Raw genomic sequence first — 56,489 nt, 5'->3', positions numbered from 1 at the left:
GAGCTGTACCGGCTGGCGGATGCGCAGGCGAAAGAGGCGCAGTTCCAGGCCGAAGGGGTCGCCGGGTAAAAAACCTGTGGGCGCGCCAGGCGCAATTCCCACAGGTTGGGCCGGGTTTTCTCAGCGGGGTGCGCACACTTCAGCGATGGCGTCGGCCAGTTGCGTCAGGCGTTTCGCGTCAATCCCGGCGACGTTCGCCCGCCCCGAATTGACCAGGTAAACGCTGTGTTTGTCGCGCAGGCGTTTCACCTGGTCTGCACTCAAGCCGGTATAGGAAAACATCCCGCGTTGCGCACCAATATGGGCGAACTGTTCCGACAAGCCATGGGGCGCCAACGCGTCGACCAGCCCCGCGCGTAGCTGCGCGATGCGTGAGCGCATGGCTTCGACTTCCGTGCTCCACACCGCTCTGAGTTCGGCGTCTGCCAGGATGGTGGCGACGATTGCCGCCCCATGGTCCGGCGGCGTCGACCACAGGTTGCGCGCGGTCAACGCCAGTTGGCTGCGGATGTCGGTCAGCTTTTCGGCGTCGGCCGCACACACGATCAGCGCGCCCACGCGGTCGCTGTACAGGCCAAAGTTTTTCGAGCAGGAGCTGGTGATCAGCACCTCGGGCAATTCGCTGGCAAACAGGCGCACCGCCCAGGCGTCCTGCTCCAGGCCATCACCAAACCCCTGGTAGGCAAAGTCGATCAGCGGCAGCAGCTTGCGCTTGCGCACAATTTGCAGCACCTGGCGCCAGTCGTCCTGAGACAGGTCAAACCCGGTGGGGTTATGGCAACAGGCGTGCAGCAGCACCACGTCGCCTTCGGGCACTTTGGCCAGGGTGGCGAGCATGGCGGGCACATCCAGGCGGTTGTCGGCCTCAACGTAAGGGTAATGGCTGACCTGAAGCCCGGCCTTGGCAAAGATCGTTTCGTGGATCGGCCAGGTCGGGTTGCTCAACCACACGCCGCGCCCCGGCAGGTTGTGCGCGATGAAGTCGGCGCAGAGGCGCAGCGCGCCGGTGCCGCCCGGGGTCTGGGTGGCGCCAGCGCGGCGTTCGCTCAGCAGCGGCGAGTCGGCGCCCAATACCAGTTGGCTGATCAAGGTGCCAAACGCGGCATTGCCGTGGCCACCGATGTAGGTCTTGGTGGTCTGTTGCTCCACCAGGCGCTGCTCGGCCAGCTTGACCGCACGCGGGATCGGCGTCAGGCCCTGGTCGTCCTTGTACACGCCCACGCCCAGGTCGAATTTGTTCGGGTTGGCGTCCTGGGCATACAGGTCCATGAGCCCGAGAATCGGGTCCCCGGGCACACGGCCAACGGCGTCAAAATGCATTACTTGCGGCCCTCGGCCACCTTGGCCACGTCGTCGGTGCGCGCGGCCATGATGAAGTCGTTGCGGTGCAGGCCCTTGATGGAGTGGCTCCACCAGGTCACGGTGACTTTGCCCCACTCGGTGAGCAGGCCTGGGTGATGGCCTTCGGCTTCGGAGATGTCGCCCATGGCGTTGGTGAACGCCAGGGCAAATTTGAAGTTCTTGAACAAAAAGACCTTTTCCAACTGCATCACGCCGTCGCGCACTTCAATGTTCCAGTCGGGGATCTGCTTGAGCAGCAGCGGCAATTCGTCGTCGCTGACTTGCGGGGCGTCGGCGCGGCAGGCTTCGCAGTGGGCTTGGTTCAACGTGGTCATGTGGGGTTTCCTGAAAATCGAATGTTTGGAAAAACGGTCGCCAGTGGCGTCACCCTAAAGCAACGCGGGGCCAGGGAACAGGTTCACCTGGCCGCCAAAGGTACGGCTCAGGCCGCCTTGGGCTTGGGCGGGAATTTGGGGGCGTGCAGGCCCAACTGCATGCCGCGTTCGACCATGCCCATGATGTCTTCCTGCGCCACTTCAAATAGGCGCTTGAGGTCGGGCAGCACGAAGTACAGCGGTTGCAGGATGTCGATGCGGTACGGCGTGCGCATGGCCTCCAGCGGGTCGAAGGCCTGGTGCTCCGGGGTATCGGAGAGGCTGTACACCGTCTCCTTGGGCGAGGACAGGATGCCGCCGCCATAGATGCGACGGCCTTGGGGGGTGTCCACCAGGCCGAACTCGATGGTCATCCAGTACAGGCGTGCCAGGTACACACGCTGTTCCTTGGTCGCCGCCAGGCCGAGCTTGCCGTAGGTGTGGGTGAATTCAGCGAACCAGGGGTTGGTCAGCAGTGGGCAGTGGCCGAAGATCTCGTGAAAAATGTCCGGTTCTTGCAGGTAATCCAGCTCTTCGCGGGTACGAATAAACGTCGCGACCGGAAACTGCTTGCTGGCGAGCAATTCGAAAAAGGTCTGGAAGGGAATCAGCGCCGGCACACGGGCCACTTGCCAGCCCGTGGTGGCGGCCAACACCTGGTTGATCTCGCCCAGTTGCGGGATGCGGTCATGGGGCAGGCCGAGCTTATCGATGCCATCCAGGTATTCCTGGCAGGCACGGCCCTCGACGACTTTGAGCTGACGGGTGATCAGGGTGTTCCACACCGCATGCTCTTCTGCGGTGTAGTGGATAAAGCCATCCGCGTCGGGCTCGCGTGCCACGTACTGCGTCTGTTTCATGCTGTTCTCCTGCGGGCCGTCATTCTTGTTGTGTGCTGCGACAGGCCTATTGATACGCCGCCCCGGTCGGGAATCCAGTCACCTGCGCCGTGATGCGTAGGAAAAGTCTCCGTTTTTCGTAAAGAATTCGTTACGTTTACGCCGCCCCACGCTGCGCGGGTTGATTTTTCGGTTTAAGCTGCCGAGTCGCTGTCACATAATCTTGACGATTATTCGCGTCCTACGGCAAAAAGCCGCGGCGCCTACCTCTATTTGAGCTCTTTTCATGCGTATCAAAGTGCATTGCCAGAATCGCATCGGCATCCTGCGGGACATCCTCAACTTGCTGGTGGAGTACGGCGTCAACGTTGCCAAGGGCGAGGTCGGCGGTGAACACGGCAACGCGATTTACCTATATTGCCCCAACCTGGTGAACATGCAGTTCCAGGCCTTGCGTCCGCAATTTGAGGCGATTGCCGGGGTATTTGGCGTGAAGCGCGTAGGGCTGATGCCCAGTGAGCGTCGGCACATGGAGCTGAATGCGCTGCTGGGTGCGCTGGAGTTTCCGGTGCTGTCTATCGACATGGGCGGCTCCATCGTGGCCGCCAACCGTGCGGCGGCGCAGTTGCTCGGGGTGCGGGTGGATGAAGTGCCGGGCATTCCGTTGTCGCGCTACGCCGAGGACTTCGACTTGCCGGAGCTGGTGCGCGGCAGTAAGTCGCGGATCAACGGGTTGCGGGTGAAGGTCAAGGGCGACGTGTTTCTCGCTGACATCGCGCCGTTGCAGTCTTCGGAGCACGACGACAGCGAAGCCATGGCCGGCGCCGTGCTGACCTTGCACCGGGCCGACCGCGTGGGGGAGCGGATCTACAACGTGCGCAAGCAGGAGCTGCGGGGGTTCGACAGTATCTTCCAAAGCTCCAAAGTGATGGCCGCCGTGGTGCGCGAGGCCCGGCGCATGGCGCCGCTGGACGCGCCGCTGTTAATAGAAGGCGAAACCGGCACCGGCAAGGAACTGCTGGCACGCGCCTGCCACCTGGCCAGCCCGCGCGGGCAGTCGCCGTTGATGGCGCTCAATTGCGCGGGGTTGCCGGAGTCCATGGCTGAAACGGAACTGTTTGGCTACGGCCCCGGTGCCTTCGAGGGGGCCAGGGCAGAGGGCAAGCTCGGGCTGTTGGAACTGACGGCGGGCGGTACGTTGTTTCTCGATGGCGTGGGGGAAATGAGCGCACGGTTGCAGGTGAAGTTGCTGCGGTTTTTGCAGGACGGGTGCTTTCGTCGTGTCGGCAGTGATGAAGAGGTGTACCTGGACGTACGGGTGATTTGCGCCACGCAGGTGGACTTGTCCGAGCTGTGCGCCCGTGGCGAGTTTCGCCAGGACCTTTATCACCGCTTGAATGTGCTGTCGTTGCATATCCCGCCGCTGCGCGAATGCCTCGATGGGTTGGCGCCTTTGGTCGAGCACTTTCTGGATCAGGCCAGCCGGTTGATCGGCTGCCCACTGCCTAAACTCGCGCCCGCGGCGATGGAGCGGCTCAGTCATTACCATTGGCCGGGCAATGTGCGCCAGTTGGAAAACGTGTTGTTCCAGGCGGTTTCGCTGTGTGAGGGCGGCACGGTCAAGGCCGCACACATCCGGCTGCCGGACTATGGCGTGCGTCAGCCGCTTGGCGATTTTTCCCTGGAGGGCGGGTTGGAGGAGATTGTCGGGCGTTTCGAGAAAGCCGTGCTGGAGCGCCTGTATGCCGAGCATCCCAGCAGCCGCCAGTTGGGCAAGCGCCTGGGCGTGTCTCACACCACCATCGCCAACAAACTGCGCGATCACGAAGTGCTCAAGCCTCAGGCGCGTTAGCGGCCCGCAGGACAGGGGCGGGCTTGACCCCATTTGCCGCAGGCGGCATAAGTCCGCCGTTTTTCCGTCTCTTGCTGGCAAGCCTGCCGCCGCCTTGTGCGCGAAACCCCCGTCCTGATTGGGGTTTTGCGGATTTGAAAAAGTTGGTTCGCAAATTGCTTAAGCCTTGCCAACGCAGCGGCGGGCGGCAAGCCTCCGTCAGAAAGAGGAATGAGCGTGGACAAGTACTTGTATGTGGCAATGACCGGTGCCAGCCAGAATGCTCTGGCGCAGAAGGCTCATGCCAACAACCTGGCGAACATTTCCACCAACGGTTTTCAGCGTGACCTGGAGCAGGCGCGTTCGATGCCGGTGTTTGGTGACAGCTTTCCGGCGCGGGCCTTTGCGATGACCGAACGGCCCGCCACGGATTTTGCCCCCGGCGCCATGATTGAAACCGGTCGCGACCTTGACGTGTCGGTGAGCGGAAACGGCTGGATTGCCGTGCAAACCCCGGACGGCAAAGAAGCCTACGTGCGCACCGCCAGCATGAACGTCGATGCACTGGGCGTGTTGCGGGCCGGCAATGGCATGCCGGTGATGGGCAACGGCGGCCCGATTGCCGTACCGCCTCAGCAACAAATCGAAGTGGGTGAAGACGGCACTGTCAGCATTCGCGCCATGGGCGAAGGCCCACGGGTGATGGCCGAAGTGGACCGCATCAAGCTGGTCAACCCCGACGTCAAGAACATGACCAAAGGCCTGGACGGCGCCATCCACACCAAGGACGGCCAGCCCGCCCAGGCGGACGCCAACGTCAAACTGACGTCGGGTTTCTTGCAGGCGAGCAATGTGAACGCCGTCGAAGAAATGACGGCTGTGCTGGCGCTCTCCAAACAGTTCGAGCTGCACATCAAAATGATGAACAGCGCCAAGGAAGACGACCAAGCCATGACGCGCGTCCTGCAGATGAGTTGATCGCAGCGTCATTGACTGAACACTAAATTTTGCAGCGCGGCGCCCAGACAGGCGCACGAAGGAGAAACAGCATGCTTCCGGCTCTATGGGTTGCCAAAACCGGTTTGTCCGCCCAGGACACCAACCTGACCACCATTTCCAACAACCTGGCAAACGTGTCGACCACAGGTTTCAAACGCGACCGCGCCGAGTTTCAGGACCTGCTGTACCAGATCAAACGTCAGCCGGGCGCCCAGTCCACCCAGGACAGCGAATTGCCGTCGGGCCTGCAATTGGGCACCGGTGTGCAAATCGTCGGCACCCAGAAGAACTTCACGGCCGGTAACCTGCAACAAACCAACCAGCCACTGGACATGGCGGTGAACGGCCGTGGTTTCTTCCAGATCCTGCAACCGGACGGCACCACCTCCTATACCCGTGACGGTACATTCCACCTGGACGCCAACGGCCAGATCGTTACCGCCAGCGGCTTTGCCCTGGAGCCTGCCGTGGTGGTGCCCGCCGATGCCAAGAACTTCACTGTCGGCACCGATGGCACCGTGTCGATCACCGTGGCGGGCAACCCGGCCTCCCAAGTGATCGGCAACCTGCAAACCGCCGACTTCATCAACCCGGCCGGCCTGCAAGCTATTGGTAACAACCTGTTCCTGGAAACCGCCTCCAGCGGCGCGCCGCAAATCGGTACGCCAGGCCTGAACGGTTTTGGCACCACCCTGCAACAAACCCTGGAAACCTCCAACGTGAGCACCGTGGAAGAGATGGTCAACATGATCACCACTCAGCGCGCCTACGAGATGAACTCCAAGGTGATCTCCACCGCCGACCAGATGCTTTCGTTCGTAACGCAGAATCTGTAACCAAGTCTTTGGCGCGCTTTTGAGCGCGCCTGCAACACCGTGAGGTATGGGTCATGAATCGCTATGTTTCTGTTCTGGCATTGAGTGGGATCGCTGTGCTCGCGGGCTGTGTGGCCCCGACGCCAAAGCCCAATGACCCGTACTATGCGCCGGTGCTGCCGCGCACGCCGTTGCCGGCTGCGGCCAATAATGGCTCGATTTACCAGGCCGGTTTTGAGCAGAACCTGTACAGCGACCGCAAGGCGTTCCGGGTCGGTGACATCATCACCATCACCCTTAACGAAAAGACCCAGGCCAGCAAGAACGCCAACTCGCAGATCGGCAAGACCAGCAAGACCAGCATTGGTCTGACCTCGCTGTTTGGCGGCGCGCCCAACACCAACAACCCGCTGGGCAGTGGCGACCTGAGCCTGGACGCTGGCTACAGCGGTGACCGCGCCACCAACGGCAAGAGCGCGGCAGGGCAGGGCAACAGCCTGACCGGTTCGATCACCGTGACGGTGGCCGATGTGTTGCCCAACGGCATCATCGCCGTGCGCGGCGAGAAGTGGATGACCCTCAACACCGGCGACGAACTGGTGCGCATCGCCGGCATGGTTCGCGCCGATGACATCTCCACTGACAATACCGTGCCGTCCACACGTATTGCCGATGCGCGCATTACCTATTCGGGTACGGGCTCGTTTGCCGACGCCAGCCAGCCGGGCTGGTTCGACCGTTTCTTCCTTAGCCCGCTGTTCCCTTTCTAGGTGATTACTTTGAACCTTAAACAGCTGATGGCCGCCGTGTTGTTGCTGGCCCTGAGCGCAGGCGCCCAGGCCGAGCGGTTGAAAGACATCGCCAGCATTTCCGGGGTGCGTACCAACCAGTTGATCGGCTACGGCCTGGTTGTGGGGCTTAATGGCACGGGCGACCAGACCACCCAGACCCCGTTTACCCTGCAAACTTTCAACAACATGTTGTCGCAGTTCGGCATCAAAGTGCCGCCGGGGTCGGGCAACGTGCAGCTCAAAAACGTGGCAGCGGTGTCGATCAGCGCGGACTTGCCGCCCTTCGCCAAGCCGGGCCAGGTGGTCGACATCACCGTGTCGTCCATGGGCAACTCCAAAAGCCTGCGTGGCGGCACGTTGCTGATGACGCCGCTTAAAGGTATCGACGGCAACGTCTACGCCATCGCCCAGGGCAACCTGGTGGTGGGCGGGTTTGACGCCGAGGGCCGCGACGGTTCCAAGATCACCGTCAACGTGCCGTCTGCCGGGCGGATTCCCGGTGGTGCCACGGTGGAGCGCACCGTGCCGAGCGGCTTCAACCAGGGCAACAGCCTGACCCTGAACCTCAACCGTTCCGACTTCACCACCGCCAAGCGCGTGGTGGACAAGATCAACGACATGCTCGGCCCAGGCGTGGCCCAGGCCATCGACGGTGGTTCGGTTCGTGTGACCGCGCCGCTGGACCCGAGCCAACGGGTGGATTACCTGTCGATCCTGGAAAACCTGGAAGTAGACCCGGGGCAGGCGGTGGCCAAAGTCATCATCAACTCGCGTACCGGCACCATCGTGATCGGCCAGAACGTCAAGGTGTCGCCCGCGGCGGTGACCCACGGCAGCCTGACGGTGACCATCACCGAAGACCCGATCGTGAGCCAGCCGGGCCCGCTCTCCAACGGCCAGACCGCCGTGGTGCCGCGCTCGCGTGTGAATGCCCAACAAGAAGCCAAGCCGATGTTCAAGTTCGGCCCCGGCACCACCCTGGATGAAATTGTGCGGGCGGTGAACCAGGTGGGCGCAGCCCCCGGCGACTTGATGGCGATCCTTGAAGCCCTGAAACAGGCCGGCGCCTTGCAAGCCGACCTGATCGTGATCTGACGCCATGGCCATGGACATGCGCAAAAGCGGCCTGGTGAGCACGGCCGATTCCGGGTCCTACTCGGACCTGAACCGGCTCAACCAGCTCAAGGTCGGCGATAAGAACAGTGACGCCAACCTGCGCAAGGTGGCGCAGGAATTCGAGTCGCTGTTTTTGAGTGAAATGCTCAAGTCGGCGCGCTCGGCCACTGAGGCCCTGGGCAAGGACAACCCGCTGAACACCCCGGCGGCCAAGCAGTATCAGGAAATGTACGACCAGCAACTGTCAGTTTCGATGTCTCGCCAGGGCGGGGGTATCGGCTTGGCCGATGTGCTGATGCGCCAGATGCAAAAGGACAAGCCGGGGGCGGCGCAGGCCTCGACCCTGCAAGGTCCGGACGCGGCGGGCGCGCCGAAAAAAGTCGATGTACCGACCGAAATTGTCGCGGGCACCCCGGCAGACGGGTCGCTGCGCCGCTCCAATGGCCAGCGCCCGCTGTGGGCGTTTCGTGTGCCAGAGCCCGACAGAACCGTCACGCACACCAATGATATGGAGCTGATGAACCAGCGCCGTATTTCGCTGCCGAGCCGCTTGAGCGATCGCCTGCTGGCAGGCCTTGTGCCGAGTGCCGATGCCAAGGGCACCGCAAACGCCGTGCCGCCGCGTAACAGCGCTGCGGCCGACAACGTGGTCAACAGTGGTGCCCGCAACCTGGCGCTGCCGAGCGGCCGGATGCAGGTCTACGGCCGCGCCGTGGCCCAGCCGCCCTTGGCCCCCGCGAAAAAGGCGTTCAGCTCGCAGGATGAATTTGTCGCCACCATGTTGCCGATGGCCAAGCAGGCCGCCGCGCGTATCGGTGTCGACCCGCGCTACCTGGTGGCCCAGGCCGCGCTGGAAACCGGCTGGGGCAAATCGGTGATGCGTGCCCAGGACGGCACCAGCAGCCACAACCTGTTCGGCATCAAGGCCGGCCAAAGCTGGCAGGGCGACCAGGCCCGGGCGATCACCAGCGAGTTTCGCAACGGCGAGATGGTCAAGGAGACGGCGCAGTTCCGTTCCTACAACTCTTACCAGGACAGCTTCCACGACCTGGTAACGCTGCTGCAGAGCAATGACAGGTATCAAGATGTACTGAAGTCTGCCGACAACCCGGAACAGTTTGTACGCGAGTTGCAAAAAGCGGGTTATGCAACCGATCCGGATTACGCCAGCAAGATTTCGCAGATTGCCAAAACGATGACCGGCTACCAGAACTACGCGGCCGCGGGCGCTTCCACTCATTTATAAGGTCTGAATCATGAGTTTGCTCAATATCGGGATGTCGGGGCTCAATGCGTCCCAGGGGTCGTTGTCGGTCCTGAGTAACAACATTGCCAACGTGAATACCCCGGGGTATTCACGCCAGCAGAGCGCTCAGACCGCGAATGCGTCGAACCAGTACGGCGGTGTTTTCATCGGTAGCGGCACCACCCTGGCGGACGTGCGCCGGGTGTATAACCAGTTCCTCACCCAGGCTTACCAGAACAGTACGGCGCTGGACAGCGACGCCAATGCGTATTTGGGGCAGGCCAGTGCTATCGACAAGACCTTGTCGGACTCCAACACTGGCATGTCCTCGGTGCTCAGTGCGTTTTTTTCGGCGGCGCAGACCGCATCGGCGAACCCCAGTGACGTATCCTCGCGCCAGTTGCTGCTCACCAGCGCGCAGACGCTGAGCAACCGCTTCAACGCCATCTCGGGTCAGTTGAACCAGCAGAAACAGTCGATCAACGATCAGTTGGGCACCATGAGCGATCAGGTCAATAAACTGACCGCCTCGATTGCATCGCTCAACAAGCAGATCGCCCAGGCCCAAGGCGGTGCGAACAGTGCACCGGCCAACCTGCTCGACTCGCGTGATGAAGCCGTGCGTTCGCTCAATGAATTGATTGGCGTGACCGCCACCGAAAAGAACGGCCAGTTCAGCGTGACGACCGGTTCTGGGCAGTCGCTGGTCGAGGGCGGCACGTCCAATAACATCACGGCCGTGCCGAGCAAAACCGACAACAGCCAGTACACCATCCAGCTCACCGTGGGCGATACCACGATGGATTTGGGCAATGTGGTGAGTGGCGGCAGCATCGGCGGCCTGCTGCGTTATCGCAGTGACGTGCTGATGCCGGCCATCAACGATTTGGGGCGGATCGCAATCGTTACCGCCGACACGATCAATAACCAGTTGGGCCAGGGCCTGGACCGCAATGGCGAGTTTGGCTCCTCGCTGTTCAGTGACATCAACAGTGCCGCGGCGATTGCCCAGCGCAGCCAGGGCGCGGCGAGCAACAGCGCAGGTTCCGGCAACCTGAACGTGTCGATCAAAGACAGCAGCAAGCTGACGACCTATGACTACAAGGTCACCTTCACCAGTGGCAACCAGTACAACGTGACGCGTTCGGACGGCAAGTCCATGGGCTCGTTCGACACCAATACCACGCCGCCACCGGTCATTGACGGTTTCACCCTGGCCTTGGATGGTCGGGGGCCAATGGCGGCCGGTGACAGTTTCAAGGTGAGCCCGACCGCTAACGGCGCCACCGGTATTGGCGTTGACTTGCAGGACGTCAACAAGCTCGCGTTCGCAGGCCCGCTAGCCGGTGTGGCGAGCAAGACCAACACCGGCACTGGCACCTTCACGCCGCCGCAGTTGACGAACCCGCTGGATATTCACGGCGGCGCGGACACCGCTCAACTGCGGGCGGGCATCGAAAACTCCATGCCGGTCAAAATGGTGTTTGGCAGCCCGGCGGCTGACGGCACCCAGGCATACACGGTCACCGATGCGCAGGGTAATTCGATCGGCACGGGCACGATTATTCCGGGCCAGGGCAACAAGATCAGCATCAACGTACCGATGCGCGATGCCAGCGGCGCGCCGATCCCGGGCAAGAGCTTCAGTTTTGACACCACCGTCGGCGGCTCGCCGGCCAATGGCGACAGCACCACCTTTTCATTCAACGCCTCGGGCACCTCGGACAACCGGAATGCCCAGCAACTGCTGAACTTGCAAACCAAAGCCACCGTGGGCGTCAGCGACGGCAACGCGGGCGTGAGTCTGGTCGGTGCCAACGGCAAGCTGGTGTCGCAAGTGGGCTCCAAGGCCGCGCAGGCGGCGACCGACACCACCGCGACGGGCGCGCTCTTGGCGGCCAATAAGGCGGCCAGCAACTCGGTGTCCCAGGTCAACCTGGATGAAGAGGCTGGCGACATGATCAAGTTCCAGCAGTACTACACCGCGTCTTCGCAGATCATCAAGGCTGCGCAAGAAACCTTCAGCACATTGATTAACGCCCTTTAAAGGAGCCTGGGACGATGCGAATTTCTACTGCGCAGTACTTCGACATCAGCGCCAGCAAGTATTCCGACAACTACGCCGGTGTGGTGAAAGCCCAGGACCAGGCGAGCAGCGGCGTGCGCGTACAGACCGCTTCGGATGACCCGGTGGCGGCAGCGCGCTTGCTGCAATTGCAGCAGCAAAAAGACATGCTTGGCCAGTTCAACGGCAACATCAACAGCCTGCAAAACTCGCTGACCAACGAGGAAAGCGTGTTGACCAGCATCAACACCGCCCTGCAGCGCGGCAGCGAACTGGCACTGCGGGCCGGTAACCTTTCGCTGAGCGATAACGACCGCAAGTCGATCGCCAGTGAAGTCAGTGCCCTTGAAGACCAGGTGTTGGGGTTGCTCAACTCCAAGGATGCCAACGGCAACTACATGTTTTCCGGGTCCAAAACCAATATTCAGCCGTATGTGCGCAACAACGATGGCACCTACACCTATCAAGGTGACGATACGGCGCTGAATTTGCAGATCTCGAACGGCCTGTCGATGTCGGCCGGTGATACCGGCAAGACGCTCATGGAAAGCTCGGCAAATACTGGCCGCACCCAGACCACGTTGTTGCCGCCTTCGGTCAATGACGGCAAGGTGGCAATCTCGGCGGGCACGTTGACGTCCGGCAACGACTACACCAAGAGCTTTTCTGGCGGCGAGCCCTACACGCTGACGTTCAGCAGCAGCACCCAGTACACCGTGACCGACAAGAACGGCAACGACATCACGTCCGAGATCACCGGCAACGGTACGTTTGATGCGACCAAAGAGGGCGGTTCGAGCGTCAACCTGCGGGGCGTGAAGTTTGATATCAGCCTCAACCTGGGCGCGGATGTCGCGCCGGGCGCGGCGTCGGATGCACTGGTGGCTGGCAAGGCCTTCACCCTGCAATCCAAGCCCGACACCTTCAGTGCTTCACGTTCGCCAGGCAACCCGTCCACTGCGCAAGTGACCGGCGGCCAAGTGACCGATCAGGCGGCGTATGCCAGCACGTTCCCCAACACCGGTGCGGTGATCAAGTTCAGCAGCGGCACCACGTATGAGGTGTACGCGCAGCCTTACAGCCCGAACAGCAAGAGCATCGCGACCGGGACCATGGCGCCAGGCGCAACCTCGATCACCACGGCCGGTGTGACCTTTAACATCGGCGGCACGCCGGGGGCGGGCGACCAGTTTGCGATCAGCGCCGTGAGCAACAAAAACGAAAACGCGCTGGACACCCTCAGCCAGTTGCGCAAAGCCCTGGAGACTCCGGCGGACGGTAACCTGGTTGCGCAGAATAACCTCAAGGACGTGATGGCCAAGACCATCGGCAACCTGAGCAATGCCAGCGCGCAGATCGATCAGGTCCGTGGCTCCATTGGCGCGCGCCAGAATGCGCTGGATCTTCAAACGCAGGAGAACACCAGCCTGGGGACGGCCAACGAGTCGACCATGTCTTCACTGGCCAACGTCGACGTGGGGCAGGCCGCGATCAACCTGCAATTGCAGCAGACCATGCTGCAGGCGTCGCAGTTGGCCTTTGTGAAAATCTCCCAGTTGAACCTGTTCAGCCGCTTGTAATCGTTGCGCAATACACCAACGGCCCAACCTGGAAACAGGCTGGGCCGTTGGCGTTTATGACAGGGCAATGTCCCTGTGTTTTGCACAAAGCGCAGAAAAATGAGTGACCTGTGAGTCATAAAGCGCATCTTCACTGTATCGTGTGAAAAGGTCGAATCGTCACAAGGCCTGCCCGCTCCGCAGTCGGGCAGGCAAGCGTGGCGGTTTTCGGCGGGTTTTTGCGGGGTTACCCCCCCTTTATTGTCAGCATCCCCGATGTAGATCGAGGGGTGTTCTCCAGCTATTTCGTATTGGGAAGCCAGAATGATTGGCATAAAAAGCATCGCCAGTTACGTGCCGGCAGACGGGGTTGATAACTACGCCCAGGGCGCCAAGTTTGCCAAGGATGAAGAGTTCATCATTGGCAAGATCGGCTCGGCGTTCCTGCCGCGCAAGGACGCCGCGCAGGAAACCTCCGACCTGTGTGTCGAGGCGGTCAATGCCTTGTTTGCAAGCAACCCGGATTTGAAGCGCGAATCCATCGATGCGCTGATTGTGGTCACCCAGAACGGTGACGAAGAGGGCCTGCCCCATACCGCCGCCATCGTGCAGGACAAGCTGGGCCTGCCGACGCATGTCGCCGCCTTCGATATTTCGCTGGGCTGCTCCGGTTACGTCTACGGCATCTACGCGATGAAAGGCTTCATGGAAGCCGCGGGCCTGAAAAACGGCCTGCTGATCACGGCTGACCCGTACTCCAAGATCGTTGACCCGGAAGACCGCAACACCACCATGCTGTTTGGCGATGCTGCCACGGCCACCTGGATGGGCGAAGACGCGCCCTGGGTACTCGGCAAGTCCAAGTTCGGCACCGACGGTTCCGGGGCGCCGCACTTGAAGGTCACCGACGGTGTGTTTTTCATGAACGGGCGCCAGGTCTTCAACTTCGCCTTGCTCAAGGTGCCGGCGCATTTGCATGAGTTACTCAATGAGTCTGAGTTGAAAGCAGACGACATCGACGCATTTTGCATTCACCAGGGCAGTGCGGCGATTGTCGACGCCGTGGCGCGCCGCTTTGAAGAAGCGCCGGTGGAGAAGTTCGTCAAGGACATGGTCGAGACCGGTAATACCGTGTCGTCGAGCATTCCCTTGCTGCTGGAAAAACACATGCTGGACTCGACCTGGAAGCGCGTGGCAATCAGTGGGTTTGGCGTGGGCCTGTCCTGGGGGTCGGCGATTCTCTATCGGCCCTGACCTTTTAATAGGTCGACTCAAAAACGCCGGCGGTCGCACGACTCCCGGCGTTTTTTATTTGGCGCCAGAAAACCCAGTAAAGACGGGGCAGTGGGCAGTTGTAAGCGCTTGAATTGCAAAGAGTGGCGCGGTGCCAGTAAAAAAATTAAAAAAAACCCTCAAGCAACCTGCTTTCACGACGATAACTATTACGAAGGTTCTCTAGGCCACACCCGGCGGTTGCCAGGGCCGGAAGCCGCTGTACACCACCCACGAGGATTTCGTCATGGCTTTAACAGTAAACACCAACCTTGCGTCGTTGACCGTTCAGAACAACTTGAACAAGGCTTCCAGCGCCCTGCAAACCTCCATGCAGCGTCTGTCCTCCGGCCTGCGTATCAACAGCGCCAAAGACGATGCGGCCGGCCTGCAAATCGCCGGTCGTCTGACCAGCCAAATCAACGGCCTGGGCGTTGCCATCAAGAACGCCGGTGACGGTAACTCCATCGCGCAAACGGCTGAAGGCGCGATGCAGCAATCCACCAACATCCTGCAGACCATGCGTTCCCTGGCTCTGTCGTCCGCTAACGGCTCCCTCAGCGCTGACGACCGTAAGTCGAACCAGGCTCAGTACGCGGCTCTGACTTCTGAATTGACCCGTATCGCGTCCACCACCACTTTCGGTGGTCGTAACCTGCTGGACGGTTCTTTCGGGACTACCGCTTTCCAAGTGGGCGCCAACGCCAACCAGACCATCAACATGAGCCTGGGCAACGTAGCAGCTAACAACATTGGTTCGCAGCAGCTGCTGTCCAGTGCCCAGACCCCAAGCGCTAACGGCGTTGCAGGCGGCACCATCACTGTTACCGGTGGCGGCCAGACTTCTGCTGCACTGACCATTGCCCAAGGCGCTTCGGCCAAGGATATCGCTGCCCAACTGAACGGCGCAGTCGGCGGCCTGCAGGCCTCTGCCAGCAACGAAGCCAAGTTCACTGTTCCAGCTTTCGCTGCCGCTAACCCAAGTGGTAGCTTCACTCTGGCCGTAGGCGGCGCTTCGGTTAACTTCACCGGTATCACCAAAGCTTCTGACCTGGCTGACCAACTGAACTCCAACGCTGCCAAACTGGGCATCAGCGTTAACTTCGACCAGTCGACCGGCTCTCTGTCGATCAAATCCGACTCGGGTGAGAACTTCACCTTCTCCGGTGCTGACGCTGGCGGCCAGACCATCGGTGTTCAAACCAAAGGCGGCAACGGTCAGTTCGGCACCGCCGCAACCCTGACTGCTGCAAACCTGGTTGCTACTGGCCAGGTTTCGTTGAACTCTAGCTCCAGCTACTCGCTGGCTGGCGGCGGCATTACTGGTGTGTTCGGCGCAGCAGGTGCTACCGCTGTCAACTCGGCTAAAGTTGTTGTCAGCAACACTGACGTGACCACCGCTGCCAACGCACAGAGCGCTGTTGACGTGCTGACGCAGGCACTGTCCACCATCGACTCCCAGCGTGCTGACCTCGGTGCTGTACAAAACCGTTTCGACAACACCATCGCCAACCTGCAGAGCATCTCGGACAACTCCACTTCTGCTCGTGGCGTGATCCAGGACGTTGACTTCGCCGCTGAAACCGCTCAGCTGACCAAGCAACAAACCCTGCAACAGGCTTCGACTGCGATCCTGTCCCAGGCGAACCAACTGCCATCTGCTGTACTGAAGCTGCTTCAGTAATATCAGCGCTTGGTAACTGACGGAAGGGCGCGTTTACGTGCCCTTTTGTCTTTTGTGTGATGAGGAGAGTTGTCATGGACATGAGCGTCAATCTGAACCTGTCTTATCCTGCGACGGCGGCACAGAATGCACCTGCTCCTGTAACCGCCGACCCGCAAAAGAACAAAGTGGATGCCGCTGCTGGCACCGCAGACGCAAAGCAGCAAACTGGCCAGCCGGACCTGAAAAAAGCGGTCAAGGAAATCAACGATTTCATCCAGGCTACCCAGCGCAAACTTGATTTTTCCATCGATGACACCACCCACCAGGTTGTGGTCAAGGTCATCGCCACTGAAAGTGGTGAGGTCATTCGCCAGATTCCTTCGGAACAGGCCCTTAAGCTCGCCCAAAGCCTTCACGACGCCAGCAGCTTGCTGTTTGACGCGAAGGTCTAAACTGGCATGAACTTTGTTGCGAAAAGCGCATAGAGCGTTGTTCGTCAATAAAGAGTCAGCCCCGGATTAGGAGAAAGACGATGACAGTCGTATCAGGTCTAACGGTCAACGGCCCGGGTACGGGTATTGATGTTCAGGGTCTTGTGAAGTCTTTGGTGGGTTCGCAAACCGCGCCGAAGCAAGCGCAGATCGACAGCCAGACAAAAACATCCACTGCGCAATTGACTTCGATCGGCAAGATTCAGGCCGCCCTCGACGCTTTCCGGGGTGCGTTGGACAACATGACCAAAACCGTCAATTTCAGCGGTTTGAGTTCGACGATTTCCAACGACAAATTGGCAACGGTCACCTTGGGCCCTGGCGCTGCCGCCGGCAACTTTACGCTGAGCGTACAAAAGTTGGCCACGGCGTCAAAAGTCTCCACGGCAACGATTCAGGGGGGGGCAGGGGCCGTTATCAATAACACGGCTTCGGCGACCGTGTTTACCATGTCTCAATCGGGCAAGGATTACAGCGTCAGCGTGCCGCCAGGGGCGACCTTGCAGCAGGTGCGTGACTCGATCAATTCTCAGTACGGCAATGCGGGGCTGAGTGCCAACATTCAGACTGACTCCAACGGCTCCCGTTTGGTCGTGACCTCTTCGACCACCGGTAAGGGTACCGATATAACCTTCAAGGGTAATTCGGGCCTGGAAGCGGGTGCGACGGTCGTGGACCAGCCTCCGCAAAACGCCGAGTATATTCTTGATGGCAGCCCTCAAACGTCCACGAGTAACACGCTCGCCAACGCAATCAGTGGTGTAAGCATTAGCTTGACGGGTGTTACGGCCGCAACTGATAGTCCTGCGACGATCAAGGTTGCTGCGAACAGCGCCACCCTCAAGTCAGCGGTCAAGGGTTTTACCGACACCTATAGTGCGCTGGTCAAGGCTGTCAATGCCGAGACTCAGGTCACCCCTAATCCCGATGGTAGTGTTTCGTCATCTGCGCTGACAGGTGATGCCTCGGTGCGCACCATGATGTCGTCGATTCGCAACGTATTGAACTCGGTGAGCGGCACCGGCGCGTTCAAATCCCTGGCGCAGTTTGGTGTTACAACCGACCAGACAGCGGGCACGCTGAGTGTCAATGATGCGGCGTTTGACAAGGCGGCACTCACTAACGGCTCCGACATCAACAGCATTTTCACTGGCGCCAATGGCCTGTTGGCAGGGCTGACAAATGCGACAGCCAACTATGCGTTGAGCAAAACCGGCGTTTTTGCCAGCAAGTCGCAGACCCTGCAAGACAACCTCAAGGACCTGACTAATCAGCAGAGCGCTCTGGATACGCGCTCGGCTGCGTTGACGGCCTCCCTGACGCTGAAATACAACGCGATGGACTCCCTGGTTGCCCAGCTCAAGGCCTCGGGCGACAGCGTCATGACCACGCTCAACGCGCTGAACAATCCGAAGTCCAACTGATTGACGAGCGGATAAACTGCCGGGCGCCGCAATGCGGCGCCTTGCTTTTTTCGAACGCAACACCGGCTAAAGTTTTTGGTAACACCGTCGACATAATAATCAGCGCCCACCCTTTTTTAGTCGTCGCCTGTCACGAGGTAGAAACATGAATCCCATGAGAGCCCTTCGCCAATACCAGAAGGTCAACACCCACGCCCAGATCTCCGAAGCCAGCCCGCACCGTTTGGTGCAGTTGTTGATGGAAGGCGCGCTGGATCGCATGGCTCAGGCGAAAGGGGCCATGGCTCGGGGTGACGTTGCGCACAAGGGGTTGATGCTGGGGAAGGCGGTCGACATCATCGTCGGCCTGCGTGACGGCCTCAACCCGGAAAAAACCGAAGACCCGTTGGCGCTCCAGCAGTTGGACAACCTGTACGCCTTCATGAGCATGCGCTTGTTGGAAGCCAATCGTCAGAACGACGCTGTGATGATCGATGAGGTCGCAGGTCTGATGATTACCCTCAAGGAAGGCTGGGACGGTATCGCGGCACAGTAGGCCGGTGGGCCTGAGGACGAAGTCATGAGTCACGCAGTGCAAAAAATAGACGAGACGCGCGAAGCCTTGGTGGATGCGCTGGCAGAGCGCAACTGGGATGCGATCGGTGAGCTGGACCTGGGGTGCCGGGCCGTGATCGATGCGGCGCTCAACGAAGAGGCGGCGGACGAGGCGGTGATTCGGGAAAAGCTGGAAGACCTGTTGTCGGTCTATCAGCGGTTGCTCGAGGCAACCATGGGGGAGCGCCAAGCAATCTTCGAAGAAATGTCGCAGTTCAACCAAGCTAAAAATGCGTCAAAGGTTTACCATCTGTTCGGCTGAACCGGACCAGTTAATCCAGGCGTCGCGTCATAAATTTGACTGCGCACGTTTTTTTGACTTAACTAGTGCTGTTTTCAGAAGTCAGATGGCTCCAAAGCAGAAAATGCCTACAGCTATCTAGATTGCCCTCGACTCCAGGGCATTGAGTTAACTAGGGAAGTTGCTATTGCATGTGGCGTGAAACCAAAATTCTGCTGGTCGATGACGATAGCGTCCGCCGCCGCGATCTGGCGGTGATTCTGAATTTTCTTGGCGAAGAAAATTTACCCTGCGCTAGCCATGATTGGCAGCAGGCGGTTAGCTCTTTGTCGTCGAGCCGTGAAGTCATTTGTGTGCTGATCGGGACGGTAAACGCTCCTGGGACATTGCTGGGCCTGTTAAAGACACTCTCGACCTGGGATGAGTTCCTTCCCGTGTTGCTGATGGGTGAAATTTCTTCCGTCGACTTGCCGGAAGACCAGCGCCGCCGTGTGTTGTCCACCCTGGAAATGCCGCCCAGCTACAGCAAGCTCCTCGATTCCCTGCACCGTGCCCAGGTGTACCGCGAGATGTACGACCAGGCCCGCGAGCGTGGCCGTCATCGCGAACCCAACCTGTTCCGCAGCCTCGTCGGCACCAGCCGCGCCATCCAGCATGTGCGCCAGATGATGCAGCAAGTGGCCGACACTGACGCCAGCGTGCTGATCCTCGGCGAATCGGGCACCGGCAAAGAGGTGGTCGCGCGTAACCTGCATTACCACTCCAAGCGCCGCGACGGACCGTTTGTGCCGGTCAACTGTGGGGCGATTCCGGCAGAACTGCTGGAAAGCGAACTGTTCGGCCACGAAAAGGGCGCCTTCACCGGGGCGATCACCAGCCGTGCCGGGCGTTTCGAGCTGGCCAACGGCGGCACCTTGTTCCTGGACGAGATCGGCGACATGCCGCTGCCGATGCAGGTCAAGCTGCTGCGCGTCTTGCAGGAGCGCACGTTCGAGCGCGTGGGCAGCAACAAAACCCAAAGCATCGACGTGCGTATCATCGCGGCCACCCACAAAAACCTCGAAAGCATGATCGAGGTGGGTAGCTTCCGTGAAGACTTGTACTACCGCCTCAACGTATTCCCCATCGAGATGGCGCCCCTGCGCGAGCGGGTCGAAGACATCCCGCTGCTGATGAACGAATTGATTTCGCGCATGGAACACGAAAAGCGCGGCTCGATTCGTTTCAACTCGGCGGCGATCATGTCCTTGTGCCGTCACGCATGGCCGGGCAACGTGCGCGAGCTGGCCAACCTGGTGGAGCGCATGGCGATCATGCACCCCTACGGCGTGATCGGCGTGGCCGAGTTGCCGAAAAAATTCCGCTACGTCGATGACGAAGACGAGCAGTTGGTGGTCGATAGCCTGCGTACCGACCTTGAAGAACGGGTGGCCATCAATGGGCACACGCCCGACTTCAGCGCCACCGCCATGCTGCCGCCCGAAGGCCTGGACCTCAAAGACTACCTCGGTAGCCTGGAGCAAGGCCTGATCCAGCAAGCCCTCGACGACGCCAACGGCATCGTCGCCCGGGCCGCCGAACGCCTGCGCATCCGCCGCACCACCCTGGTGGAAAAAATGCGCAAGTACGGCATGAGCCGTCGTGAAGGTGATGAACAGGCGGATGATTGACGCCTGTTTTTCAAAGCGCTGATTTATCAGCGCTTTTTATTTGGGCACGGGTATTGCTTTAGCCCTCGTAACGCACCGTTTAACTGACGGTCAGCCAAGCGAGAGCGCATGATGCCCCACGCCGCCCAACTATCTTCGGTCCCTGGTACGCCAGGGGTAACGCCTTCCGTAGAGCAGATCAGCCGTCATGGGCTTGAGCAGGCGTTCGCGCTGTTCAACCAGATGTCCAGCCAGTTGACCGACTCCTACAGCCTGCTGGAAGCCCGGGTTTCCGAGCTCAAGGGCGAATTGGCGGTGGTCAGCGCCCAGCGCATGGCCGAGTTGGCTGAAAAGGAACGCCTGGCCAACCGCCTGCAAAACCTCCTCGACCTGTTGCCCGGTGGCGTTATCGTCATCGACGACCAGGGCCGTGTGCGTGAGGCCAACCCCGCCGCCCGCGACATGCTCGGCCTGCCGCTGGACGGCGAGCTGTGGCGCGAGGTCATCACGCGCTGCTTTGCGCCGCGTGAAGACGACGGCCATGAAGTTTCGCTGAAGAACGGGCGCCGCCTGTCGATTGCCACCCGTTCCCTGGACGCCGAGCCCGGCCAGTTGGTATTGCTCAACGACCTGACTGAAACCCGTCACTTGCAGGACCAGTTGGCGCGCCACGAGCGCCTGTCGTCCTTGGGAAAAATGGTCGCTTCGCTGGCGCATCAGATTCGCACCCCGTTGTCTGCCGCACTGATCTACGCCAGTCATTTGACTGACGAGCAGTTGCCTGCCGCCACCCACCAACGGTTTGCCGGGCGCCTCAAGGAGCGTCTGCACGAACTGGAGCATCAGGTGCGCGACATGCTGGTCTTTGCCCGCGGCGAGTTGCCGCTGACCGACCGCGTCACCCCGGCCGCGTTAATGCAGGCCCTGCAAGGCGCCGCTGCCACCCACATTCAGGACGCCTCGGTGCGCTGGCAGTGCGACAGCCATGCAGGCGAGTTGCTGTGCAACCGCGACACCCTGGTCGGCGCCTTGCTCAACCTTATCGAAAACGCCACCCAGGCCAGCGGCCCCGGTGCGCAGCTCAAGGTGCACCTGTACAGCCGCGACAACACGCTGCGCCTGTGCATCAGCGACCGTGGCAATGGCATTGAGCCTGGCGTATTGGCGCGTTTGGGCGAGCCGTTTTTTACCACTAAAACCAATGGCACCGGCCTGGGCCTGACCGTGGTCAAGGCCGTGGCCCGCGCGCATCAGGGCGAGTTGCAATTGCAGTCCCGGGTGGGGCGCGGCACCTGCGCCTTGATGACGCTGCCGCTGTTTGCCGGCACGGAGTGACAGTCATGGCGATCAAGGTGTTATTGGTGGAAGACGACCGCGCCCTGCGCGAGGCCCTGGCAGACACGCTGCTGTTGGCGGGCCATGACCATCGCGCCGTCGGCTCTGCCGAAGAGGCCCTGGAAGCGGTCGAGCAGGAAGCCTTTGGCCTGGTGGTCAGCGACGTCAACATGCCCGGCATGGACGGCCATCAGTTGCTCGGTTTGCTGCGCGCCCGCCAACCGCAATTGCCGGTGCTGCTGATGACCGCCCACGGCGCCGTCGACCGCGCCGTGGACGCCATGCGCCAGGGCGCGGCCGACTATTTGGTCAAACCCTTCGAGCCCAAGGCCCTGCTCGACCTGGTGGCGCGCCACGCGCTCGGCACCTTGAGCACCGCCGATGGCGAAGGCCCGATCGCCGTCGAACCGGCCAGTGCGCAGCTGCTGGAGCTGGCCGCCCGCGTGGCCCGCAGCGATTCCACCGTGTTGATCTCGGGCGAGTCCGGCACCGGCAAGGAAGTGCTGGCACGGTTTATCCATCAGCACTCCGGGCGGGCGAGCCGGCCGTTTATTGCGATCAACTGCGCGGCCATCCCCGACAACATGCTGGAAGCCACCCTGTTCGGCCACGAAAAAGGCTCGTTCACCGGCGCCATTGCCGCCCAGCCGGGCAAGTTTGAACAGGCCGACGGCGGCACGATCCTGCTCGACGAAATCTCCGAAATGCCCCTGGGCCTGCAAGCCAAGTTGCTGCGCGTGTTGCAGGAGCGCGAAGTGGAGCGGGTAGGGGCGCGCAAACCGATCCAGCTGGATATTCGCGTGGTCGCCACCACCAACCGCGACCTGGCGGGTGAAGTGGCGGCAGGGCGTTTTCGCGAAGACTTGTTCTACCGGCTCTCGGTGTTCCCGTTGGCCTGGCGCCCGTTGCGCGAGCGCCCGGCAGACATCGTCCCGCTGGCCGAGCGCCTGCTGGGCAAGCACGTCAAAAAAATGAAGCACGCCCAGGCGCGCCTGTCGGCCGAGGCGCAGGCCTGCCTGATCGGCTACCCGTGGCCGGGCAACGTGCGCGAACTGGACAACGCGATTCAGCGGGCGCTGATCCTGCAGCAGGGCGGTTTGATCCAGCCGCAGGACTTTTGCCTGGCCACCGGCGGCGCCAGTGCACCCTTGCCGAGCCTGGCGGTGGTGGCGCCGGTGGACACGGCCTGCGCTGAGCCCGCGGGCGGCCTGGGCGATGACCTGCGCCGGCGCGAATTCCAGATGATCATCGACACCCTGCGCGCCGAACGTGGTCGCCGCAAAGAGGCCGCCGAGCGCCTGGGTATCAGCCCGCGCACCCTGCGCTACAAGCTGGCACAGATGCGCGATGCCGGGATGGACGTGGAAGCGTATCTTTTCGCCACGTAACAAATACTTAGGCGACAGGTTTTGTCGCCTTTTCTTACGGATAGCCACGGAGCTGGCACCCTTGTTGCTACCACCCTCACTAACCGCTGGGTAGTGTCAAAAAATTGCGGGTCGTCGGAGAGAGAAGGTCATGAGCCAAGGTGTTGAGTTCAATCGGTTGATGTTGGATATGCGGTCCATGCAAATGGACGCCATGGCACAGCCGAAATCCGTCGCCCCGGCACCGGAACTGGGCCAGAGCAGCTTTGCCGACATGCTTGGCCAGGCCATCAATAAAGTCAGCGATACCCAGCAGGCGTCCGGGCAGTTGGCCAACGCCTTCGAGATCGGCAAGAGCGGCGTCGACCTGACCGACGTGATGATCGCGTCGCAAAAAGCCAGTGTTTCCTTTCAGGCCTTGACCCAGGTGCGTAACAAGCTGGTTCAGGCCTATCAAGACATCATGCAGATGCCGGTTTAAGGACGAGATTTAAGTCATGGCAGAAGCAGTGGTAGAGAACGCACCCGCCAAGGCCGGCGCCAAGCCGCCGTTGTTTGGCCTGTCGTTCCTGGAAAACCTGTCCGAGATGACCATGCTGCGTCAGGTGGGCCTGTTGGTCGGCCTGGCAGCCAGCGTGGCGATTGGTTTTGCCGTGGTGTTGTGGTCGCAGCAACCCGATTACCGGCCGCTGTACGGCAGCCTGTCGGGGATGGATGCCAAGCAGATCATGGAAACCCTGGCCGCTGCCGACATCCCCTACACCGTCGAACCCAATTCCGGTGCCCTGCTGGTCAAGGCCGATGACGTGGCCCGTGCGCGCATGAAGCTGGCCGCCGCCGGTGTGACGCCGTCCGACGGCAACGTGGGTTTTGAGATTCTCGACAAGGACCAGGGCCTGGGCACCAGCCAGTTCATGGAAGCCACGCGCTACCGTCGCGGCCTGGAAGGCGAGCTGGCGCGCACCATCTCCAGCCTGAACAACGTCAAGGGCGCCCGCGTGCACCTGGCTATCCCGAAAAGCTCGGTCTTTGTGCGCGACGAGCGCAAGCCCAGCGCGTCGGTATTGGTTGAACTCTACGCAGGCCGCTCCCTGGAGCCCGGCCAGGTACTGGCGATCGTCAACCTGGTGGCCACCAGCGTTCCCGAATTGAACAAGTCGCAAATCACCGTGGTCGACCAAAAGGGCAACCTGCTCTCCGACCAGGGCGAAAACTCCGCGCTGAGCATGGCCGGCAAGCAGTTTGACTACAGCCGCCGCATGGAAAGCATGCTCACCCAGCGTGTGCACAACATCCTGCAACCGGTACTGGGTAACGACCGCTACAAGGCTGAAGTGTCCGCCGACGTGGACTTCAGCGCCGTCGAGTCCACCTCCGAGCAGTTCAACCCCGACCAGCCGGCCTTGCGCAGCGAGCAGTCGACCACCGAACAACGCACCGCCAGCAACGGCCCGCAAGGCGTGCCGGGCGCCCTGAGCAACCAGCCGCCGGCCCCCGCTTCGGCCCCGCAAACCACGGGTGGCAGCGCCGCTGCGGCCGGTGCGGTCCAGCCGGGCCAGCCGCTGCTGGACGCCAACGGCCAGCAGATCATGGACCCGGCCACCGGCCAGCCGATGCTCGCGCCGTACCCGTCGGACAAACGTAACCAGTCCACCAAGAACTTTGAGCTGGACCGCTCCATCAGCCATACCAAACAGCAGCAAGGTCGCATCAACCGCCTGTCGGTGTCGGTGGTGGTGGACGATCAGGTCAAGGTCAACCCAGCCAACGGTGAAACCACCCGGGCCCCGTGGAGCGCCGACGAATTGGCGCGCTTCACTCGCCTGGTGCAGGACGCGGTCGGTTTTGACGCCAGCCGTGGCGACAGCGTAAGCGTGATCAACATGCCGTTCTCCGCCGAGCGTGGCGAAGTGATTGCTGACCCGTCGTTCTACACCCAGCCGTGGTTCTGGAACATCGTCAAGCAAGTGCTGGGGGTGTTGTTCATCCTGGTGCTGGTGTTTGGCGTGCTGCGCCCGGTGCTCAACAACGTCACCGGCGGCGGCAAGAAACAACTGGCGCTGGCCGGTGGCGACGTGGAACTGGGTGGCATGGGCGGCCTGGACGGCGAACTGGCCAACGACCGCGTCAGCCTCGGCGGCCCGCAAAGCATCCTGCTGCCAAGCCCGAGCGAGGGTTATGACGCGCAGTTGAACGCAATCAAGAGTCTGGTGGCCGAAGACCCGGGCCGTGTGGCCCAGGTCGTGAAAGAGTGGATCAACGCAGATGAGTGATAATCGAGCCGCTGTTGCCAAACTCACCAAGGTCGACAAAGCCGCCGTGCTGCTGCTGTCGCTGGGTGAAACCGACGCCGCCCAAGTGCTGCGCCACATGGGCCCCAAAGAGGTTCAGCGCGTGGGCGTGGCCATGGCGCAGATGCGCAATGTGCACCGCGAGCAGGTCGAGCAGGTGATGAGCGAATTCGTCGAGATCGTCGGCGACCAGACCAGCCTGGGCGTAGGCTCCGACAGCTATATCCGCAAGATGCTCACCTCGGCGCTGGGCGAAGACAAGGCCAACGGCCTGATCGACCGCATCCTGCTGGGCGGCAATACCAGCGGCCTGGACAGCCTCAAGTGGATGGAGCCGCGCGCCGTGGCGGACGTGATCCGTTACGAACACCCGCAGATCCAGGCCATCGTGGTGGCCTACCTGGACCCGGACCAGGCTGGTGAAGTGCTCGGCCATTTCGACCATAAGGTGCGCCTGGACATTATCCTGCGCGTCTCGTCGCTGAACACTGTGCAGCCTGCGGCGCTCAAAGAACTGAACACGATTTTGGAAAAGCAGTTCTCGGGCAACTCCAACGCCTCGCGCACCACCTTGGGCGGTATCAAGCGCGCGGCCGATATCATGAACTTCCTCGACAGCTCCGTGGAAGGCCAACTGATGGACTCGATCCGCGAGATCGACGACAGCCTGTCGGTGCAGATCGAAGACCTGATGTTTGTGTTCAACAACCTGGCCGACGTGGACGACCGCGGCATCCAGGCGTTGCTGCGCGAAGTGTCCTCCGATGTGCTGGTGCTGGCGCTCAAGGGGTCGGACGACAACGTCAAGGAAAAGATCTTCAAGAACATGTCCAAGCGCGCCTCCGAACTGCTGCGCGACGACTTGGAAGCCAAAGGCCCGGTGCGCGTCAGCGACGTGGAAACCGCGCAAAAGGAAATCCTCACCATTGCCCGCCGTATGGCCGAAGCCGGAGAAATCGTTCTCGGCGGGAAGGGCGGCGAAGAAATGATTTAAGGCGCCCCGCATGTCGAACAAAGATGAGGCGCCCAGCGATCTGATTCGCGCCCGGGACGTCGGCGGGTTCGACGTGTGGTCGTTGCCCAGCTTCGACCCCTTCGTGCCCGAGCCTGAACCGTTGCCGGTGGAAGAGCCCCCGGCCGAGATGGAAGAAGTGCCGCTCGATGAAGTTCAGCCACTGACCCTCGAAGAGCTGGAAAGCATTCGCCAGGAGGCCTACAACGAAGGCTTTGCCATTGGCGAAAAAGAAGGGTTTCACAGCACCACGCTCAAAGTGCGCCAGGAAGCTGACGCGGCCTTGAGTGCCAAGCTTTCAAACCTGGAAATACTCATGGGCAGCCTGTTCACTCCGATCGCCGAACAGGACTCGCAGATCGAAAAAGCCATGGTCGGCCTGGTGCAGCACATCGCGCGCCAGGTGATCCAGCGTGAGTTGGCCATCGACTCGACGCACATCGAAAGCGTCATGCGCGAAGCGCTCAAGTTGCTGCCGCTGGGCGCGGGCAGCGTACGGTTGTACATCAACCCGCAGGATTTCGAGCAGGTCAAAGCCCTGCGCGAGCGCCACGAAGAAGCCTGGCGCATCGTCGAAGACGCTTCGCTGTTGCCGGGCGGTTGCCGGGTCGAAACCGAGCACAGCCGTATCGACGCGACGGTGGAGACGCGCATCACCCAAATCATGGACAAACTCGCTGACCAGTTGCACGAGCAGGCCCTGCACCCGGCGGCGCCTGACCTGAGTGTTGAACTGGACGCCCCCGATGCGCCTTGACCGCACCAGCTTCGCCAAGCGCCTGGGCGGTTACGCCGAGGCGGCGCAGTTGCCCGGCCAGCCGATCCTGGAGGGCCGCCTGCTGCGCATGGTCGGCCTCACCCTGGAAGCCGAAGGCCTGCGCGCCGCGATGGGCAGCCGCTGCCTGGTGATCAACGACGACAGCTACCACCCGGTGCAGGTGGAAGCCGAAGTGATGGGCTTTTCCGGCAGCAAGATCTTCTTGATGCCCGTAGGCAGCATCGCCGGCATCGCCCCCGGCGCCCGCGTGGTGCCATTGGCCGACACCGGCCGCTTGCCCATGGGCATGAGCATGCTGGGCCGGGTACTCGACGGCGCCGGCCGGGCCCTCGATGGCAAGGGCGGCATGAAAGCCGAAGACTGGGTGCCGATGGACGGCCCCACCATTAACCCGCTCAAGCGTGACCCCATCAGCGTGCCGCTGGACGTGGGCATCCGCAGCATCAACGGCTTGCTGACGGTGGGCCGCGGCCAGCGCCTGGGCCTGTTCGCCGGTACAGGGGTGGGCAAGTCGGTGTTGCTGGGCATGATGACGCGCTTTACCGAGGCGGACATTATTGTGGTCGGGCTGATCGGCGAGCGGGGCCGCGAGGTGAAGGAGTTCATCGAGCACATCCTCGGCGAAGAGGGCCTGAAGCGCTCGGTGGTGGTGGCATCCCCGGCGGACGATGCGCCGCTGATGCGCTTGCGCGCGGCCATGTATTGCACGCGCATCGCTGAATATTTTCGCGACAAGGGCAAGAACGTCCTGTTGCTGATGGACTCCCTGACCCGTTTCGCCCAGGCCCAGCGGGAAATCGCCCTGGCCATCGGCGAGCCGCCCGCCACCAAGGGCTACCCGCCGTCGGTGTTCGCCAAACTGCCCAAGCTGGTGGAGCGCGCCGGTAATGCCGAGGCCGGAGGTGGTTCGATCACCGCGTTCTACACGGTGTTGTCCGAGGGCGATGACCAGCAGGACCCCATCGCCGACTCGGCGCGGGGTGTGCTCGACGGGCACATCGTGCTGTCGCGCCGCTTGGCCGAAGAGGGGCACTACCCGGCCATCGACATCGAGGCGTCCATCAGCCGGGTGATGCCGTCGGTGGTCACCCCCGAGCACATGACCCGCGCCCAGCAGTTCAAGCAACTGTGGTCGCGCTACCAACAAAGCCGCGACCTGATCAGCGTGGGCGCCTACGTGCCCGGCGGCGATCGCGAAACCGACCTGGCGATTGCCCTGCAACCGCAGCTGGTGACTTACCTGCGCCAGGGCTTGCACGACAACATCAGCCTGGGCGAAAGCGAGGCGCACCTGGCGTCCGTCTTCGCGCCTGCGCCGGGAGGTTAAGCCATGGCCAACAGTCGTGCGGCGCGCCTGGCGCCGGTGGTGGAAATGGCCGAAAGTGCCGAGCGCACCGCTGCCCAGCGCCTGGGGCATTTCCAGGGGCAGGTGCGGCTGGCCGAAAGCAAGCTGGGCGACCTCGAGCGTTTTCGCAGCGAATACCAGCAGCAATGGATCGACCGTGGCAGCCAGGGCGTGTCCGGCCAGTGGCTAATGAGTTACCAGATATTCCTCAACCAGCTGGAAACCGCCGTGGGCCAACAGCGCCAGAGCCTGGCCTGGCACCAGAACAACCTCGACAAGGCCCGTGGCAGCTGGCAGCAGGCTTACGCCCGGGTCGAAGGCCTGCGCAAACTGGTGCAGCGCTACGTGGATGAAGCCCGTGCGCTGGAAGACAAGCGCGAGCAAAAGCTGCTGGATGAGCTGTCTCAGCGGCTCCCTCGGCAAGCCGCGTATTAGCGATTGCTCCTACACAGAGTTGCCCCATTTCCGTTCACCTGCTAAACCTTGTCTCACAGTGCCAATGACAAGGAAGCAGCCGTATGTCAGTCGAATCCGAAGTGTCCCTGGACGGGAAAAAGTTGACCATCGCAGTCAAGGGCCGATTTGATTTCGGCAGCCACCAGCTCTTTCGCGATTCCTATGAGCGCTTCTACAAGGTGCCCGACACCTACGTGGTCGACCTCAAGGACACCACCTATATGGACAGCTCCGCCCTGGGCATGCTCCTGCTGCTGCGTGACCATGCCGGTGGCGACGAGTCCGAGGTGCGGGTGGTCAACAGCAATTCGGATGTGCGCAAGATCCTCGCCATCTCCAACTTCGACAAACTCTTCGACATCAGTTGAACGCCCTGGCTCCGGTCCTTGAGGCGCTGACCGTCCTGATCGCCGAAGACAGCGCCGCCGACCGCCTGTTGCTCGCCACCATTGTGCGTCGCCAAGGGCACCAGGTGCTCACCGCGGGCAACGGGCGCGAGGCGGTGGAGGTGTTTGCCCGCGAGCGCCCGCAATTGGTCTTGATGGACGCCTTGATGCCGGTGCTGGACGGCTTCGAGGCGGCCCGGCAGATCAAGCAACTGGCGGGCGAAGCGCTGGTGCCGATCATTTTCCTGACCTCCCTGCGCGAGAGCGAAGCCCTGGCCCAGTGCCTGGACGCGGGCGGTGACGATTTTCTGGCAAAACCCTATAACCCCATCATCCTGGCGGCCAAGATCAACGCCATGGACCGCCTGCGCCGCTTGCAGGCCACTGTGCTGCGCCAACGCGACCTGATCGCCCGGCACAACGAATACCTGTTGCACGAGCAGCGCGTGGCCAAGGCGGTGTTCGACCGCGTGGCGCATTCGGGCTGCATTAACGCCGCGCCGAATATCCGCTACCTGCAATCGCCGTATGCGTTGTTCAACGGCGACCTGTTGCTGGCTGCCTACACTCCGTCCGGGGACATGCACGTGCTGCTCGGCGATTTCACCGGCCACGGTTTGCCGGCAGCGGTCGGCGCCATGCCGCTGGCCGAGGTGTTCTACGGCATGACCGCCAAGGGCTACGGCGTGGCGCACACCCTGCGCGAGATGAACGCCAAGCTCAAACGCATCCTGCCGGTGGACATGTTCTGCTGCGCCACGCTGGTGTGCCTGAGCACCCAGCGTCGGGTGGTGGAGGTCTGGAACGGCGGCATGCCCGACGGTTATGTGCATGACGTGGCCACCGGGCAGCGTACGCCGCTGGTGTCGCGCCACCTGCCGCTGGGCGTGCTGGCGCCCGAAGCCTTTGACGACAGCACCGAAACCTGGCCGATGGCCTTGGGGGACCGGGTGTTTTTGTTGTCGGACGGGGTGCTGGACACCGCCGATGCCCGCGAACAGCTGTTTGGAGCCGAACGCTTGCAGCGGGTGTTTTCCGCCAACCGCAAGCCGGACCACCTGTTTGAAGAGATCGAACAGGCCCTGGCGGCGTTTCGTGGCGAAGTGCGCGATGACATCAGCATGGTCGAGATCAGCCTGCAGGAAGGTCAGCCGCTGCGCTCCCACGCGGTGCTGGTCGAAGGCAGTGGCCAATCGTGCCCGCTGGACTGGTCGGTGAGTTTCGAGTTTCGCGCCGAAACGCTCAAGCGTTACAACCCATTGCCATACCTGCTGCAACTGCTGCTGGAAATCCACGGGCTGCGCGAGCAAAGCGGCGCGTTGTACAGCGTGATGGCCGAACTGTATTCCAACGCGCTGGAGCACGGCGTGCTGGGCCTGGACTCACAGCTCAAGCGCGACGCCCAGGGTTTTGCCACGTACTACCGCCAGCGCAACGAACGCCTGGCCCGGCTGGACAGCGGTTATGTGCGCGTGCATGTGCAGGTGGTGCCGAACGGCGAGGGAGGTTGCCTGACGCTGCGGGTCGAAGACAGCGGCGAAGGCTTTGATGTGGACAAGGTGCTGGCGCGGCCACTGGACGTGGAGCGTTTGTCCGGGCGTGGCTTGAGCCTGGTGCGCCAATTGAGCAGCGATGTGAGCTGGTCCGACGGAGGGCGCAGTGTGTGCGTGGAGTTTTCATGGAAGGCTCTGGCATAATCCGCCCGATTCTTGATCAAGGAGCGAACAAGTGGCAGAGATTCATCTGGACCCGGAGGTCCTGAACGGGCTGCAGGAGGTCATGGAGAGCGAGTACCCCAAGTTGCTCGAGACCTTTCTGGACGACTCGCAAAAACGCGTCGAGGCGCTGCGCAAGGCGCGCGACGACGCCAAGGCTCTGGGCATCATTGCCCACAGTTTCAAGGGCAGCAGCGGCAACCTCGGGGCTGTGCGTCTGGCCAGCCTGTGCCAGTTGCTGGAAGACACCTCGGCCAACCAGGTACAGGCCGACCTGGGGGGGCTGGTCGATCAGATCGACCACGAGTTCGCCTTGGTAAAGCCCTTGTATGAGCACGAACGCCAACGCTTCCCGCTCTGAGCGAACGGCCATTTAAAACCTGGCCCGACTCTTGCTATCTCCCCTCTTACTGCATCCTTTACCCCTGTGCAGTGGAGACTTTTATTTATGCCGACCGTCCCGACTTCGCTCCTTCAGGCCACCCCCGCGGTCAAGCCTCAAGCCCCCGCCGCCATTCCACCGGCAGCGGTTGCGGACCCGCGGGACAAGGCCCCGGCCTTCGCCCAGGTGTTTGCCAAGCAGGCCCCGGCAAGCCCGGCCAAAACGAGCGACGCCCCGGCCAAATCCGCGCCGACCAAGTCCAGCGACACCAGCAGCAAGCCCGTTGCCAATAACGACAAGCCTGCCGCCAGCAGCCCAGCGGTTGCCGATAGCGGCAAGACCTTGCCTGCCAACCCACCGGCCAAGGCCGACACCCCGGACACCGGCAAAACCACCGCCAGCGATGAGGCCCCGGCAGACCCGGCCAAAGACGACCCGAGCCTAGCGCAACAGCCGCCCGTCGACCCGGTTGTAGATCCGGCGTTGCTGGCAGCGGTCGCCCCGGTGCCTGTGCCGGTGCCTGCCGCCCCCGTCGAAACGCCGGCCCCGGCGGCCGCCAAGAACGACCCGGCAACTCCGGTCGTCGCGCCGCCCGTGGCCGCGACGGATGACGCCAAGCCGGCCTTCGATCCTGAAGCCGACCCGCTCGACGAACTGCCCGCCGTGCGCCTGGCCATGGAGCAGGGCGGGCATGTGTCCGCCAGTAGCCAGGCACTGGCCAAAACCACTTCGGCCGCTGCCCAGGACCAGCCGACCGCCGCGCAGAGTTTTGCCAACGGGTTGGCGACTATGGTCGACCAGCAGGCCGCCAAAGACAGCACCGATGGCGGCGGTGACAAGGCCTTCAGCGGCCTCATCGACGGCGGCCTCAAGGACCTGAAAAACGCCAGCAGCGACACCCGCGTCGACGACTTCGCCAACCGCCTGGCCGCGCTGACCCAGGCCGCCACGCCAAAAACCGCCAACGCCTTGCCGCCGGTGGCCAACGCACCGTTGGCCATGCACCAGAGCGGTTGGACCGACGAGGTGGTGAACCGGGTCATGTACCTGTCCAGCGCCAACCTCAAGTCAGCCGAGATCCAGCTGCAACCAGCGGAACTGGGGCGCCTGGACATCCGGGTCAACATGACGGCGGACCAGCAAGCCCAGGTCAACTTCATGAGCGGCCATGCCGCCGTGCGTGAAGCGCTGGAAAACCAGTCAGGCCGCCTGCGTGAGATGTTTGCCCAGCAGGGTATGGGCCAGGTGGACGTGAACGTGTCGGACCAGTCCCGTGGCTGGCAAGGGCAGGGCCAGGAGCAACAACAGAACCAGGCCCGTGGCGTAGGCAGTGGCAATGGTCGGGGTGACAACGGTGACGCTGGCGTTGCCAGCAATGAAGTGGTCGAAGCCACTGCCCCGGTCACGCGCACGGTTATCGGCTCCAGCGCCGTCGACTACTACGCCTGATCCCGCCGCCGGGCTGCACGGCAGCCCGGTGCTGAGCCGAGTGGCCCCGCGGCGGACAACTCTGGCATAACACTTGCTCTTGCCTTTCCGTAGAACTATGAAACCCAGAATAGTGACGGATTATTGGCATGGCGAAGAGCGACGACGCAGCAAAAGCACCCGCAGGCAAGGGCAAGGGCAAGCTCAAGCTTATCCTGCTGATTGTTCTGGGCTTGTTCCTGGCGATCGGCGTGTCGGTGGGCGCCACCTGGTACTTCATGCACAGTGCCAGCACCAAGCCGGTGGAGGCCGCAGCGCCTAATCCCAACGTCAAGCAACCGGCAATCTTCGAGCAGATGCTCCCGGCCTTTGTCGCCAACTTCAACCAGAACGGCCGTCAACGCTACCTGCAGGTGAGCATGACGCTGCTGGCGCGTAACCAGGCCGACATGGATGCCCTCAAGGTGCACATGCCAGTGATCCGCAATAACCTGGTCATGCTGCTCTCCGGGCAAAGTTTCGACGCCCTGGCCACCCCGGTGGGCCAGGAAATGCTGCGCCAGAAAGTGACTGCCAGCGTGCAGGAAGTGGCCCAGAAAGAACTCGGTAAAGTCGTCATCGAGCAAGTGCTCTTCACTAATTACGTACTGCAGTAGGACCACGACATGGCCGTGCAAGACCTGCTGTCCCAGGATGAAATCGACGCGCTGTTGCACGGTGTGGACGATGGTCTGGTACAGACCGAAATGGCTGCCGAACCCGGCAGCGTCAAAAGCTACGACCTGACCAGCCAGGATCGCATCGTCCGTGGACGCATGCCGACGCTGGAGATGATCAACGAGCGTTTTGCCCGCTACACCCGCATCAGCATGTTCAACATGCTGCGCCGCTCGGCGGACGTGGCGGTGGGCGGGGTGCAGGTGATGAAGTTCGGCGAGTACGTGCACTCGCTGTACGTGCCCACCAGCCTCAACCTGGTCAAGATCAAGCCCCTGCGCGGCACCGCGCTGTTCATCCTGGACGCCAAGCTGGTGTTCAAGCTGGTGGACAACTTCTTCGGTGGCGACGGCCGTCACGCCAAGATCGAAGGCCGCGAGTTCACCCCCACCGAACTGCGGGTGGTGCGCATGGTGCTGGAGCAGGCCTTCGTCGATTTGAAGGAAGCCTGGCAGGCCATCATGGAAGTCAATTTCGAGTACATCAACTCGGAAGTGAACCCGGCCATGGCCAACATCGTGGGCCCCAGCGAAGCCATTGTGGTGTCCACCTTTCACATCGAACTCGATGGCGGCGGCGGCGACCTGCACGTGACCATGCCGTATTCGATGATCGAGCCGGTGCGCGAAATGCTCGATGCGGGCTTCCAGTCCGACCTCGACGACCAGGACGAACGCTGGGTCAAGGCCCTGCGCGAAGACCTGCTGGACGTCGACGTGCCACTGAGCGCCACCGTGGCCCGGCGCCAGTTGCGCCTGCGGGATATTTTGCACATGCAGCCGGGGGATGTGATTCCCGTCGAGTTGCCGGACGAGTTGATCATGCGCGCCAACGGCGTGCCCTCGTTCAAGGTCAAGCTGGGTTCGCACAAAGGCAACCTGGCGTTGCAGGTGATCGAGCCGGTCAACCGCCGCTGATCCAACCCCCTTTATAAAGTTTGCTCCGCCGAGGACATGTAATGGCTACCGAACACGAAAACACTTCCGCCGAAGACCAGGCCCTGGCTGACGAGTGGGCGGCTGCGCTGGAAGAAACCGGCAATGCCGGCCAGGACGACATCGACGCACTGCTGGCGGCCGACGCGGCCACGGCGCCCGCCGGTAATCGCGTGCCCATGGAAGAGTTTGGCAGCGTGCCCCGCAACAACGAGCCGGTGACGCTGGACGGCCCCAACCTGGACGTGATCCTCGACATTCCGGTGTCGATCTCCATGGAAGTGGGCAGCACCGAAATCAATATCCGCAACCTGCTGCAACTCAACCAGGGCTCGGTGATCGAGCTGGATCGCCTGGCCGGTGAGCCGCTGGACGTGTTGGTCAATGGCACGCTGATCGCCCATGGCGAAGTGGTGGTGGTCAACGAAAAGTTCGGCATCCGCCTGACTGACGTGATCAGCCCCAGCGAACGCATCAAGAAGTTGCGCTGATATGCGCCGCCTAATAGTAGGACTGTTGATGGCGCTGCCGTTGAGCGCCCTTGCAGCGGAGCCGGTGGTTCAAGCGGCGGCGGCCCCGGCGGTCAGTGGCAGCATCGGCGGCCAGCTGACGCAACTGGTGCTGGGCCTGTTGCTGGTGGTGGGCTTGATCTTCGGGCTGGCCTGGCTGATGCGCCGCGTGCAGCGCGCCGGCCCCGGCAATGGGCAGGTGATCGAAATGATCGGCTCGCGCGCCCTCGGCCCGCGTGACCGGCTGGTGCTGGTGCAAGTGGGCGAGGAGCAGATTCTGCTGGGCCTCACCCCCGGCCGTATCACCCCGTTGCACGTGCTCAAGCAGCCGGTGGAAGTGGCCCAGACCCAGGCGGCCACGCCGGAATTCGCCCAGCGCCTGATGGAACTGCTGGGCAAGGATCAGAAGGATAAGAAGTAATGCGCGTTTTATTGACGCTCATGCTGTGGCTGGCCGCGCCGCTGGCGTTTGGCGCCGACCCGTTGTCGATCCCGGCGATTACCCTGGGCACCAACGCGGCTGGGGCGCAGGAATATTCGGTCAGCCTGCAGATCCTGTTGATCATGACGGCGCTGAGTTTCATCCCCGCGTTCGTCATGCTGATGACCAGCTTCACCCGCATCATCATTGTGTTCTCGATCCTGCGTCAGGCCCTGGGCCTGCAGCAGACGCCGTCGAACCAGATCCTCACCGGCATGGCGCTGTTTCTGACCCTGTTCATCATGGCGCCGGTGTTCGACAAGGTGAACCAGCAAGCGCTGCAACCCTACCTTGCGGAAAAAATCACCGCCCAGGCTGCGGTGGACAAGGCCCAGGGCCCGATCAAAGACTTCATGCTCTCGCAAACCCGCTCCAGCGACCTCGAGCTGTTCATGCGGTTGTCCAAGCGCACCGACATCGCGACTCCCGACCAGGCGCCGCTGACCATCTTGGTGCCGGCCTTTGTCACCTCGGAGCTCAAGACCGCGTTCCAGATCGGTTTCATGATCTTTATCCCGTTCCTGATCATCGACCTGGTGGTGGCGAGTGTGCTGATGGCGATGGGCATGATGATGCTGTCGCCGCTGATCATTTCCCTGCCGTTCAAGATCATGCTGTTTGTGCTGGTGGACGGCTGGGCGCTGATCATCGGCACGCTGGCGGGCAGTTTCGGAGGGGTATAGCGCATGACGCCAGAAGTTGCCGTCGACCTGTTTCGTGATGCGCTGTGGCTGACCACCATGATGGTGGCCGTGCTGGTGGTGCCCAGCCTGTTGGTGGGCCTGTTGGTGGCGATGTTCCAGGCCGCGACCCAGATCAACGAACAGACCTTGAGCTTTTTGCCGCGCCTGCTGGTGATGCTGATTACCCTGATCGTCGCCGGCCCGTGGCTGGTGCAAACCTTCATGGAATACATCCTGCAGCTGTACGGCAGTATTCCGCAGCTGATCGGCTGACCGGGTGCAATCTGTCCTGGCGTTGACCGACACCCAGATCAGCACCTGGGTGGCGTCCTTCATCCTGCCGCTGTTTCGCGTGACGGCGGTGCTCATGACCATGCCGGTGTTCGGGACCACCTTGGTGCCGCGCCGCATTCGCCTGTATTTCGCGGTGGCGATCACCGTGGTCATCGCCCCGGGGTTGCCGCCAATGCCGCCGGTAAACGCGCTGGACTTGAGCGCCTTGATGCTGGTGGCCGAGCAAATCCTGATCGGCGCGCTGCTGGGGTTTTCCCTTACGCTGTTTTTCCAGGCGTTCGTGATTGCCGGGCAGATCATCTCGATTCAGATGGGCATGGGCTTTGCCTCCATGGTCGACCCTACCAACGGGGTGTCGGTGGCGGTGATCGGGCAGTTTCTGACCATGCTGGTGACGTTGCTGTTTTTATCCATGAACGGCCACCTGGTAGCGTTTGAGGTGCTGACCGAAAGCTTTACCACCTTGCCGGTGGGCTCGGGGCTGGTGGTTGGCCACTTCTGGGAATTGGTCGGGCGCCTGAGCTGGGTGCTCGGCGCCTCACTGTTGCTGGTGTTGCCAGCGATCACCGCGTTGCTGGTGATCAACATCGCCTTTGGCGTGATGACCCGGGCGGCGCCGCAGTTGAACATTTTCTCCATCGGTTTCCCGTTGACCCTGGTGTTGGGCATGGGGATTTTCTGGGTCGGCCTGGCTGACATTCTCAATCAGTATCAACCGCTGGCCACCGACGCCTTGCAGTTCTTACGTGATCTGGCGAGGGCGCGTTGAGCCATGGCCGAAAGCGAGAGTGGTCAGGACAAAACAGAAGACCCCACGGAGAAACGCAAAAAGGACTCCCGGGAAAAGGGTGAGATTGCCCGCTCCAAAGAGCTCAACACCCTGGCGGTGATGCTGGCGGGCGCGGGGGGCTTGCTGATTTACGGCGGTGGCCTGGCGCTGGACTTGATGGAATTGATGAAACTCAATTTCGCATTACCGCGCGAGGTGCTGCTCAGCCCCGGCGCCATGGGGCTGTACCTGCTGCACTCGGGCAAAATCGCGATCCTGGCCGTACAGCCCGTGCTGATTACCTTGCTGCTGGCCGCGTTGATCGGCCCCGTGGCCCTCGGCGGCTGGCTGTTTGCGCCGGCCAGCATGGCGCCCAAGTTCAGCCGGATGAACCCCTTGGCCGGGCTCAAGCGGATGTTCTCGAGCAAGGCCCTGGTGGAGCTGCTCAAGGCGCTGGCCAAGTTCTTGCTGATCCTGTTCGTGGCGTTGACGGTGTTGTCTTCCGACATCGACGACCTGCTGCGCATCGCCCATGAGCCGCTGGAACTGGCGATTATCCACAGCGTGCAGGTGGTGGGGTGGAGTTCGTTGTGGATGGCTTGCGGCTTGATCCTGATTGCGGCGGTGGACGCGCCGATCCAGCTGTGGGAAAGCCACAAGAAGCTGTTGATGACCAAGCAGGAAGTGCGCGACGAGCACAAGGACCAGGAAGGCCGCCCCGAGGTCAAGCAGCGCATTCGCCAACTGCAGCGGGAAATGTCCCAGCGCAAAATGATGGCCTCGGTGCCCGACGCCGACGTGGTCATCACCAACCCGACGCACTACGCCGTGGCGCTCAAATACGACCCGGAGAAGGGCGGCGCGCCGATGTTGCTGGCCAAGGGCAGCGACTTCATGGCCTTGAAAATCCGCGAAATCGCCGTGGCCAACGACGTGCTGCTGCTGGAGTCGCCGGAGTTGGCGCGGTCGATTTTCTACTCCACCGAGCTGGACCAGGAGATCCCCGCCGGGTTGTACCTGGCGGTGGCGCAGGTGCTGGCGTACGTGTACCAGATCCGCCAATACCGCGCAGGCAAGGGCAAGCGGCCCGATCCGCTCAAGGACCTGCCCATCCCGCCGGACCTGCGCCGCGACGCTTGAGTTCGGGTGCATGTTTTTTTGCTGGCGGTGGGTGGGGCGCGCCTCAAAAGCGACGAACCTTTCTGGTCTGCCACTCGTCGTAAACCGCTGCCCACCTGTCAACTTTGACAGTAGCCGCCCTCGCACCCTTCAGGTTCTATAGAACGGCGACGCTGCGTGCAGCGGCGCGTCTTCAAGTACGGTGAAGGGAGAAGGGCAATGGCCACGGGTGTCGTGAAATGGTTCAACGCAGAAAAAGGCTTCGGGTTCATCAAGCCGGATGACGGCAGTGCAGACCTGTTCGTCCACTACTCGGACATCAAGGCCGAGGGGTTCAAGTCTCTCGATGAAAACCAGAAAGTGGAGTTCACGGCCGCCCATGGCCAGAAAGGGCTGCAAGCCACGGATGTGCGGCCGCTGAAATGAGGTTGATGGGGGGCGTTCACGCGTTTGTGCGTGGGAATGCCTTCCTTGCTGCTCCGGGCCTTTGGCAAAGAAACATTTCATTACCCTTTAGCCCCGGGCCGAAGACCTGTGTGTGATCGCGGGTAAATCCTCAGAAAGCCTGATGGCGTAGGGCGTCGGCGCCCATCGAGCGTGTTTTAAATCTTCGTGACCTGGCCGAACGGTCAGTTGTCCTGCTCGTGCCCTTTGCGCACGATGCGGTCCACGCCCTTGCGGCGTTTCCCCCCTCTCTTATCAATCAGCACCTGAACGGTGTTCGACCCCGCTTGGGCGTCAGAAAAGGATATTCCCATGCAACGTCAGTTTGACTGCTCGACGCAGAGCCCCGCGTGAGGCGCTACCACATCACCGTGGGGGCGCCGACCTCGGCGGGAGGTGTCGTGCTGACAGGGTGCGATAGCGGTTTCATCAATAACCAAGGGGTCGCCCGGGAAGGCGATCGGGTGTTTTGCCCTGCTTGCAACAGCACCGGGGTCATCGCCAATGCGGGCGCTTATCGGGTGGAAATATGGGCGGGCAAGCAGGTCGCATTGGAGGGGGACGTATGTGTGTGCCAGTGCAGCCCCGCGCCTGTGCTGATTGCCCATCAACAGTTCATGTGCCAGGAAATAGATGATCCACAGCCTGTGAGGCCCGCTGGCAAGGCAGTGCCGAATGCGCCACTCGGGCGATCGATGACCCCGTCTGCACCTTCGTGTGTGTTTGCCAAATCCAGTGTCTGCGTGCCGGCCGGTTCGACGGCCGCTGGCCGAACCCCGGAGCGGATTGGCAATTTCGGCAACGCGGCGTTGATGGCGTCTACGGGCACCGCTGGCACGCTCGGGCAGATCGCCGGCACCCTGGGCAGCGAACTGGGCACGTGGGTGGTGCGTGGCGCTGCCGGAGCCGGTTCAGCATTGGGGGTGCTGATGTTGGCCTTTTGGCCCCGGGCTATCGGCGACTCCACGCTCTACAGCGCAGAACAGCTGGCAGGCATGCGGTCGGCGAGTACGCGGGTGCGGTTTCAATTTCGGCGTGATGCGGCGGGCAACCCGCAAGTCTATGGGCTGCATACGGGGCCCGAGAGCGGGATGGACAGCGTGCCGGTCACCGAGGCCCACTGGAGTGCCGACAAGCGCGCGATGGTCGCGGTGCTGGACGGTCTTTCCATCACCTGGACGCCGAACAAGGGGCCGGTGATCAGCATTCCCAGTCCGTTTCCCGGCGTGCCTGAGTCGCTGGAGAATCTGTTGGTCCATCCGATTGCCCCGGGTCAGGATGCGCAGTTCGCTCACTACCCCGGGCAGGATGAAAGCGACCTCACCTGGCAGGACACGATCATCACGTTTCCGGCCGATGCAGGCTTGCCACCGTTGTATGTGGTGTTTGCCAAGCCTGCGGTCAGGCCGCTGGAAGTCGGGCCCGCGCGGGATTTGATGGGGCGTAGTCGTGGGGATGGTTTGGATATCGATCATATTCCTGCGCAAAACGTATTGGAGGCAACGTTGCTTCAACTCGACGCCAAAATGCCGCGTCAACAGGTGCTCGACTATCTCAAGCAAGCGCCTGCAATTGCGATTCCTGCACATGTTCATCAGCGGTACAGTGAAACTTACGGCGGGCGCAGTACCAAGGCCAAGCAGGCTGGCGACGTGGCGGACCTGCGAGCGGCAGTCGATAGCAACGTTGACGCGATCAAGCGTGGCCTGATGGAAAATGGCTTTGCCGAGAAAGACGTTGAAATTGCCCGCGAACAATTGCATCAGCTCAATCAAAAACAAGGGTGGTACTGATGGACGCTAGAACCATCGAGCAATGGATTAAAAACTTGGGCCGTCCCTATGACGCTTTGGTCATGGAGAACATCATTCCTGATATGCCGCTTCAAGAGCTCTACAGGGGAAGAGACTGGCTCGACATTGAGCCCGCCGACGGCCTGGAACTGAGTTTCCAGGCGGCAACGATGCTTTTGGAAACGCTGTACATCACGTTGGTCCCGGCAGTACCGGGTCAGAAAGTGTTCCGGGGTGAGTTGCCTGCGCCGTTCAAAGCGGCGATGAGCAGGGCAGAGGTCAGGGCGGATTTTGGTCAGCCGCTGGCGTCCAAGGGGCCAGCCACGCTGCCGTTGAACAGGAAAACCGGAGGGTGGGATGCCTATCAGCTGGAGCCCTCTGTGTATCCGGACACCCAGGTCATCATCAAATATGCGCAAGATACTGCGGTCAATACTCTGGTCTTCACGTTAATGAGTGCAGGCCATTAATCAGCGCGCTCAAGTTAAAACGCGTTCTATTGTTTGTGCCCAAGCTTGCGCCTGGTAAGCGATCCCGCCCGTTCCTTTCCCCCAACCCCAAAGTTGGACAGTTTCTTGCAACACCGCCCTCGCGCCCTTCTGCGGCGTCAAAAACCTGCTTCAAGGAAACGAGGAATACCGGTGGATCGCTCTCAAATGCTCAGCACGGCCCGTGGCACCCTGACCGACCTTTCGCGGGGCAATCTGGGTGTGCCGTTGTTGCTGCTGATCATGCTGGCCATGATGATGTTGCCGGTGCCGCCGTTCCTGCTGGACGTGTTTTTTACCTTCAACATCGCCCTGTCGATTGTGGTGCTGCTGGTGTGCGTGTACGCGCTGCGGCCGCTGGATTTTGCGGTGTTCCCGACCATCTTGCTGGTGGCGACCTTGCTGCGGCTGGCGCTCAACGTGGCGTCAACGCGGGTGGTGATGCTTCACGGTCAGGACGGTCACGCGGCGGCGGGCAAGGTGATCCAGGCGTTTGGCGAGGTGGTGATCGGCGGTAACTACGTGGTGGGTATCGTGGTGTTCGCGATTTTGATGATCATCAACTTCGTCGTGGTCACCAAGGGCGCCGGGCGCATCTCCGAGGTGAGTGCGCGGTTTACCCTGGATGCGATGCCCGGCAAGCAGATGGCGATCGACGCCGACCTCAACGCCGGCCTGATCGACCAGGGCCAGGCCAAGGCCCGCCGCGCAGAGGTGGCCCAGGAGGCCGAGTTCTACGGCTCCATGGACGGTGCCAGCAAGTTCGTGCGCGGTGACGCCATTGCCGGCCTGCTGATTCTGTTCATCAACCTGATCGGCGGCATGGCGGTCGGGATCTTCCAGCACGGCATGACCTTTGGCGATGCGGGCAAGGTATACGCCCTGTTGACCATCGGTGACGGTTTAGTGGCGCAATTGCCATCACTGTTGTTATCTACAGCGGCGGCAATCATGGTGACCCGTGCTTCGGGCTCCGAAGACATGGGCAAGCAGATCAACCGGCAGATGTTTGCGTCGCCCAAGGCCCTGGCCGTGGCGGCCGGACTGATGGCGGTGATGGGGCTGGTGCCCGGCATGCCGCACGTCTCCTTCCTGAGCATGGCCGCGCTGGCCGCGGGTGGGGCGTACCTGTTCTGGAAGAAGCAGAACCAGGTCAAGGTGCAGGCGCAGCAGGAGATCGCCCGCCAACAAGAGCTGTTGCCTTCACCGGCCCGCGCCCAGGAAACCAAGGAACTGGGCTGGGATGACGTGACCCCGATCGACATGATCGGCCTGGAAGTGGGTTACCGCCTGATTCCGCTGGTGGACCGCAACCAGGGCGGGCAATTGCTGGCGCGGATCAAGGGCGTGCGCAAGAAGCTGTCCCAGGACCTGGGCTTTTTGATGCCCACCGTGCACATCCGCGACAACCTCGACCTGGCGCCCAGCGCCTACCGCCTGACGCTGATGGGCGTGATCCTGGCCGAAGCCGAGATTTACCCCGACCGCGAACTGGCGATCAACCCCGGCCAAGTGTTCGGCAGCCTTAACGGCATCACCGCCAAAGATCCGGCTTTTGGCCTGGACGCGGTGTGGATCGAAATCAGCCAGCGCAGCCAGGCGCAGTCCCTGGGCTACACCGTGGTGGACGCCAGCACCGTGGTGGCCACGCACCTCAACCAGATTCTGTACAAGCACTCCCACGAGCTGATTGGCCACGAAGAAGTCCAGCAACTCATGCAGTTGCTGGCCAAGGCCTCGCCCAAACTGGCCGAAGAACTCGTGCCGGGGGTGCTGTCACTTTCGCAATTGCTCAAGGTGTTGCAGGCGCTGTTGGCCGAGCAGGTGCCGGTAAGGGACATTCGCAGCATTGCCGAGGCCATCGCCAACAATGCCGCCAAGAGTCAAGATACTGCCGCTTTAGTGGCAGCGGTGCGGGTGGGGTTGTCTCGCGCCATCGTGCAAAGCATTGTAGGGCTTGACTCCGAGCTGCCTGTGATCACGTTGGAGCCCAGGTTGGAACAAATATTGCTCAACAGTATTCAGAAGGCCGGGCAGGGCGCTGACGAGGGTGTTCTGCTGGAGCCGAGCATGGCGGAAAAGCTGCAGCGTTCGTTGATCGATGCCGCCCAGCGCCAGGAAATGCAGGGCCACCCGGTGATCTTGCTGGTGGCCGGTCCGGTCCGGGCGATGTTGTCGCGGTTTGGACGCCTGGCTATTCCGAATTTGCACGTTTTGGCTTATCAGGAAATTCCTGACAACAAGCAAGTGACTATCGTCGCGACAGTAGGGCCCAACGGCTGAGGTAGTGGGTTATGCAAGTGAAGCGTTTTTTCGCCGCCGATATGCGTCAGGCCATGAAACTGGTCCGCGACGAGCTGGGCGCCGACGCTGCGATTATTGGCAACCGCCGCATTGCAGGCGGTGTCGAGCTGACGGCTGCCCTTGATTACCAGCCGTCGGCCCTGGCCCCTCGCGTGCCCAACATGGAGCTCGAAGACGAGCTGCGCAAGACCGCCTCGCGTATCGTCTCGGCCCAGGCCGAACTGAGCCTGCGCAGTGACGGCGACGCCAGCACCAGCCGCCAGCTGTTCGCCGGCCTGCCGCTGACTGCAGCCGAGCCGCTGGTAGAGCCGACGTTTGTCGAGCCACCACGCCCTGCCGCGCCAGCCCCGGCCCCGTCTGTGGACTCGCGTGCGCTGGACTCGATGCGCAGCGAGCTCAATGGCCTGCGCGAATTGCTGGAAGTGCAACTGGGTTCGCTGGCCTGGACCCAACTGCAAGGCAGCAAGCCGCAGCAGGCCAACCTGTGGCGCCGCTTGCAACGCATCGGCTTGTCCGGCCCGTTGTCACGCGACCTGCTGGCGCTGACCACCGAAATCGACGACCCGCGCCAAGCCTGGCGCATGCTCTTGGCGCACCTGGCGCGCATGATCGTCACCCCGGAACTCGAACCCCTGGAAGAAGGCGGCGTGATCGCCATGGTCGGCCCCGCCGGCATGGGCAAGACCACCACGCTGGCCAAGCTCGCGGCGCGCTACGTGCTCAAGTACGGCGCGCAGAACATTGCGCTGGTCAGCATGGACAGCTACCGCATTGGCGCCCAGGAGCAGCTCAGGACCCTGGGCCGTATCCTCAATGTGCCGGTTACGCACCTGGACCCAGGCCAGTCGCTGGTCAACGCGCTTGACCCGCTGCTGCGCAAGCGCGTGGTGTTGATCGACACCGCAGGCCTGCAAGCCAGTGATCCGGCGCTGCGCATGCAGCTCGAGAGCCTGGCCGGTCGCGGGATCAAGGCAAAGAATTACCTGGTGCTGGCCACCACCAGCCAGAAGCAGGTGCTGACCGCCGCCTACCACAGCTACAAGCGCTGCGGGCTGGCCGGTTGCATCCTGACTAAACTCGACGAAACCGCCAACCTGGGCGAAGTGCTGAGCCTGGCCATCGCCCATGAGTTGCCGGTGGCTTACCTGACCGACGGGCCGCGCATCCCGGATGATTTGCATCTGCCGCGCCGTCACCAGTTGGTCAGCCGTGCCGTGAGCATACAAATGCAGGAAGAACCCAGTGAGGAAGCGATGGCCGACATGTTCGCGGACCTCTACCACAGCCCGGCCAAACAGGTCGGCTGAGGGCAATATGAATACAGTGCAATGTACCTACATCGGTGGTCTGCAAGCGGTTAACGCGGCCAGCCTGTGTAGCCTGCGTCTCAGCAAGACAAGGTAAAGAAAGAACATGGGCAGCATGCATCCCGTACAGGTGATCGCGGTGACCGGCGGCAAAGGTGGCGTCGGGAAAACTAACGTGTCAGTGAATTTGTCCCTGGCCCTGGCAGAGCTTGGCCGTCGGGTCATGCTGCTGGACGCGGACCTGGGGCTGGCGAACGTCGACGTTCTGCTGGGCCTGACGCCCAAACACACCCTGGCCGATGTGATCGAGGGCCGGTGCGACCTGCGCGATGTGTTGCTGCAAGGCCCCGGCGGGATCCGTATCGTGCCCGCCGCCTCCGGCACCCAGAGCATGGTGCACCTGAGCCCGGCCCAGCACGCGGGCCTGATTCAGGCGTTCAGCGACATTGGCGACAACCTTGACGTGCTGGTGATCGACACCGCCGCCGGCATTGGCGAGTCCGTGGTCAGCTTCGTGCGCGCCGCGCAGGAAGTCCTGTTGGTGGTGTGCGACGAACCCACCTCGATCACCGACGCCTACGCCCTGATCAAACTGCTTAACCGTGACTACGGCATGAACCGCTTTCGCGTGCTGGCCAACATGGCCCAGAGCCCGCAAGAGGGGCGCAACCTGTTCGCCAAGTTGACCAAGGTCACGGATCGCTTCCTCGACGTCGCCTTACAATACGTGGGCGCCGTGCCCTACGACGAGTGTGTGCGCAAGGCTGTGCAAAAGCAGCGTGCCGTCTATGAAGCGTTCCCTCGTTCCAAATGCGCGCTGGCGTTCAAGGCCATTGCCCAGAAGGTCGATACCTGGCCGTTGCCCGCCAACCCGCGGGGGCATCTGGAGTTTTTCGTCGAGCGATTGGTGCATCAGACGAGCGCGGGACCGGTGCTATGACAGCGAGCGGCTACAACCTTTACAAAAAGTCGGCACGTGACAGCCAGGTGGAGCTGATCGAGCGCTATGCGCCGCTGGTCAAGCGCATCGCCTATCACTTGCTGGCGCGCCTGCCGGCCAGTGTGCAGGTCGAGGACCTGATCCAGGCCGGCATGATCGGCCTGCTGGAGGTGTCGACCAAGTACGACGCGAGCAAGGGCGCGAGTTTCGAGACGTACGCGGGTATCCGTATTCGCGGCGCGATGCTCGATGAGGTGCGTAAAGGTGACTGGGCCCCGCGTTCGGTGCACCGAAATACCCGGATGGTCAGTGACGCCATTCGCGCAATTGAAGCAAAAACCGGCCGTGACGCTAAAGATCATGAAGTTGCGGCCGAACTCCAATTGAGTCTCGATGATTACTACGGGATTTTGAACGATACCTTGGGCAGCCGCTTGTTCAGTTTCGACGACCTGTTGCAGGACGGCGAACACGAAGGGCTGCACGAGGACGGCGCGAGTGCTCACCTGGAACCTTCGCGCGACCTGGAAGATGAACGCTTCCAGGGCGCCCTGGCAGAGGCGATCGCCAACCTGCCGGAGCGTGAGCGGCTGGTGTTGGCGCTGTACTACGACGAAGAGCTGAACCTCAAGGAAATCGGTGAGGTCCTGGGGGTCAGCGAATCGCGCGTAAGCCAGTTGCACAGCCAGTGCGCCGCCCGCTTGCGGGGGCGTTTGGGTGAGTGGCGAGCGCGCTGACACGCAGTGTGGGGACACTGTGAACGACACCGCCAGGGCGCAGGTCTTGGTGGTATTGGCCCGTGGTGCACCCCTGGCAGTCCTTTTTGTGTAACGCCTGTTGATTGAAATGGCGCGTCCAGCAGCTGGGCGCGTTTAAGACTGCTTGGAGGTCGAATTGGACAAGAACATGAAAATCCTCATCGTTGATGATTTTTCAACGATGCGGCGGATCATAAAAAACCTGTTGCGTGACCTGGGGTTCACCAACACGATCGAGGCGGATGACGGGTTGACCGCCATTCCGATCCTCAACAGCGGCAGCGTCGACTTTCTGGTAACCGACTGGAACATGCCGGGCATGACCGGTATCGATCTGCTGCGCCACGTGCGCGCGGATGAAAAACTGCGCAACCTCCCTGTGCTGATGGTCACCGCCGAAGCCAAGCGCGAGCAGATCATCGAAGCTGCCCAGGCCGGGGTCAACGGCTATGTGGTCAAGCCCTTCACCGCCTTGGCGTTGAAAGAGAAGATCGAAAAGATCTTCGAGCGCATCCACGGTTGATGCCACCACGGGGGAGCTATGGAGCCTAAAGAAACATCTCAGAGCGATTTTGAGTCGACGCTGAAAAAACACGCTCAGGAGCTGGTCCAGAGCCTTGAAAAAGGCCAGTTCGGCGATGCGGTGCAGTTGATCCACGAGCTCAACCAGACCCGTGACCGCGGCTTGTACCAGGAAGTGGGCAAGCTCACCCGTGAGCTGCACAGTGCGATCGTCAATTTTCACATTGACCCGCACATGCCCCAGGCCGAGGAAGTGTCGCAGATCACCGATGCCACCGAGCGCCTGTCCTATGTGGTCAGGCTGACTGAGGCGGCGGCCAACCGCACCATGGACCTGGTGGAAAACGCCACGCCGCTGGTCAATGGCATGGCCACCGAGGCCAAGGCCCTGAGCACGGACTGGGGGCGCTTCATGCGCCGGGAAGTGGGCGCCGAAGAGTTTCGCGAGCTGGCGCGCCGGGTCGACAGTTTTCTCAACCGCAGCGAGCAGGAGAGCCGCACGGTATCGAGCAACCTGAACGACATTCTGCTGGCGCAGGATTACCAGGACCTCACCGGCCAGGTGATCAAGCGCGTGACCCAACTGGTCACCGAAGTGGAAAGCAACCTGCTCAAACTGGTGTTGATGGCCAGCCAGGTGGACCGCTTTGCCGGTATCGAACATGACCGCGCGGCGATCCTCTCGGAAAAAGATCCACAAAAACACCTCGCCAAGGGTGAAGGTCCGCAGATTCATGCCGATAAACGTGAAGACGTCGTATCCGGACAAGATGACGTAGACGATTTGCTGTCCAGTTTAGGCTTCTAAGGAGCACGCACATGAGCTTCGGCGCCGATGAAGAAATCCTTCAGGATTTCCTTGTAGAGGCCGGCGAAATTTTAGAGCAGCTGTCGGAACAACTGGTCGAGCTGGAAAGCCGACCGGACGATGCCAACCTGCTCAATGCCATTTTTCGCGGTTTTCACACTGTAAAAGGGGGCGCCGGCTTCCTCCAGCTCCATGAGCTGGTGGAGTGCTGCCACATCGCCGAGAACGTGTTCGACATCCTGCGCAAGGGTGAGCGGCACGTCGACTCGGCATTGATGGACGTGATTCTCGAAGCACTGGATGCGGTCAACGGCATGTTTGGCGAGGTGCGCGACCGTGCGCCGATCACCGCGGCCACCCCGCAACTGCTGGCGGCCCTGACGCGCCTGGCAGAACCTGCCGACAACGCACCCGCGCCTGTTGCCGTTGCGGCGCCCGCGCCGGTGGAAGAGCCTGCGGGCGATGTGACCGACAGCGAATTCGAACAACTGCTGGACTCGTTGAACGCCGTCAAGGCTCAGGCCGAGGCGCCCGCTGCGGCGCCTGCTGCGGCCCAGGCGTCGGAAGACATTACGGACGCTGAGTTCGAGTCCCTGCTGGACCAATTGCACGGCAAGGGGCAGTTCGCCCCCGACGCCGTGGCCGCCGCGCCAGCACCTGCCCAGGTGCCGACACCGGCCAACACCGATATTACCGACGACGAATTCGAAGCCCTGCTGGACCAGTTGCACGGCAAAGGCACGTTTGCCGCCGACGCACTGCCGGAAGTGGCCGCCGTGGCCGCTGCGCCGACCCTCGCGGCCCCGGCCGCTGCCGCGCCCGCCGACGATGGCTTGATTACCGATAACGAGTTCGAAGCCCTGCTGGATGAACTGCACGGCAAGGGCAAGTTTTCTGACGTGGCCCAGGCGCCCGCTGCCACTGCTGCCGTGGCCGCACCGGCCCCGGCCGCCGTCGCCAAGCCCGCAGCGCCCGCCCCGGCAAAACCGGCCCCGGCACCTGCCCGTGCCGTGGCCGCGCCCGCCCCGGAAAAATCCCCGGTCAGCGAAGCCGAAACCACCGTGCGCGTCGACACCGCACGCCTGGACGACATCATGAACATGGTCGGCGAACTGGTGCTGGTGCGTAATCGCCTGGTGCGCCTGGGCCTCAACAGCAGCGACGAGGCCATGCAAAAGGCCGTGTCGAACCTGGACGTGGTCACCGCCGACCTGCAAACCGCCGTGATGAAAACGCGGATGCAGCCGATCAAGAAAGTCTTCGGCCGCTTCCCGCGCCTGGTTCGCGACCTGGCGCGCCAGCTCAAAAAAGAGATCAACCTGGAGTTGGTGGGCGAAGAAACCGACCTGGACAAAAACCTCGTCGAGGCCCTGGCCGACCCGCTGGTGCACTTGGTGCGCAACGCGGTTGACCACGGCGTGGAAACCCCGGAAGAGCGCGAAGCCGCGGGCAAGAACCGCCTGGGCAAGGTGATTCTGGCGGCCGAACAGGAAGGCGACCACATCCTGCTGTCGATCACCGACGACGGCAAGGGCATGGACCCGACCGTTCTGCGCAACATCGCGGTCAAGCGCGGCGTGATGGACAAGGACGCCGCCGACCGCCTCACCGACACCGACTGCTACAACCTGATCTTTGCCCCGGGCTTCTCGACCAAGACCGAGATCTCTGACGTGTCCGGCCGCGGCGTGGGCATGGACGTGGTGAAGACCAAGATCAGCCAGCTCAACGGCTCGATCAACATCTACTCGACCAAGGGCCAGGGCTCCAAGATCGTTATCAAGGTGCCGCTGACGCTGGCGATCATGCCCACCCTGATGGTGATGCTGGGCAACCAGGCGTTCGCCTTCCCGTTGGTCAACGTCAACGAGATCTTCCACTTGGACCTGTCGCGCACCAACGTGGTGGACGGCCAGGAAGTGGTGATCGTGCGTGACAAGGCATTGCCGCTGTTCTACCTCAAGCGCTGGCTGGTGGCTTCGGCCAAGCATGAGGAGCAGCGTGAAGGTCACGTGGTGATCCTGTCCGTGGGCACCCAGCGCATCGGCTTTGTGGTCGATCAACTGGTGGGCCAGGAAGAAGTGGTCATCAAGCCTTTGGGCAAAATGCTGCAAGGAACGCCAGGCATGTCGGGCGCGACCATTACCGGTGACGGTCGGATCGCGCTGATTCTCGATGTTCCGAGCATGCTCAAGCGTTACGCCGCACGGCGTATTTGATTCTGGCAGGGCAGGGCGGTAGGCCCTCGCCCGGCCTAACGGAGTGTTTATGGCAGTCAAGGTCCTGGTGGTGGACGACTCGGGTTTCTTCCGCCGCCGCGTCTCGGAAATTCTTTGCGCCGACCCGACCATCCAGGTGGTCGGCACGGCCAACAACGGCAAAGAGGCGATTGATCAAGCCCTGGCGTTGAAGCCGGACGTGATCACCATGGACTACGAGATGCCGATGATGGACGGCATCACGGCGGTGCGGCACATCATGCAGCGCTGCCCGACCCCGGTGTTGATGTTCTCCTCGCTCACCCATGAAGGCGCCCGGGTCACCCTGGATGCGCTGGATGCGGGCGCAGTGGACTTCTTGCCGAAGAACTTCGAAGACATCTCGCGCAACCCCGACAAGGTCAGGCAACTGCTGTGCGAGAAGGTCCACAGCATTTCGCGCAGTAACCGCCGTAGCCTGTTCAGTACGCCGTCGCCAGCCCCGGTGGCGCCGCCGGTGGCCACGCCGGGCAGTTTGGGGCGGCCTGCACCTGCGCCTGCGCCCGCCCCGGTTGCGCGCCCTCTGGTCGCGCCCGTGCGCACTCCGGCGCACGTCGCTCATTCGCCAGCGCTCAAACGCAAGGCCTACAAGCTGGTGGCGATTGGTACGTCCACCGGCGGCCCGGTCGCCCTACAGCGGGTACTGACCCAGCTACCGGCGAACTTCCCGGCGCCGATCGTGTTGATCCAGCACATGCCTGCGGCGTTCACCAAGGCATTCGCCGAGCGCCTGGACAAACTCTGCCGCATCACCGTCAAAGAAGCCGAAGACGGCGACATCCTGCGCCCGGGCCTGGCGCTGCTGGCCCCGGGGGGCAAGCAGATGATGGTGGATGGCCGTGGTGCGGTAAAAATCCTGCCGGGCGATGAGCGCCTGAACTACAAGCCCTGCGTGGACATCACCTTTGGTTCGGCGGCCAAGTCCTACGGCGACAAAGTTCTGGCGGTGGTACTCACCGGCATGGGCGCCGACGGCCGTGAAGGCGCGCGCCTGCTCAAACAGAGCGGCAGTTCGATCTGGGCCCAGGACGAGGCCAGCTGCGTGATCTACGGCATGCCCATGGCCATCGTCAAGGCAGAGCTGGCCGACGCGGTCTACAGCCTGGACGACATTGGCAAACACCTGGTGGAGGCCTGTCACTGATGGATGTATTGAGCCTGATCGGCATCATCATGGCGTTTGTCGCAATCATTGGTGGCAACTACCTCGAAGGCGGCCACCTCGGCGCCCTGGCCAACGGCCCGGCGGCGTTGATCGTGATCGGTGGCACGGTGGGCGCCGCCTTGCTGCAAGCGCCGCTGAGCTCGTTCAAGCGGGCTATCCAGATCCTCGCCTGGATCCTCTTCCCGCCACGCGTCGACTTGCCGGGCGGCATCGACCGGGTGGTCAACTGGAGCCTCACGGCCCGCAAGGAAGGCCTGCTGGGCCTCGAAAGCGTGGCCGACGCCGAGCCCGACAGCTACGCGCGCAAAGGCCTGCAATTGCTGGTCGACGGTGCCGAGCCGGAAGCCATCCGCAGCATTCTGGAGGTGGACTTCTACACCCAGGAAAGCCGCGACATCAATGCCGCCAAGGTGTTTGAAAGCATGGGCGGCTACGCGCCGACCATCGGCATCATCGGCGCGGTGATGGGGTTGATCCACGTGATGGGCAACCTCGCCGATCCGTCGCAACTGGGCAGCGGGATTGCCGTGGCGTTCGTGGCCACCATCTACGGCGTGGCCAGTGCCAACCTGGTGCTGTTGCCGGTGGCCAGCAAGCTCAAGTCCATTGCCCTGCGTCAGTCGCGTTACCGCGAAATGTTGCTTGAAGGCATCCTGTCGATTGCCGAGGGTGAGAACCCACGCTCCATCGAATTGAAGCTCCAGGGCTTCATGGACTGATGGGAGGTTTATGTGAGCCGTCGCCGCCGCGAGCCTGAAGAACACGTCAACCATGAACGCTGGCTGGTGTCCTACGCCGACTTCATCACCTTGCTGTTCGCGTTTTTCGTGGTGATGTACTCCATTTCGTCGATCAACGAAGGCAAGTACAAGATCATTTCCCAGGCGCTGGTCGGGGTGTTCAACGACGCCGACCGTTCGCTCAAACCGATCCCCATTGGCGAAGAGCGGCCCAAGACCGTCACCCCGGCCAAGCCGCTGGTCAAAGACAGCGATGAAACCGCCGCGGGCATCGGCGGCACCAGCGACCCGCTTAAAAGCATTGCCGATGACATCAGTGCGGCCTTTGGCGACCTGATCAGCGCCAATCAGATGACTGTGCGCGGCAACGAGTTGTGGGTAGAGATCGAGCTCAATTCCAGCCTGTTGTTCGCCAGCGCCGATGCAATGCCCAGTGACCAGGCGTTCACCATCATCGACAAGGTGGCGGGCATCTTGAAGCCGTTTGAAAACCCGGTCCACGTCGAGGGCTTTACCGACAACTTCCCGATCAGCACGGCGCAGTACCCGACCAACTGGGAGCTGTCATCGGCCCGGGCGGCCAGCATCGTGCGCATGCTCGCCATGCAGGGCGTGAACCCGCAGCGCCTGGCGTCGGTGGGCTACGGCGAGTTCCAGCCGGTGGCCAACAACGCTACGGCCGAAGGCCGTGCGCGCAACCGCCGGGTGGTGCTGGTGGTGTCGCGCAACCTGGACGTGCGCCGCAGCCTCACCGCCACCGGCACCGCCAATGCAACCCCGGATGCTGCCTTGAAGCGGGCTGGCACACAAACTGCACCAGCGCCTGTAAAGCCGCCGGTTCGTGCGAGTGCCGTCAATTCTCCGTCACCGGCCCCCTAACGCCATGCTAGTGCTCGGTTGCGCGTGTGCCTGCCGGGAGGATCAATCCGAATGAGAGTCTGGGCAGTTGCCAATCAAAAGGGTGGTGTCGGTAAAACCACTTCCTCCATCGCCTTGGCCGGCTTGCTGGCCGAGGCGGGCAAGCGCGTGGTCGTGGTCGACCTGGACCCCCATGGCTCCATGACCAGCTATTTCGGCTACGACCCGGACGCGTTGGAGCACAGTTGCTACGACCTGTTCCTGCACAAAGGCAGCGTACCGGCCGACTTGCCGGGCCAACTGTTGTTGCCCACCAGCAATCAAAGCATTTCGCTGCTGCCTTCCAGCACCGCGCTGGCCACCCTTGAGCGCCAGTCACCGGGGCAGAACGGGCTGGGCCTGGTGATCGCCAAGACACTGGCGCAGCTGTGGCAAGACTTCGACTACGCGATCATCGACAGCCCGCCGTTGCTGGGGGTGCTGATGGTCAACGCGCTGGCCGCCAGCCAGCAATTGGTGATCCCGGTGCAGACCGAGCACCTGGCCGTCAAAGGCCTGGAACGCATGGTGAGCACGCTCGCGATGATCAACCGCTCGCGCAAGCAGGCGCTGCCGTTCAGCATCGTGCCGACCCTGTTCGACCGCCGCACCCAGGCGTCCCTCGGCACATTGCGTGTGCTGCGCGACGCCTACCCGGACAGCATCTGGCAAGGCTACATCCCGGTGGACACCCGCCTGCGAGATGCCAGCCGCGCTGGGCTGGCGCCGTCGCAATTCGACCCGAAAAGCCGTGGCGTGCTGGCGTACCGGGCGCTGCTCAAGCACCTGCTGTCCCAGCAACTTGTGGCGCAGGTGGCGTGATGACAGCTCTTTATTCAAGTCTGTGGCATATCACGCCGATAACCTCTAACGGGGCTTGCGCGTGGGCATACCGATGAACCGTCCTGTTGATTTAAAGACCCGGCCGCAACTGGCGCTGGAGTCCTACCTGGACGCCTTGCTGCACGATGCGACCGAAGAGCCGTCGCCCGAGCCGATTTTGGTGCTTGAGCCTGCGATCGAGCCGGTGGTGGAGGCGGTCGCAAGCACACTGGACGAGTTCCAGTTGGCCGTGCTGGAGGAGCAAGCGCGGGATGCGGTGGTGGTGCCGATCGTGCCTGTGGCTGTGCCTGTGAGCGCGCCGGTCGTGATGGCGCCAGCGGTGGTCGAGCCGGTGGTGCAAGTGCACCTGCCGCCGAGCATCACACCGCCGCCGGTAGAGCCCGACGGCCGACCGGCCTGGGCCGCCGAGCCCTTTGAATGCTTGCTGTTCGACGTGGCCGGGCTGACGTTGGCCGTGCCGCTGGTGTGCCTGGGTTCGATCTACTCGCTGGAAGGCCAGGAGCTGACGCCGCTGTTTGGCCAGCCCGAGTGGTTCTTGGGCATCCTGCCAAGCCAGGCCGGCAACCTCAAGGTGCTGGACACCGCGCGGTGGGTGATGCCCGACCGGTATCGCGATGATTTCCGCCAGGGCCTGCAATACGTGATCTCGGTCCAGGGCTACGAGTGGGGGTTGGCGGTGCACCAAGTCAGCCGCTCGCTGCGCCTGGACCCCAATGAAATCAAATGGCGCAGCCATCGCGGCCAGCGGCCATGGTTGGCGGGCACCGTGATTGAACACATGTGCGCCTTGCTGGATGTGGCCGAACTGGCGGAGCTGATTGCCAGCGGCGCGGTAAAAAACATGCCGCAGGGCAAACGCACTTAATAACAAGCGCAGCGCGTGAGCGCTGGCGATGAACACACGCCGTCATCAACGGCATTTGAAGGGGTCAGGGGTATGAATAAGTCAGCGTCCGCACAGAGTTCCGAAGATCCGATCCTGCAGTGGGTGACCTTCAAGCTGGACAACGAGTCCTACGGCATCAACGTGATGCGCGTGCAGGAAGTGCTGCGCTACACCGAAATCGCCCCCGTGCCGGGCGCGCCGAGCTACGTGCTGGGCATCATCAACCTGCGCGGCAACGTCGTCACCGTGATCGACACCCGCCAGCGGTTTGGCTTGATGCCCACTGAAGTGAACGACAACACCCGTATCGTCATCATCGAAGCCGACAAGCAAGTGGTCGGGATCATGGTCGACAGCGTGGCCGAAGTGGTTTACCTGCGCCAATCGGAAGTCGAGACAGCGCCCAACGTGGGCAACGAAGAATCGGCCAAGTTCATCCAGGGCGTGTGCAACAAGAACGGCGAACTGCTGATTCTGGTTGAACTGGACAAGATGATGAGCGAAGAAGAATGGCAGGAACTGGAGAGCATCTGATTGTTCCTTGAAGTGGCAGTGATTGTCCTGGCCATCCTGTGGGCCGGGACCCTGGGGTTTGTGCTGCGTTACATGCGCCAGCAACGAGAACAGGTGGCGCAACAGGCAGAGCGTGATGCCGTGCGCGACCGGCGGATTATCGAGCTGGCCAAGCGCGTGGACCACTTCCAGCAGAGCGCGGTACAGGTCGGAGACGAAGTGCACGAACTGCGCACCGTCCTCGGCCCGCTGCCGGACAAACTGGCGCAGCTGGAACAGCGCGATCCATCAAGCCTGTCATTCGCCCAAGCGGCGAAGCTGGTGGGCATGGGGGCGACGGTGGATGAGCTGACGCAGTCTTGCGGGTTGACGCAGGCTGAGGCGCAGTTGATGAGTAAGTTGCATAAGGGGTGAGGGGGAGAGGGGATTAGTAGCCGTAGATGGGGGCGAAGTAGGAGGGCGGTGGATGATTTTTTTGCCATTCGCCCGCGAATATTTTCCCTTGTCGGATTTCTTGTGAACTCATTTTTTCGGCGATTCTTGAAAGGTTTTTTTGAGCCTCTTCGGGATCTGATCCTCCCCCCTTTAGGTTGGATAATATATAAGTCAACCCATAAGCTTTAACTCGGTCTAGCGGGAAGCCATAGCTGTCTGGCAAATGCGCTACATTCAAAGCATAGCCCCCTAATGCATCAATATGTCCCGCCTCGGCAGATCGCTGTAGCCAATATCCAACTTCTTTATTGCTTCGATTGTTTGTATAAAGATAGTTTGCGTAGAAATACATTCCCTGAGGGTATCCAGTTTCTGCTGATGATTTAAACCATTTTTCAACCGCTTTGTCGCGACTACCTGGAATCGGGAACCAGCCTCTACCGCTTTTGTAAGCACTGGCGAGCAGTTGTTGGGCTGAACCATCTCCCGCATCGGCTGCTTTTTCCAGCCATCTCAAGCCTTGTTTGGCGATGTACAGTACGATCATTGCTTGCGTATCGCCCTCTTTGGCACGATCACGAGCAACCTTGATTGTTCGCTTTCTCCATGTGTGGCTTGTTTTTTCTGCGCAAGCGCCCATGCCATCGCATAAATCGCCTCCGTTACTGAGGCGAAGCATAGCGTAAAGATTGCCCTGCTCAGCGGCTGCTACATACCACGTTTTTGCCTCGGCGGTGGTATATCGATTACTAAGTCGTATTGCCTCTGCCAGATAATATTGAGCGGTTCGATCCCCAGGATCGTGTCCCTGGAAGTGGTGTAACTCATCATGGCCTTGGCCGCTGAGTTTGCCGTTTAGTTGATCACTGCCGACAACTTGGCTTGCGGATTATCGCTGACCGCCTCAAAGGCCTCCAACTGCATATAGCGCCTTTGCAGGCACCATTCGTCGTTCTGCTCCAACAGCATTGCTCCTACAAGCCGGGTGATTGCCGGGTCGTTTGGGAAAATCCCCACGACCTCGGTGCGGCGCTTGATCTCGGCATTCAGCCTCTCCAGCGGGTTGGTGCTAT

The 56,489-nt window shown here is 61.8% G+C and carries 58 protein-coding genes (1 of these 58 running past the window's edge); 53 read left to right on the top strand and 5 right to left on the bottom strand.

What is annotated here, in order from left to right; genetic code table 11:
• On the top strand, nucleotides 1-69 hold the final stretch of the coding sequence (locus tag ACW9H9_RS10320) for a UDP-2,3-diacylglucosamine diphosphatase (protein ID WP_457343033.1). It extends 741 nt beyond the left edge of the window; only the last 69 of its 810 coding nucleotides appear in the window; the start codon falls outside the window, past its left edge; the stop codon is at nucleotides 67-69.
• 51 nt (nucleotides 70-120) lie between these two features.
• On the opposite strand, the gene ACW9H9_RS10315 is transcribed toward ACW9H9_RS10320, so the two are convergent.
• From ACW9H9_RS10315 to phhA, 3 genes are all read right to left on the bottom strand, one after another.
• The gene (locus ACW9H9_RS10315) at nucleotides 121-1,320 is read right to left on the bottom strand and encodes an amino acid aminotransferase (RefSeq protein ID WP_457343034.1); all 1,200 of its coding nucleotides are present in this window, start codon (nucleotides 1,318-1,320) and stop codon (nucleotides 121-123) included.
• The gene (locus ACW9H9_RS10310; protein ID WP_457343035.1) at nucleotides 1,320-1,676 is read right to left on the bottom strand and encodes a 4a-hydroxytetrahydrobiopterin dehydratase; all 357 of its coding nucleotides are present in this window, start codon (nucleotides 1,674-1,676) and stop codon (nucleotides 1,320-1,322) included. The genes ACW9H9_RS10315 and ACW9H9_RS10310 overlap by 1 nt, the downstream gene beginning before the upstream one ends.
• A 107-nt stretch (nucleotides 1,677-1,783) precedes the next feature.
• Nucleotides 1,784-2,575: a phenylalanine 4-monooxygenase gene (gene phhA, locus ACW9H9_RS10305; protein WP_457343036.1), complete on the bottom strand. Its 792-nt coding sequence runs from the start codon at nucleotides 2,573-2,575 to the stop codon at nucleotides 1,784-1,786.
• Between the two features lie 265 nt (nucleotides 2,576-2,840).
• Between phhA and ACW9H9_RS10300 the strand changes: the two genes are divergently transcribed.
• The 52 genes from ACW9H9_RS10300 to ACW9H9_RS10045 all read left to right on the top strand — a co-directional run bounded on the left by ACW9H9_RS10300 (nucleotide 2,841) and on the right by ACW9H9_RS10045 (nucleotide 55,395).
• Entirely contained in the window at nucleotides 2,841-4,406 is a 1,566-nt protein-coding gene (locus ACW9H9_RS10300; RefSeq protein ID WP_457343037.1) for a sigma-54-dependent transcriptional regulator, read from the top strand.
• A 216-nt stretch (nucleotides 4,407-4,622) separates the two neighbouring features.
• Nucleotides 4,623-5,363 (top strand): flagellar basal body rod protein FlgF, encoded by a 741-nt coding sequence (locus ACW9H9_RS10295; RefSeq protein ID WP_457343038.1) that lies wholly within the window; start codon nucleotides 4,623-4,625, stop codon nucleotides 5,361-5,363.
• A 71-nt stretch (nucleotides 5,364-5,434) separates the two neighbouring features.
• Entirely contained in the window at nucleotides 5,435-6,220 is a 786-nt protein-coding gene (gene flgG / locus ACW9H9_RS10290; RefSeq protein ID WP_457343039.1) for a flagellar basal-body rod protein FlgG, read from the top strand.
• A gap of 53 nt (nucleotides 6,221-6,273) precedes the next feature.
• Complete coding sequence (gene flgH / locus ACW9H9_RS10285) at nucleotides 6,274-6,969, top strand: flagellar basal body L-ring protein FlgH (protein WP_457343040.1); 696 nt, start codon at nucleotides 6,274-6,276, stop codon at nucleotides 6,967-6,969.
• Nucleotides 6,970-6,996: 27 nt separating this feature from the next.
• Nucleotides 6,997-8,085, top strand: a complete 1,089-nt coding sequence (locus ACW9H9_RS10280) for a flagellar basal body P-ring protein FlgI (protein ID WP_457343090.1) — start codon at nucleotides 6,997-6,999, stop codon at nucleotides 8,083-8,085.
• Between the two features lie 4 nt (nucleotides 8,086-8,089).
• Nucleotides 8,090-9,352, top strand: a complete 1,263-nt coding sequence (gene flgJ, locus ACW9H9_RS10275) for a flagellar assembly peptidoglycan hydrolase FlgJ (RefSeq protein WP_457343041.1) — start codon at nucleotides 8,090-8,092, stop codon at nucleotides 9,350-9,352.
• A 10-nt stretch (nucleotides 9,353-9,362) separates the two neighbouring features.
• A complete protein-coding gene (gene flgK, locus ACW9H9_RS10270) occupies nucleotides 9,363-11,399 on the top strand; it encodes a flagellar hook-associated protein FlgK (protein ID WP_457343042.1) in 2,037 nt (678 codons plus the stop codon).
• A gap of 14 nt (nucleotides 11,400-11,413) precedes the next feature.
• Nucleotides 11,414-12,997: a flagellar hook-associated protein 3 gene (locus tag ACW9H9_RS10265; protein ID WP_457343043.1), complete on the top strand. Its 1,584-nt coding sequence runs from the start codon at nucleotides 11,414-11,416 to the stop codon at nucleotides 12,995-12,997.
• Nucleotides 12,998-13,300: 303 nt separating this feature from the next.
• Nucleotides 13,301-14,230: a ketoacyl-ACP synthase III gene (locus tag ACW9H9_RS10260; RefSeq protein WP_457343044.1), complete on the top strand. Its 930-nt coding sequence runs from the start codon at nucleotides 13,301-13,303 to the stop codon at nucleotides 14,228-14,230.
• A 265-nt stretch (nucleotides 14,231-14,495) separates the two neighbouring features.
• A complete protein-coding gene (locus ACW9H9_RS10255) occupies nucleotides 14,496-15,932 on the top strand; it encodes a flagellin N-terminal helical domain-containing protein (RefSeq protein WP_457343045.1) in 1,437 nt (478 codons plus the stop codon).
• A gap of 74 nt (nucleotides 15,933-16,006) precedes the next feature.
• Nucleotides 16,007-16,366: a flagellar protein FlaG gene (locus tag ACW9H9_RS10250; protein ID WP_457343046.1), complete on the top strand. Its 360-nt coding sequence runs from the start codon at nucleotides 16,007-16,009 to the stop codon at nucleotides 16,364-16,366.
• Nucleotides 16,367-16,446: 80 nt separating this feature from the next.
• The gene (gene fliD / locus ACW9H9_RS10245; protein WP_457343047.1) at nucleotides 16,447-17,829 is read left to right on the top strand and encodes a flagellar filament capping protein FliD; all 1,383 of its coding nucleotides are present in this window, start codon (nucleotides 16,447-16,449) and stop codon (nucleotides 17,827-17,829) included.
• 145 nt (nucleotides 17,830-17,974) lie between these two features.
• Nucleotides 17,975-18,364, top strand: a complete 390-nt coding sequence (fliS, locus tag ACW9H9_RS10240) for a flagellar export chaperone FliS (RefSeq protein WP_457343048.1) — start codon at nucleotides 17,975-17,977, stop codon at nucleotides 18,362-18,364.
• Nucleotides 18,365-18,388: 24 nt separating this feature from the next.
• Nucleotides 18,389-18,685: a flagellar protein FliT gene (locus ACW9H9_RS10235; RefSeq protein WP_457343049.1), complete on the top strand. Its 297-nt coding sequence runs from the start codon at nucleotides 18,389-18,391 to the stop codon at nucleotides 18,683-18,685.
• Nucleotides 18,686-18,855: 170 nt separating this feature from the next.
• Nucleotides 18,856-20,334 (top strand): sigma-54 dependent transcriptional regulator, encoded by a 1,479-nt coding sequence (locus ACW9H9_RS10230; RefSeq protein WP_457343050.1) that lies wholly within the window; start codon nucleotides 18,856-18,858, stop codon nucleotides 20,332-20,334.
• A gap of 111 nt (nucleotides 20,335-20,445) precedes the next feature.
• Nucleotides 20,446-21,648, top strand: a complete 1,203-nt coding sequence (locus tag ACW9H9_RS10225) for a sensor histidine kinase (protein ID WP_457343051.1) — start codon at nucleotides 20,446-20,448, stop codon at nucleotides 21,646-21,648.
• 5 nt (nucleotides 21,649-21,653) lie between these two features.
• Nucleotides 21,654-23,036 (top strand): sigma-54-dependent transcriptional regulator, encoded by a 1,383-nt coding sequence (locus ACW9H9_RS10220; RefSeq protein ID WP_457343052.1) that lies wholly within the window; start codon nucleotides 21,654-21,656, stop codon nucleotides 23,034-23,036.
• A gap of 130 nt (nucleotides 23,037-23,166) precedes the next feature.
• Entirely contained in the window at nucleotides 23,167-23,496 is a 330-nt protein-coding gene (gene fliE, locus ACW9H9_RS10215) for a flagellar hook-basal body complex protein FliE (protein ID WP_457343053.1), read from the top strand.
• Between the two features lie 16 nt (nucleotides 23,497-23,512).
• Nucleotides 23,513-25,288 carry a flagellar basal-body MS-ring/collar protein FliF gene (fliF, locus tag ACW9H9_RS10210; RefSeq protein ID WP_457343054.1) on the top strand — a complete coding sequence of 592 codons (1,776 nt, stop codon included), beginning with the start codon at nucleotides 23,513-23,515 and terminating at the stop codon, nucleotides 25,286-25,288.
• Nucleotides 25,281-26,300, top strand: a complete 1,020-nt coding sequence (gene fliG / locus ACW9H9_RS10205) for a flagellar motor switch protein FliG (RefSeq protein ID WP_457343055.1) — start codon at nucleotides 25,281-25,283, stop codon at nucleotides 26,298-26,300. The genes fliF and fliG overlap by 8 nt, the downstream gene beginning before the upstream one ends.
• 10 nt (nucleotides 26,301-26,310) lie before the next feature.
• The gene (gene fliH, locus ACW9H9_RS10200) at nucleotides 26,311-27,075 is read left to right on the top strand and encodes a flagellar assembly protein FliH (RefSeq protein WP_457343056.1); all 765 of its coding nucleotides are present in this window, start codon (nucleotides 26,311-26,313) and stop codon (nucleotides 27,073-27,075) included.
• The gene (fliI, locus tag ACW9H9_RS10195; RefSeq protein WP_457343057.1) at nucleotides 27,065-28,423 is read left to right on the top strand and encodes a flagellar protein export ATPase FliI; all 1,359 of its coding nucleotides are present in this window, start codon (nucleotides 27,065-27,067) and stop codon (nucleotides 28,421-28,423) included. Before fliH ends, fliI begins: the two co-directional genes overlap by 11 nt.
• 3 nt (nucleotides 28,424-28,426) lie before the next feature.
• On the top strand, nucleotides 28,427-28,876 hold the full coding sequence (fliJ, locus tag ACW9H9_RS10190; protein ID WP_457343058.1) for a flagellar export protein FliJ: 450 nt from the start codon (nucleotides 28,427-28,429) through the stop codon (nucleotides 28,874-28,876).
• Between the two features lie 83 nt (nucleotides 28,877-28,959).
• Complete coding sequence (locus ACW9H9_RS10185) at nucleotides 28,960-29,265, top strand: STAS domain-containing protein (RefSeq protein ID WP_457343059.1); 306 nt, start codon at nucleotides 28,960-28,962, stop codon at nucleotides 29,263-29,265.
• Entirely contained in the window at nucleotides 29,262-30,980 is a 1,719-nt protein-coding gene (locus ACW9H9_RS10180) for an ATP-binding SpoIIE family protein phosphatase (RefSeq protein WP_457343060.1), read from the top strand. Before ACW9H9_RS10185 ends, ACW9H9_RS10180 begins: the two co-directional genes overlap by 4 nt.
• A 31-nt stretch (nucleotides 30,981-31,011) precedes the next feature.
• Complete coding sequence (locus ACW9H9_RS10175; protein ID WP_457343061.1) at nucleotides 31,012-31,359, top strand: Hpt domain-containing protein; 348 nt, start codon at nucleotides 31,012-31,014, stop codon at nucleotides 31,357-31,359.
• An 87-nt stretch (nucleotides 31,360-31,446) separates the two neighbouring features.
• The gene (locus ACW9H9_RS10170) at nucleotides 31,447-32,829 is read left to right on the top strand and encodes a flagellar hook-length control protein FliK (protein ID WP_457343062.1); all 1,383 of its coding nucleotides are present in this window, start codon (nucleotides 31,447-31,449) and stop codon (nucleotides 32,827-32,829) included.
• Nucleotides 32,830-32,957: 128 nt separating this feature from the next.
• Complete coding sequence (gene fliL / locus ACW9H9_RS10165) at nucleotides 32,958-33,464, top strand: flagellar basal body-associated protein FliL (protein ID WP_457343063.1); 507 nt, start codon at nucleotides 32,958-32,960, stop codon at nucleotides 33,462-33,464.
• 9 nt (nucleotides 33,465-33,473) lie between these two features.
• A complete protein-coding gene (gene fliM, locus ACW9H9_RS10160; RefSeq protein WP_457343064.1) occupies nucleotides 33,474-34,442 on the top strand; it encodes a flagellar motor switch protein FliM in 969 nt (322 codons plus the stop codon).
• A 41-nt stretch (nucleotides 34,443-34,483) separates the two neighbouring features.
• Complete coding sequence (gene fliN, locus ACW9H9_RS10155; protein WP_457343065.1) at nucleotides 34,484-34,951, top strand: flagellar motor switch protein FliN; 468 nt, start codon at nucleotides 34,484-34,486, stop codon at nucleotides 34,949-34,951.
• A 1-nt stretch (nucleotide 34,952) separates the two neighbouring features.
• Nucleotides 34,953-35,390, top strand: coding sequence for a flagellar biosynthetic protein FliO (gene fliO, locus ACW9H9_RS10150; protein ID WP_457343066.1), 438 nt, complete (start codon nucleotides 34,953-34,955; stop codon nucleotides 35,388-35,390).
• Nucleotides 35,390-36,133 carry a flagellar type III secretion system pore protein FliP gene (fliP, locus tag ACW9H9_RS10145; RefSeq protein WP_457343067.1) on the top strand — a complete coding sequence of 248 codons (744 nt, stop codon included), beginning with the start codon at nucleotides 35,390-35,392 and terminating at the stop codon, nucleotides 36,131-36,133. The genes fliO and fliP overlap by 1 nt, the downstream gene beginning before the upstream one ends.
• Nucleotides 36,134-36,136: 3 nt before the next feature.
• A complete protein-coding gene (gene fliQ, locus ACW9H9_RS10140; protein ID WP_209983445.1) occupies nucleotides 36,137-36,406 on the top strand; it encodes a flagellar biosynthesis protein FliQ in 270 nt (89 codons plus the stop codon).
• A gap of 4 nt (nucleotides 36,407-36,410) precedes the next feature.
• Nucleotides 36,411-37,196 carry a flagellar biosynthetic protein FliR gene (gene fliR / locus ACW9H9_RS10135; RefSeq protein ID WP_457343068.1) on the top strand — a complete coding sequence of 262 codons (786 nt, stop codon included), beginning with the start codon at nucleotides 36,411-36,413 and terminating at the stop codon, nucleotides 37,194-37,196.
• A 3-nt stretch (nucleotides 37,197-37,199) separates the two neighbouring features.
• Nucleotides 37,200-38,336 carry a flagellar biosynthesis protein FlhB gene (gene flhB / locus ACW9H9_RS10130; RefSeq protein ID WP_457343069.1) on the top strand — a complete coding sequence of 379 codons (1,137 nt, stop codon included), beginning with the start codon at nucleotides 37,200-37,202 and terminating at the stop codon, nucleotides 38,334-38,336.
• 198 nt (nucleotides 38,337-38,534) lie between these two features.
• Nucleotides 38,535-38,741, top strand: coding sequence for a cold-shock protein (locus tag ACW9H9_RS10125; protein WP_457343070.1), 207 nt, complete (start codon nucleotides 38,535-38,537; stop codon nucleotides 38,739-38,741).
• Between the two features lie 368 nt (nucleotides 38,742-39,109).
• Entirely contained in the window at nucleotides 39,110-40,552 is a 1,443-nt protein-coding gene (locus ACW9H9_RS10120; protein WP_457370426.1) for an S-type pyocin domain-containing protein, read from the top strand.
• The gene (locus tag ACW9H9_RS10115) at nucleotides 40,552-41,022 is read left to right on the top strand and encodes a DUF6392 family protein (protein WP_457343071.1); all 471 of its coding nucleotides are present in this window, start codon (nucleotides 40,552-40,554) and stop codon (nucleotides 41,020-41,022) included. Before ACW9H9_RS10120 ends, ACW9H9_RS10115 begins: the two co-directional genes overlap by 1 nt.
• 186 nt (nucleotides 41,023-41,208) lie before the next feature.
• Nucleotides 41,209-43,323 (top strand): flagellar biosynthesis protein FlhA, encoded by a 2,115-nt coding sequence (flhA, locus tag ACW9H9_RS10110; protein WP_457343092.1) that lies wholly within the window; start codon nucleotides 41,209-41,211, stop codon nucleotides 43,321-43,323.
• Nucleotides 43,324-43,334: 11 nt separating this feature from the next.
• Nucleotides 43,335-44,651, top strand: a complete 1,317-nt coding sequence (gene flhF, locus ACW9H9_RS10105) for a flagellar biosynthesis protein FlhF (RefSeq protein WP_457343072.1) — start codon at nucleotides 43,335-43,337, stop codon at nucleotides 44,649-44,651.
• A gap of 106 nt (nucleotides 44,652-44,757) precedes the next feature.
• Nucleotides 44,758-45,591, top strand: a complete 834-nt coding sequence (gene fleN / locus ACW9H9_RS10100; protein ID WP_457343073.1) for a flagellar synthesis regulator FleN — start codon at nucleotides 44,758-44,760, stop codon at nucleotides 45,589-45,591.
• Nucleotides 45,588-46,328, top strand: a complete 741-nt coding sequence (gene fliA / locus ACW9H9_RS10095) for an RNA polymerase sigma factor FliA (RefSeq protein WP_457343074.1) — start codon at nucleotides 45,588-45,590, stop codon at nucleotides 46,326-46,328. The genes fleN and fliA overlap by 4 nt, the downstream gene beginning before the upstream one ends.
• A 169-nt stretch (nucleotides 46,329-46,497) precedes the next feature.
• Nucleotides 46,498-46,872 carry a chemotaxis response regulator CheY gene (locus ACW9H9_RS10090; protein WP_457343075.1) on the top strand — a complete coding sequence of 125 codons (375 nt, stop codon included), beginning with the start codon at nucleotides 46,498-46,500 and terminating at the stop codon, nucleotides 46,870-46,872.
• A gap of 18 nt (nucleotides 46,873-46,890) precedes the next feature.
• The gene (locus ACW9H9_RS10085; protein ID WP_457343076.1) at nucleotides 46,891-47,679 is read left to right on the top strand and encodes a protein phosphatase CheZ; all 789 of its coding nucleotides are present in this window, start codon (nucleotides 46,891-46,893) and stop codon (nucleotides 47,677-47,679) included.
• An 11-nt stretch (nucleotides 47,680-47,690) separates the two neighbouring features.
• Entirely contained in the window at nucleotides 47,691-49,898 is a 2,208-nt protein-coding gene (locus tag ACW9H9_RS10080) for a chemotaxis protein CheA (RefSeq protein WP_457343077.1), read from the top strand.
• 49 nt (nucleotides 49,899-49,947) lie between these two features.
• The gene (locus ACW9H9_RS10075) at nucleotides 49,948-51,081 is read left to right on the top strand and encodes a protein-glutamate methylesterase/protein-glutamine glutaminase (protein ID WP_457343078.1); all 1,134 of its coding nucleotides are present in this window, start codon (nucleotides 49,948-49,950) and stop codon (nucleotides 51,079-51,081) included.
• Complete coding sequence (locus ACW9H9_RS10070) at nucleotides 51,081-51,821, top strand: flagellar motor protein (RefSeq protein WP_457343079.1); 741 nt, start codon at nucleotides 51,081-51,083, stop codon at nucleotides 51,819-51,821. The genes ACW9H9_RS10075 and ACW9H9_RS10070 overlap by 1 nt, the downstream gene beginning before the upstream one ends.
• A gap of 12 nt (nucleotides 51,822-51,833) precedes the next feature.
• Nucleotides 51,834-52,721 (top strand): flagellar motor protein MotD, encoded by an 888-nt coding sequence (gene motD, locus ACW9H9_RS10065; RefSeq protein WP_457343080.1) that lies wholly within the window; start codon nucleotides 51,834-51,836, stop codon nucleotides 52,719-52,721.
• A gap of 51 nt (nucleotides 52,722-52,772) precedes the next feature.
• Nucleotides 52,773-53,561, top strand: a complete 789-nt coding sequence (locus ACW9H9_RS10060; RefSeq protein WP_457343081.1) for a ParA family protein — start codon at nucleotides 52,773-52,775, stop codon at nucleotides 53,559-53,561.
• Nucleotides 53,562-53,634: 73 nt separating this feature from the next.
• A complete protein-coding gene (locus ACW9H9_RS10055; RefSeq protein WP_457343082.1) occupies nucleotides 53,635-54,447 on the top strand; it encodes a CheW domain-containing protein in 813 nt (270 codons plus the stop codon).
• Nucleotides 54,448-54,519: 72 nt separating this feature from the next.
• Entirely contained in the window at nucleotides 54,520-55,002 is a 483-nt protein-coding gene (locus ACW9H9_RS10050; protein ID WP_457343083.1) for a chemotaxis protein CheW, read from the top strand.
• Nucleotides 55,003-55,395 carry a DUF2802 domain-containing protein gene (locus ACW9H9_RS10045; protein WP_457343084.1) on the top strand — a complete coding sequence of 131 codons (393 nt, stop codon included), beginning with the start codon at nucleotides 55,003-55,005 and terminating at the stop codon, nucleotides 55,393-55,395. It begins immediately after the preceding gene.
• Nucleotides 55,396-55,408: 13 nt separating this feature from the next.
• Here the strand turns inward: ACW9H9_RS10045 and ACW9H9_RS10040 are convergent, their stop codons facing one another.
• Nucleotides 55,409-56,095, bottom strand: coding sequence for a tetratricopeptide repeat protein (locus tag ACW9H9_RS10040; RefSeq protein WP_457343085.1), 687 nt, complete (start codon nucleotides 56,093-56,095; stop codon nucleotides 55,409-55,411).
• A 176-nt stretch (nucleotides 56,096-56,271) separates the two neighbouring features.
• Nucleotides 56,272-56,489 (bottom strand): transposase (locus tag ACW9H9_RS10035; RefSeq protein WP_457343086.1); only part of this gene is annotated, 218 nt, incomplete at its 5' end.

The organism is Pseudomonas sp. SDO5215_S409, from assembly GCF_054071325.1.
This window is presented reverse-complemented; position numbering and strand designations above follow the sequence as displayed.

Coding starts and splice junctions, on each gene's coding strand:
- fliQ (WP_209983445.1), top strand. CDS start 36,137: ATGACGCCAGAAGTTGCCGTCGACCTGTTTCGTGATGCGCTGTGGCTG.
- fliI (WP_457343057.1), top strand. CDS start 27,065: ATGCGCCTTGACCGCACCAGCTTCGCCAAGCGCCTGGGCGGTTACGCC.
- phhA (WP_457343036.1), bottom strand. CDS start 2,575: ATGAAACAGACGCAGTACGTGGCACGCGAGCCCGACGCGGATGGCTTT.
- ACW9H9_RS10250 (WP_457343046.1), top strand. CDS start 16,007: ATGGACATGAGCGTCAATCTGAACCTGTCTTATCCTGCGACGGCGGCA.
- ACW9H9_RS10080 (WP_457343077.1), top strand. CDS start 47,691: ATGAGCTTCGGCGCCGATGAAGAAATCCTTCAGGATTTCCTTGTAGAG.
- fliP (WP_457343067.1), top strand. CDS start 35,390: ATGCGCGTTTTATTGACGCTCATGCTGTGGCTGGCCGCGCCGCTGGCG.
- ACW9H9_RS10125 (WP_457343070.1), top strand. CDS start 38,535: ATGGCCACGGGTGTCGTGAAATGGTTCAACGCAGAAAAAGGCTTCGGG.
- fliN (WP_457343065.1), top strand. CDS start 34,484: ATGGCTACCGAACACGAAAACACTTCCGCCGAAGACCAGGCCCTGGCT.
- flhB (WP_457343069.1), top strand. CDS start 37,200: ATGGCCGAAAGCGAGAGTGGTCAGGACAAAACAGAAGACCCCACGGAG.
- ACW9H9_RS10050 (WP_457343083.1), top strand. CDS start 54,520: ATGAATAAGTCAGCGTCCGCACAGAGTTCCGAAGATCCGATCCTGCAG.
- fliO (WP_457343066.1), top strand. CDS start 34,953: ATGCGCCGCCTAATAGTAGGACTGTTGATGGCGCTGCCGTTGAGCGCC.
- ACW9H9_RS10075 (WP_457343078.1), top strand. CDS start 49,948: ATGGCAGTCAAGGTCCTGGTGGTGGACGACTCGGGTTTCTTCCGCCGC.
- fliG (WP_457343055.1), top strand. CDS start 25,281: ATGAGTGATAATCGAGCCGCTGTTGCCAAACTCACCAAGGTCGACAAA.
- ACW9H9_RS10170 (WP_457343062.1), top strand. CDS start 31,447: ATGCCGACCGTCCCGACTTCGCTCCTTCAGGCCACCCCCGCGGTCAAG.
- ACW9H9_RS10115 (WP_457343071.1), top strand. CDS start 40,552: ATGGACGCTAGAACCATCGAGCAATGGATTAAAAACTTGGGCCGTCCC.
- ACW9H9_RS10060 (WP_457343081.1), top strand. CDS start 52,773: ATGAGAGTCTGGGCAGTTGCCAATCAAAAGGGTGGTGTCGGTAAAACC.
- flhF (WP_457343072.1), top strand. CDS start 43,335: ATGCAAGTGAAGCGTTTTTTCGCCGCCGATATGCGTCAGGCCATGAAA.
- ACW9H9_RS10185 (WP_457343059.1), top strand. CDS start 28,960: ATGTCAGTCGAATCCGAAGTGTCCCTGGACGGGAAAAAGTTGACCATC.
- fliF (WP_457343054.1), top strand. CDS start 23,513: ATGGCAGAAGCAGTGGTAGAGAACGCACCCGCCAAGGCCGGCGCCAAG.
- fliH (WP_457343056.1), top strand. CDS start 26,311: ATGTCGAACAAAGATGAGGCGCCCAGCGATCTGATTCGCGCCCGGGAC.
- fliL (WP_457343063.1), top strand. CDS start 32,958: ATGGCGAAGAGCGACGACGCAGCAAAAGCACCCGCAGGCAAGGGCAAG.
- ACW9H9_RS10220 (WP_457343052.1), top strand. CDS start 21,654: ATGGCGATCAAGGTGTTATTGGTGGAAGACGACCGCGCCCTGCGCGAG.
- ACW9H9_RS10235 (WP_457343049.1), top strand. CDS start 18,389: ATGAGTCACGCAGTGCAAAAAATAGACGAGACGCGCGAAGCCTTGGTG.
- ACW9H9_RS10230 (WP_457343050.1), top strand. CDS start 18,856: ATGTGGCGTGAAACCAAAATTCTGCTGGTCGATGACGATAGCGTCCGC.
- flgG (WP_457343039.1), top strand. CDS start 5,435: ATGCTTCCGGCTCTATGGGTTGCCAAAACCGGTTTGTCCGCCCAGGAC.
- ACW9H9_RS10300 (WP_457343037.1), top strand. CDS start 2,841: ATGCGTATCAAAGTGCATTGCCAGAATCGCATCGGCATCCTGCGGGAC.
- fliA (WP_457343074.1), top strand. CDS start 45,588: ATGACAGCGAGCGGCTACAACCTTTACAAAAAGTCGGCACGTGACAGC.
- ACW9H9_RS10070 (WP_457343079.1), top strand. CDS start 51,081: ATGGATGTATTGAGCCTGATCGGCATCATCATGGCGTTTGTCGCAATC.
- ACW9H9_RS10315 (WP_457343034.1), bottom strand. CDS start 1,320: ATGCATTTTGACGCCGTTGGCCGTGTGCCCGGGGACCCGATTCTCGGG.
- flgK (WP_457343042.1), top strand. CDS start 9,363: ATGAGTTTGCTCAATATCGGGATGTCGGGGCTCAATGCGTCCCAGGGG.
- ACW9H9_RS10090 (WP_457343075.1), top strand. CDS start 46,498: ATGAAAATCCTCATCGTTGATGATTTTTCAACGATGCGGCGGATCATA.
- fliD (WP_457343047.1), top strand. CDS start 16,447: ATGACAGTCGTATCAGGTCTAACGGTCAACGGCCCGGGTACGGGTATT.
- flgJ (WP_457343041.1), top strand. CDS start 8,090: ATGGCCATGGACATGCGCAAAAGCGGCCTGGTGAGCACGGCCGATTCC.
- fliJ (WP_457343058.1), top strand. CDS start 28,427: ATGGCCAACAGTCGTGCGGCGCGCCTGGCGCCGGTGGTGGAAATGGCC.
- ACW9H9_RS10055 (WP_457343082.1), top strand. CDS start 53,635: ATGAACCGTCCTGTTGATTTAAAGACCCGGCCGCAACTGGCGCTGGAG.
- fleN (WP_457343073.1), top strand. CDS start 44,758: ATGGGCAGCATGCATCCCGTACAGGTGATCGCGGTGACCGGCGGCAAA.
- ACW9H9_RS10280 (WP_457343090.1), top strand. CDS start 6,997: ATGGCCGCCGTGTTGTTGCTGGCCCTGAGCGCAGGCGCCCAGGCCGAG.
- ACW9H9_RS10225 (WP_457343051.1), top strand. CDS start 20,446: ATGCCCCACGCCGCCCAACTATCTTCGGTCCCTGGTACGCCAGGGGTA.
- ACW9H9_RS10265 (WP_457343043.1), top strand. CDS start 11,414: ATGCGAATTTCTACTGCGCAGTACTTCGACATCAGCGCCAGCAAGTAT.
- flgH (WP_457343040.1), top strand. CDS start 6,274: ATGAATCGCTATGTTTCTGTTCTGGCATTGAGTGGGATCGCTGTGCTC.
- ACW9H9_RS10040 (WP_457343085.1), bottom strand. CDS start 56,095: ATGCTTCGCCTCAGTAACGGAGGCGATTTATGCGATGGCATGGGCGCT.
- fliM (WP_457343064.1), top strand. CDS start 33,474: ATGGCCGTGCAAGACCTGCTGTCCCAGGATGAAATCGACGCGCTGTTG.
- ACW9H9_RS10310 (WP_457343035.1), bottom strand. CDS start 1,676: ATGACCACGTTGAACCAAGCCCACTGCGAAGCCTGCCGCGCCGACGCC.
- ACW9H9_RS10260 (WP_457343044.1), top strand. CDS start 13,301: ATGATTGGCATAAAAAGCATCGCCAGTTACGTGCCGGCAGACGGGGTT.
- ACW9H9_RS10085 (WP_457343076.1), top strand. CDS start 46,891: ATGGAGCCTAAAGAAACATCTCAGAGCGATTTTGAGTCGACGCTGAAA.
- fliS (WP_457343048.1), top strand. CDS start 17,975: ATGAATCCCATGAGAGCCCTTCGCCAATACCAGAAGGTCAACACCCAC.
- ACW9H9_RS10255 (WP_457343045.1), top strand. CDS start 14,496: ATGGCTTTAACAGTAAACACCAACCTTGCGTCGTTGACCGTTCAGAAC.
- fliE (WP_457343053.1), top strand. CDS start 23,167: ATGAGCCAAGGTGTTGAGTTCAATCGGTTGATGTTGGATATGCGGTCC.
- flhA (WP_457343092.1), top strand. CDS start 41,209: ATGCTCAGCACGGCCCGTGGCACCCTGACCGACCTTTCGCGGGGCAAT.